This is a genomic window from Martelella sp. AMO21009, assembly GCF_053484295.1.
This window is the reverse complement of the sequence record NZ_JBAKFR010000037.1, coordinates 1-43,959: the sequence shown is the minus strand read 5'-3', so window position 1 is coordinate 43,959 and position 43,959 is coordinate 1. Positions and strand designations below refer to the sequence as shown.

Genomic DNA, 43,959 nt, shown 5'->3' with positions numbered 1-43,959 from the left:
GCGACCATTACAACAATCCCTCCTTCGGCTATGGCGGCTACTGCCTTCCGAAGGATACAAGGCAGCTTCTGGCCAATTATTCGGAGGTGCCGCAGAACCTTATTCGCGCCATCGTTGACGCCAATACCACCCGCAAGGATTTCATCGCCGAGCGCATCATCGCGCTGAAACCGAAGTCGGTCGGCATCTACCGGCTGGTGATGAAGGCCGGTTCGGACAATTTTCGCCAGTCCTCCGTGCAGGGCATCATGAAGCGGATCAAGGCCAAGGGCATACCGGTCACTGTCTACGAACCGGCGCTGAATGAAGAAGCCTTCTTCAATTCGCCGGTGGTTCGGGAGCTTGCGGCGTTCAAGCGGGACGCCGACCTGATCGTCGCCAACCGAATGACCGATGAGATTCGCGATGTCGCGGAGAAGGTCTTTACCCGTGACCTGTTCGGCGCCGATTGACCGCGACAAAACCATCAAAACCGAGGGCTTGCCACGCGCCGGAAACCTGCCGCCGGACGGCGCTGGCGTAACGTCACCGCCGGCGCTGTCGCGTCCGGTTTTGGCCTGAAAACCGGTCGCATATTCTCCGCTCGCGCACTTGCTTTTTTCTCAATATGGCGTGTTGACGGGTTTATTACTAACTGGTAGGTAATAAGCGAGTTCAGGGAGGAAATCTATGACTGATACCAATCGTATCGGGATCATCATGCACGGCGTCACCGGCCGTATGGGAATGAACCAGCATCTTATCCGCTCGGTGCTCGCGATCCGCGACCAAGGCGGCGTGCGTTTGAGTGACGGCTCGCTGGTGATGCCGGATCCGATCATCGTCGGCCGCAACGCCGCCAAGATCGAGGAACTGGCCAGGCGCCACGGCGTCGAACGCGTCACCACCGATCTCGATGCGGCCCTTGCCGATCCCTATAATGTGATCTTCTTTGATGCCGCCTCGACAAAGCTGCGCCCGACGCTGCTGAAGAAGGCGATCGATGCCGGCAAGCATGTCTATTCCGAAAAGCCGGTTTCCGAGGGCCTGGAAGAGGCCGTCGAGATCGCCCGCTATGCCAAGGCCAAGGGCGTCAAGAACGGCATCGTCCACGACAAGCTCGACCTGCCCGGCCTCGTCAAGTTGAAGCGGCTGCGCGACAACGGCTTCTTCGGCAAGATCCTTTCGGTGAAAGGCGAGTTCGGCTACTGGGTGTTCACCGGCGAGGATCAGCCGGCCCAGCGCCCGAGCTGGAACTATCGCGCCGAGGATGGCGGCGGCATGGTTTCCGACATGCTCTGCCACTGGCGCTATGTGCTGGACAATGTCATCGCCCCGGTCAAATCCGTCTCCTGCACCACCGCGACCCATATCCCGTCCCGCATTGATGAACAGGGCAGGGAATATCAGGCGACCGCCGATGATGCTGCCTATGCGACCTTCATGCTCGAAGGCGATATCGTCGCGCACATCAATTCGAGCTGGTGCACCCGCGTTCGCCGCGACGATCTCGTGACCTTCCAGATCGACGGCACCCATGGCTCGGCCGTTGCCGGCTTGCACAAATGCTACAGCCAGCACCGCGCAAATACGCCGAAGCCGGTCTGGAACCCGGACGAGCCGCAGAAGATGAACTTCTTCGACGACTGGCAGGAAGTGCCCGACAATACCGTGTTCGATAACGGCTTCAAGGTGCAGTGGGAGCAGTTCCTGCGCCACGTGCTGGAAGATGGCCCCTGGGCCTATACGCTGACCGAGGGCGCCAAGGGCGTGCAGCTCGCGGAAGCCGGATATAAAAGCGCCCGCGAACGCCGTTGGGTAGACCTCGAAGATCTGGGGATCTGATCATGACTTCAATCAAGCTTCCGACCGCTTCCGGCGGCATCGAGACCTTCTCCTTTTCCGGCGCCAGCGTGACGCCCGATCGGGGCGAATGGAACCGCAAGGTATTTGCCGCCGCCCATGTGGTGGTCGATCCGCTTGCCGACAACAATCCATGGTCGGACTGCAATGTCGACTGGGACAAGACGCTCGCCTTCCGTCATCATCTCTGGTTGCTCGGCTTCGGCGTGGCCGAGGCCATGGATACCGCCCAGCGCGGCATGGGCATGGACTGGCCGACCTCGCTGGAGCTGATCCAGCGCTCCGTCAAGGAAGCAAAGGCCGGCGGTCATTCGATCGCCTGCGGCGCGGGCACCGATCATCTCGACCCGGCGGATGCCAAGTCCATCGACGATGTGATCGCGGCCTATGAAATGCAATGCGAAGCCGTGGAAGCCACCGGCGGTCAGGTGATCCTGATGGCCTCGCGCGCGCTCTGCAAGGTCGCAAAAAGCGCCGATGACTACGCCCGCGTCTATGGCCGCATTCTTTCCGGCCTGAAGCAGCCGGCCGTGCTGCACTGGCTTGGCGAAATGTTCGATCCGGCGCTGGAAGGCTACTGGGCGAGCGCCGATCACATGGCGGCGATGGACACCTGCCTCAAGATCATCGAGGAGAATGCCGCGAAGGTCGACGGCATCAAGATCTCGCTGCTTTCGGCGGAAAAGGAAATCGCCATGCGCCGCCGCCTGCCGGACGGCGTGAAGATGTATACCGGAGACGATTTCAACTATCCGGAGCTGATCGCGGGCGACGACCAGGGCTACAGCCACGCGCTGCTCGGCATCTTCGATCCGATCGCGCCGGTTGCCGCCACCGGGCTTGCGGCCCTTGCCAAGGGCGACATGCAGCGCTGGGGGGCTGTGATGGAGCCGACCGTGCCGCTGTCGCGTCATATCTTCAAGGCGCCGACGCGCTACTACAAGACCGGCGTCGTGTTCCTTGCCTATCTCATGGGCCACCAGGACCATTTCACCATGCTCGGCGGCCAGCAGAGCGCCCGGTCGGCCCAGCATCTCGCAGAGATCGTGCGGCTTGCCGATGCGGCGGGGCTGATTGCCGACACCGAGATGGCCGCAGCCCGCACCGCGCGGGTGATGGCCACCCACGGCATCGGGGTCTGACGGCATGGCGGTAATCACACCCGAACGGCTTTCGCTGAACACAGCCACCACGCGGGCGCAATGGACGCTCGATCAGGCGATCGAAGGCTGCGCCCGACACGGCTTCGGCGGCCTGTCGCCCTGGCGCGACCAGCTTCAGGCGCTGGGCGCTGAAAAGGCCGCCCGCCAGATCCGCGATGCCGGACTTGGAGTCTCGGGCCTCTGCCGCGGCGGCTGGTACACGGCCGAAGGCGCGCTGACGGATGCGGTGCTGGCCGACAATCGCCTTGCCGTGGACGAGGCCGCCACCATCGGCGCCGAATGCCTCGTCATGGTGGTCGGAGGTCTGCCCAAGGGAAGCCGCGATATCGCCGGCGCCCGGGCTATGATCGAGGAAGGTCTTGCAAAGACGCTCGAATACGCCCGCACCGTGAACGTGAAGATCGCCATCGAGCCGCTGCATCCGATGTATGCGGCCGACCGCGCTGCGGTGAACACGATGGCCCAGGCGCTCGATATCTGCGACCGGCTCGGCGACGGCATCGGCGTTGCAGCCGATGTTTACCACATCTGGTGGGACCCGGCGGTGAAGGCTGAGATCACCCGCGCGGGGAAGGAGCGGCTGATGGCGTTTCACCTCTGCGACTGGCTGGTGCCGACCACCGACATGCTGAACGACCGCGGCATGATGGGCGATGGCGTCATCGATATCCCGGACTTGCGCGCCGCTGTCGAGGCGGAAGGCTTTTCGGGGCTGAACGAGGTCGAGATTTTCTCGGCGGAGAACTGGTGGAAGCGCGATCCGGACGAGGTGATGGAGATCATCATCGAGCGCGCGGCCAGCTGCTGCTGAGCTTGAATTACCTGTTTGCGCAGGCAGGCGGCCGGAAGGTCGGGGGAAGTGCAAGAGGAACGCTTCCCCGGCGGATCGGCCGGAAACTGCGGACACCGGTCACTTGACACGAGGTCGGGTGCCCGTAACCTACTATCCAGTAGTCAAGGGAGGAGACTATCATGTCCATGATGTCAAAACTGGCTGTTTCCGCAGCCGCAATCGCGATGTTTGCCGCCGGTGCGGCCTCTGCCCAAACCTGGCAGCCCGACCGGCCTATCAACATCATCGTGCCGTGGTCGGCGGGCGGTTCGACCGACCAGGTCACCCGCGTGGTCGCGCCGATCCTCTCCGAGGCTCTCGGAACGGAAGTCGTGGTGGTCAACCAGCCGGGCGCATCCGGCTCGATCGGCACCAAGGCGGCGATGGATGCCCCGCGTGACGGCTATACCTGGACGGCGAACGCGATCGCCAACAACGCCACCTACGCAGTTTCCGGTCTGCTCGAAGAATCCAACATCGACGATTATCGGATCTATCTGCACGTCGCCAACGCGCCGCTGATCTCGGTCAACGCCGATGCGCCCTACAAGGATTTCGGCGAACTGATGGAAGCGATGAAGACCGGCGATGTGACCGTCGGCACCGCCGGCGTCACTTCCTCGGGCGGCACCGCCTTTGCCACGCTGCAGGATGCGATGGGCGGCGAATTGTCGGCGCGCATGGTCGCCTATGACGGCGGCAACCCCGCCGTTATCGCAGCGGCCTCCGGCGAAGTCGACATGACCACCCAGCTTGCGGTCGAGCAGACCGAAATGATCAAGGCCGGGCGCCTGCGTCCGCTGGCTGTGCTTTCCGATACGCCACTCGAGATCGAAGGCATCGACCCGGTTCCCCCGGTAACCGAATGGCTCGATATCGATGTCGCTCCGGACTATTTCGGCGTCTTCATCCCGAAGGGCGCGCCGCAGGAGGTCTATGACACGGTCGATCAGGTCTGGGCCGACAAGGTGATGAACTCCGAGGCGCTGAAAAAATACGCCAACGAGCGCGGCGCGAGCTTTGCCCCGAGCTATGGCGATGAGGCCCGCGCCCGCGCCATTCCGGTGGCGACCAACGAGGCCTGCGCCATGAAGGCCCGTGGCGAGGCGGTCAAGGATCCGTCCGAAGTCGGTCTGACCTGCCCGGAATAAGGCTGGCCACGCATCTAGGCGTTTGCGACCTAAAATCTCCCCCCTTGAGGGGGAGATGCCCCGACAGGGGCAGAGAGGGTTGAACCTTCTCGACAGGTTCGGAGCTTGCGGTTTTTAGGGCTTGCGCCCTTTACCCCTCTCTGTCGCTTTCGCGACATCTCCCCCTCAAGGGGGGAGATTGTAGGCGGAGAGGCTCGCTGAGAACGCCAAGACTTGGTCCGCTGAAAGGCCGCGCGAGCAGTCATTCGGACGTTGCGACCACAAACAACAAACCGGGGCGGCGGTGCCGCCGCCTCATCCCGTTTCCCCGGAGGTTTCATGCTGAAAATCCGCTCCGTCGACATTGCCGTCTCGACCATCCTGCTCGCCGTCGGGATCGCCCAGCTTATTGGCGGCTACACCATGGACAGGCTGGAAGTGCGGCACATTCCGCCGGCAAGCTTTCCGGGCCTGCTGCCGATCGTGCTCGGCATCGCCATGACGATCGTCGCCAGCCTTCAGCTCATCGGCCTGTTGCGCAGCCGGGACGGAGACGACGAGCGCCGGGCGAGCGGGCTGGTGACCCGCGAGGAACTGGTGCGGCTTTCAGGGCTCATTGCCCTTTGCGCAATCTACGCGATCGTGCTCGTCGGGCGCGTGCATTTCTGGGTGGCAAGCAGCCTGTTCGTCGCCACCTTCATATTGGCCTTCGAGTTTTCGCCCGGCATGCCGCGGCGCGCCATGATCATCACCATCGTTCGCGCGCTGGTGATTGCGATCCTCTTCGGCGGCGCGGTGTCATACCTCTTTGAAGATCTGTTTCTGGTGCGCCTGCCATGACCCCTGTGATCGACGCGCTCGCCAGCGCCTTTTCCGAACTCACCACGCCGATGATGCTGTTCAACGTCGTCTGGGCGACGCTGCTCGGCATTTTCGTCGGCGCGCTGCCCGGCCTGACGGCGACCATGGGCGTGGCACTCTTGACGACGCTCACCTATTCGCTTGACCGCAACACCGCGATCATGGTGCTGATCTGCATGTATGTCGGGGCGATCTATGGCGGCTCGCGCAGCGCCATCCTGCTCAATATTCCCGGAACCCCGGCGAGTGCCGCCACCGCGCTCGACGGCTTTCCGCTGGTCCGCAAGGGCAAGGGCAGCCTCGCCATGGCGATCGCGACGCTCGGCTCGATGCTCGGCACGCTGGTCGGCATCGCCATGCTGGTGATGATCGCGCCGCCGCTGGCGGAAGCCGCCTTCGGCTTCGGCTCCTACGAATTCTTCTGGCTGGCGCTGTTCGGCATCATCATTTCCGGCCAACTCACCCATTCCGGCGAACCGCTGAAGGGCTATATGGCCGGACTGATCGGCCTGTCGGTCGCGATGATCGGGTCGGAAGGAATTCATTCCTATGTCCGATTTAATTTCGGCATCCAGCAGATGAATGGCGGGATCGAGCTGATCCCGGCCATGGTGGGCGCATTCGGTTTCGCCGAAGTGCTGTTCGCGATGACGCTGCCGGCGGCCGAGCTTGCCCGCAGCAAATCCGTGCCCGCGCCGCTGAAGGAGCTTTTCGGGAGCGTCTGGCGCTACAAGCGCACAGTGCTCGAATCCGGCGTCATCGGCACGCTGGTCGGCATCATTCCGGGCGTGGGTGAGGATATCGGGGCCTGGGGCTCCTATGCCGCCGCCAAGCGCCACTCGAAGGAACGCGACGAGTTCGGCAAGGGCAGCCAGGAAGGGCTGATCGCGGCCGAGACCGGCAATTCGGCCGTCGTTCCCGGCTCGCTGATCCCGACGCTGACGCTCGGCGTGCCGGGCTCGGCATCGGCCGCCGTGCTGATCGCGGCGCTGTTCCTGCATGGCGTCCGGCCCGGCCCGATGATCATGTTCGACCAGCCCGATATGATCTACACCATCGCCGTGATGCTGATCTTCGCCACCATCGCCATGGGCGTGTTCGGCATGGCGCTGACCCCGCTGTTCGTCAGGGTGCTTCAGATTCCGCGCACGATCCTGATGCCGATGGTATTCACGCTCTGCGTCATCGGCCCCTATGCGCTGTCCCAGCGCATCTTCGATATCTGGGTAATGTTCGCCTTCGGCGTCGGCGGCTATATTCTCCGCCGTCTCAATTACCCGATGGCGCCGCTTGTGCTCGGCATCATTCTCGGGGCGCTGCTCGACAAGAGCCTGCGGCGCGGGCTGATCCTGTCGAATGGCGACATCACCGCCTTCTTCACAAGGCCCGTTTCGGCCGGCTTCGCGGTGCTGATCGCGCTCACCATCCTGTTCTCGATACCCGCCTTCCGCCGGTTTGCAAGCTTCAAACGCTGGCGCGGCGATGCTAACGGGGAAGACGCGAAGACGAAGTAAGGAGAAACGGGCGTGGCAAGGCGGACAGCGGCAAAGACGAAACGGGCAACGCGCGATGCGGAGGCCTCGCGCGCGGCCATCCTGCAGGCGGCGCTCGATGAGTTCTCGTCGGTCGGCTATGACGGCGCCCGCGTCGACCGCATCGCCGCCGAGGCCGGCCTCTCCAAGCCGCTGCTCTACGACTATTTCGGAGACAAGGACGAACTCTACAAGGCGGCACTGCGCGAGGCCTATGTCCAGATCCGCGCCGGCGAGGAGAAGCTGGCGCTCGAGGCGCTGTCGCCGGAGGAGGCCGTCGGGGCGCTGGTGATGTTCACCATGACCCACTTCCGCACGCGGCCCTGGTTCATCACCATGCTGAACACCGAGAACCTGCGGCAGGGCTCCTCGGTCGGCAAGATCGGCGACCGGCGCGAGATCCAGTCGAAGCTTCTGATAAAGCTTGAGGAAGTGCTTAAAAGAGGCTGGAAAGACGGCATTTTTCTGCGGAAGGCGGAGCCGGTGGAAGTCTATCTGATGATCGCCTCGCTCTGCTATTTCCCGGTCTCCAACCGCTTCACGCTGGCCGAGGTCTTCGGCTTCGACGCGAGCGAGGAGGGGCTCAACGCCCATGCCCGCCGCGCAACCGAAGCGGTCGTCGGCTGGCTCAAGCAGAAAGACGCAAGCTGATGTCCCGCCTTGTCTGCTGCAACGAGTTGCTGAGCCGGCAGGGGCTCGATTTCCGGGCGCAGTGCCGGTTCGCCAAGGCCGTCGGCTATGATGCGCTGGAGCTTGCGGTAGAGAGCTTTCCCGCTGATCCGCGCGCGCTTACGGACGGGCAGGTGAGGGCGATGCGGCAGACGGCGGCCGATGAGGTCATGGAGATTGCCGGCCTGCACTGGCTGCTGTCCTCCGCCCCGGCGCTTTCGATCACCGATCCCGCGGCGGCCGGGGAGACAACGGACTACCTGCTGAAACTGGTCGAAATCTGCGAAGGGCTTGGCGGGCATGTGCTCATCCACGGCTCGCCCCAGCAGCGCCGGCCCATTCCCGGCTCGCCGGATGCGGCGACCTATGACCATGCGGCGGAGCTGTTTACGCCCGTCGCCCGCGCCTGTCATGATGCCGGTCTTACCTATTGCATCGAGCCACTTTCGCGCGACCAGACGCCGTTCATCAACACGCTGGAGGATGCCCGCCGGCTTGTCGAAATGGTGGGCTCGCCGGCGTTCAGAACCATGCTCGACTGTTCCTCGGCGGCCCTTGCCGAAGAGGAAAGCGTGCCCACGCTGATCGAAAAATGGATGCCGACAGGGCTGATTGCCCATGTTCATCTCAATGACAGCAATCGCGGCGCGCCGGGCACCGGAGCCGACGATTTTTCGGCGATCATCGCCGCGATTATTGCCAGCGGATACAGCGGCGATCTCTCGGTCGAGCCGTTCACCACCTGTTTCAGCGCGGAGGTGACGCTTGCCATTGCCTCGGCCACCACGCAGGCCCATCTGCAAACGCACGGGAGGACAACGCCATGAGCGCCGCAAGGATTTCGCTGAAGGCGATCGCGTTTCGTACCCGGCCGGTCAGCTTCCGCCTGCCGTTTCATTTCGGCAATACCGTGGTCACGGAAACCGATCAGGGCTTCGTTTCGGTGACTGTAGAAGTCGATGGTCGGATAGCGGAGGGCCATGCGGCCCAGCTCATGGTGCCGCGCTGGTTCGACAAGCGCGCCAGCCGGACGAACGACGATACCGTCGCCGATCTGAAGCGCGCGCTGGAGCTTGCCTGTCGGTCGGCCGAGGATATCGCCTCCGAGACCATCGCCGCCGCAACGACCCGCATGCGCAGCGACGTCGAGGCGGCCATGCCGGAGGGCACGCCAAGGCTCGCCGCCCATTTCGGCCCGGCGCTCGTCGAAATGGCGTTGATCGACGCGGTCTGTCGCGCGTATGGCTTCAACTTTCCACAGGCCACAAAGGCCGACCTGTTCGGCGTCAGCACGCTTGCCGCTCCTGATATTTCGCCTGCCGCGATCACCGGCGCGCTTGCTGGCATCACGCCGCTGCCGGCGATCGCGCCGCGCCAGACCGTCGGCTTCGACGCGCCGGTTTTCGAGAGCGAAGCGGACCCGGGGAGGGTCGATGACGGGCTGCCGGTAAGCCTCGAAGCCATCATCCGCGCCACCGGCATCCGCGCTTTCAAGATCAAGCTCAAGGGCGACCCCACGGCCGATATCGACCGGCTGGCGCATATTGCCACGCTTGTGGACCAGATGGGTACCTACCGCGTCACGCTCGATGCCAACGAGCAATATCTGCCCGACCGTTTCGCAATCTTTCTCGAGAGCCTGCAGGGCGACCCAAGGCTGTCGCGTCTGCGCGCCGCAATCGCATTCATCGAACAGCCCTTCGCCCGCGAAACAGCGCTGACGCTGGAGATCACGCCGGCGCTTTCCGCTTTCCCGCTGATCATCGACGAGAGCGACGACCATGACGATGCCTTCGCAACCGCGATTGCCCATGGGTGGTCGGGAACCTCGATCAAGAGCTGCAAGGGCGTGCTGCGCGCGCTTTTGAACTATGCCCGCATGGTCGATGGCCGCGCCCGCGGCAAACGCCTGTTCATCTCGGCGGAAGACCTGACCTGCCAGCCCGGCCTCTGCTGGCAGCAGGATACGCTGGTGGCGGCAACGCTCGGCTGCCGCGATGTCGAGCGCAACGGCCACCATTTCGGAGGCGGGTTGCAGGGCTATGACGATCTCGAAAAGGCCCGCCTCCTCGCCGCCCATCCCGACCTCTACCGTCGGTATGACGATCGCATCGACCTGCTGATCGAAGACGGCGCGGTCGCGATCGGCTCGCTGTTCGGGCCGGGCTTCGGACGATAGTCGCAGCGTCTCCCGCTTTTCCGGTTAACGGCGCTGCGTTTGCCTCTGTGTTGGCGCCAGAGAGGTCTTGAAGACCGGGATGACGGAGGTTCTTGGGTCGGGATGCGCCCCACGATATGCCGCGCTTGTGGTCGAGCATGATCGCCAGGTAGCCGTCGAGCGGCAAATGCAACGCATTAGACCAATCGGCCTGGCAACGGAATGCCGCTGGGGCGGACGTCCGGCCATGCCGCTATTCTCTCCTGCAAAAAGCGCCATGGAGCGCGTTGATCACGGTCAACACCTCTGGCCGGGTGATGGCGTAGTATACTGTCGTGCCTTCCCGGCGGGATTCGACAAGGCCGTCGGCCCTGAGCCGCATGAGTTGCTGCGACATCGGAACCTGCTCTATGCCGAGTTCCCGGCGCAATTCGGCGACCGATTTCTCGCCATCCACAAGGGCGCAAAGCACCAGCAGCCTTTGCGGATGGGAAAGGCTGCTCATCAGTTCGGCGGCCGCTTCGGCGGCGGGGATCATCTCGGAGACATTCATGTTCTTGAATTTAATATTTTTGAATGTTATATGCAAGCCATACGATTACGTTGTCGTGCGAACGGCGTTGAACCGGGAAATCCCAACCGCGCCGACCATTGCGCAACGTATTGATCCAACAGAAGGAATGCTCAAATGACGCTCGATCGTGCCGTGATGATGTTCGCGGGTTTCATGGTTCTTGTCTCCCTGGCGCTCGGCTTCTACGTCTCGCCTTGGTGGTTTCTGCTCAATGCCTTTGTCGGTCTCAACCTGATCCAGGCATCGGTGACTGGTTTTTGTCCCGCGGCAATTGTGTTCCGGAAACTCGGAGTCAAGTCGGGTTCGGCGTTCGAATAATCGCGCCAGCCTCGTTATCACACATTTATCCCGGGCGCAGAGGTTAAACTCTGCCGCCGGGAGGAGCTTTGGTCCCATGCTACAAGCCGTTTTCCGATTGACCGCCGCCCTTGCCGTGACGACGCCGCTTGTCGTATCGGCCGCGACTGCCGCCGAGTTTACCGTCGAACCCGTGACGGTGACCGAGATGAAGGCCGTTTTCGGCCGGGTGGAAAGCCGGATCGTCGTGCCGGCGCGCGCCAGGATCGGCGGCGTCGTTGAGGACGTGCGCGTCGGCGAGGGCGATACGGTCACCAAGGGCGACACCATCGCGGTGATCGTCGACGACAAGATCGCGCTGGAACTCAAGGCCGCCGATGCAAGGCTCGAAGCCCTGAACTCGCAGCTTGAGAACGCACGCACCGAACTCGATCGCGCCCAGCAGTTGCGCACCTCGGGCTCCGGCACCCAGGCGCGTCTCGATCAGGCCACGATGCAGTTCAACGTCGCCACCAATCAGGTTGCCGCCGCCATTGCCGAAAAGGCAGTCGTCGAGCAGCGCGCGAAGGAGGGCGAGGTTCTCGCGCCGGCAACGGGCCGGGTGCTGACCGTGCCGGTCACCCTCGGCTCGGTCGTGATGGCCGGCGAGAATGTCGCCCGGGTGGCGCCGGGGCCGTATTACCTGCGCCTGTCGCTGCCGGAGCGGCATGCCGCCGAGATCGTCGAAGGCGCCGAGGTGCAGGTCGGCGAGCGCGGGCTTGTGCCCGGGCAGGAAGAGCTTCCGGCCGTCAGCACCGGTCGCATCAGCAAGGTCTATCCGGAAATCGCCGACGGGCGCGTGATCGCCGATGTCGAGATCGAAAGCGTCGGCGACTACTTCGTCAACGAGCGCACGCTGGTGTCGATCCCGGTCGGCAAGCGCGCGGCGCTGGTCGTGCCCCCCGAGGCCGTCAAAACCGTGCACGGCGTCGACTATGTGCGGCTCGCGACGGCTGACGGCGGTATGGACGTCGCGGTCGTTCTCGGTGAGATCGTGCGCGACGATGACGAGGAACGGATCGAGGTCCTGTCCGGCCTGCGCGCCGGTGATCGGGTTATACTGCCATGAAGCTCGGAATTGCAGGCGGGCTCACCCGCACCTTCATCACGTCGCCGCTCACGCCGCTCTTGCTCCTGGCCGCGATTGCGCTTGGCCTGATCGCGCTCGTCTCGCTCCCGCGCGAGGAGGAACCGCAAATTTCCGTGCCGATGGTCGACATCCATGTCAACGCCAACGGGCTGAAGGCCGAGGACGCCGTCAAGCTCGTCACCGAGCCGCTGGAAACCATCGTCAAGAGCATAGACGGCGTCGAGCACGTCTATTCTCAGACGGATGATGACGGCGCGCTCGTTACCGCCCGGTTCGAGGTCGGCACCGACGCCGATACCGCGATATTGCGGGTGCACGAGAAGATCCGCGCCAATATGGACCGCATCCCGGTCGGCGTGCCGGAGCCGCTGATCGTCGGTCGCGGCATCGATGATGTGGCTGCCGTTGTCGTCACCCTGAGACCGACCGCAGAGGCTGCGGGGCGCTGGACGGAAAACGACCTGACCCGGCTTGCCCGCGAGCTTCAGGTGGAAGTCTCCAAGCTGCCGGATATCGGGCTTACCTATATTGTCGGCGAACAGCCCGAACAGTTCCGCGTGGAGCCCGATCCCGAGCGCCTGTCGCTGTTCGGCATCACGCTGCAGCAGCTCGCCGCCAAGGTCCAGGGCGCCAATCGCTCGTTCCGGGTCGGCACGATCCGCGATGATGGCGGGCAGCTTCCCGTTATCGCCGGGCAGACGCTGCAGTCCTTGCCAGAGATCGGCAATCTGCTGCTGACCGCCCGCGACGGACGCCCGGTCTATGTCCGCGACGTTGCCGACGTGGTGCTGGCGACATCGCCGGCCGAACACCGCGTCAGCGATATCCGCCGGACCGATGACGGGCTGGATCGCGCCGCTGCCGTATCATTGGCGATCGCCAAGCGTCCCGGCACCAATGCGGTCGTGATTGCCGAGGAAATCGTGCACAGGCTGGAGCAGGTGCGCGGCCAGATTTTCCCCGCCGATGTGGAAATGACGGTTACCCGCAACTACGGAGAAACCGCAAACGAAAAAGCCAACGAGCTGTTGTTCCATCTCGCGCTCGCCACCGTCTCGATCGTCGTTCTGGTGAGCATTGCCATTGGATGGCGCGAGGCGCTGGTGGTTGCCGTCGTCATTCCGACGACCATCCTGCTGACCTTCTTCGCCTCATGGATCATGGGCTACACGATCAACCGCGTCTCGCTGTTCGCGTTGATCTTCTCGATCGGCATATTGGTCGACGACGCCATCGTCGTGATCGAGAACATCGCCCGCCACTGGGCGATGCAGGATGACCGCTCGCGCGTTCAGTCGGCGATCGACGCCGTCGCCGAGGTCGGCAATCCCACCATCGTCGCCACGCTGACGGTGATCGCGGCACTGCTGCCGATGATGTTCGTCTCGGGCATGATGGGCCCCTATATGAGCCCGATCCCGGCCAACGCCTCGGCCGCCATGCTGTTCTCGTTCTTCGTCGCCGTCATCCTGACGCCGTGGCTGATGATCAAGCTTGGCGGCAAGGGAGCCGGCCACGGACATGGCGACGCCGCGGCCGCTCATGGCGCTGCCGGCGGCGGCCGTCTCGGGCGGTTCTACGTCGCGGTCGCGCGGCCCGTTCTGAAAAGCCGGGCGCGGGCCTGGACTTTCATCGCTCTGGTGGCGGTCGCGACCTTCGCATCTCTTGCGCTGTTCTACACCAAGGATGTCACCGTCAAGCTGCTGCCGTTCGACAACAAGTCCGATCTTCAGGTCGTGGTCGACCTGCCGAAAGGGGCATCCGTCGAGGATACCGACCGGGCGCTGCAATCGGTTGTCGACAGGCTTGCGGAGATGCCGGAGATCGTGTCGTTCCAGACCTATGCCGGCACCGCCGCGCCCTTCGATTTCAACGGGCTGGTGCGCCACTATTATCTGAGGGCCAATCCCGAGCAGGGGCAGGTTGCCGTCAACCTTCTGCCGAAGGGGGAGCGCGACCGGGCGAGCCACGCCATCGCGCTCGACATGCGCGAACGGCTGGACGGCCTCGATCTGCCGCAGGGCACGGTTGTGAAGGTCGTGGAACCGCCGCCCGGCCCGCCGGTGATGGGCACGCTCTTGGCCGAAATCTACGGCCCGGATCCCGCGACCCGGCGCGCCGTTGCGGACAAGGTGCGCGAGGCTTTCGCGAGCGTGCCGTTCATCGTCGATCTTGATGACAGCTATCACAACCGTCCGGAACGTGTGCGGATCGCCATCGACCAGGACAATCTCGAATATTACCGGGTCGAGCAATCCGATGTCTACGACACGCTCAGCTATCTCTATGGCGGGGCAACGGTCGGCTATTCCCATCGCGGTGACGGACGTCAGCCGATCCCGATCCGGCTTGCGCTGCCGAAGGAGCACGACACGCTGGACGAACGCGCGCTGTCCACCCCGGTTCCGGCCAATGCGCTGCCGGGCGGGCGTGGCGTGGTCGAACTCGGCGATGTCGTCAGCGTAACGCAGGAGCCGGCGTCCTATCCCGTGTTCCGCCACAATGGTCGCGCCGCCGAAATGGTGATGGCCGAGCTTGCCGGCGCATATGAGGCGCCGATCTACGGCATGCTGGCGGTGCAGGATGCGATCGATGCCATGGACTGGGGCGACCTCCCCAAGCCGGACATCGTGCTCCACGGCCAGCCCGACGACGAGACCCATCCGACGCTTCTGTGGGATGGCGAGTGGGAGGTGACCTGGGTGACCTTCCGCGACATGGGCGCCGCCTTCATGGTCGCGATCATCGGGATCTATATCCTGGTCGTTGCCCAGTTCGGCTCGTTCAAGCTGCCGCTGGTGATCCTGACGCCGATTCCGCTGACCTTCATCGGCATTCTCGGCGGTCACTGGCTGTTCGGCGCGCCGTTCACCGCGACCTCGATGATCGGCTTCATAGCGCTTGCCGGCATCATCGTGCGCAACTCGATCCTGCTGGTCGATTTCATCCGCCATGCGCGCGCGCCTGGCCGGCCGCTGATCGACGTGCTTCTGGAGGCCGGCGCGATCCGCTTCAAGCCGATCCTGCTCACCGCGCTTGCAGCGATGATTGGCGCGGCCGTGATCCTGACCGACCCGATCTTCCAGGGGCTGGCGATTTCGCTGCTGTTCGGCCTTGCCTCGTCCACGGCGCTGACCGTGCTCGTCATTCCTGCGATCTACGTCGTGCTCAGGGGAGACGGGCGGGAAAGCGCCGCTGCGAACCCTGAAGGCTCAGCATCGGCATAGGCGTTGATCCGGGCCGGCCGGCGTTACATCGCCGGCCCGGAGCTGTCGCCAAAGATGTCGATGAGCCGCCCCCGCATCATGTCCATCCCCGTTTCCGGCGCGTCCGGGGCGGGGATCATGCCGGGGGTGAAGCCGTCCGCCTCGAAGCGTTCGATCAACGCCTGATCCTTGCTGATGACATGCACCGGAACCGCCCGCGAGGCATCGGGCCCGGTGACGACCGGCGCCGGCTGATGGTCGCCGAGAACGATGAAGACGGCGTCGTCGCCGAAGCGGGCGATGTAGTCGCCGACCGTCTGCAGCGAATAGTCGATGGTGCGGATATAATGATCGCGGATATCGTCGCGGTTGGACCACACCTGTTGCGGCGTTTCACCGCTTTCCGCCTGGCCGTCGAACACCGTGCCGTCGCCGACATCGTTCCAGTCAATCAGCTTCGGCACCGGCGTCCATGGGGCGTGGCTTGAGATCAGCGCGATTTCCGCCATCAGCGGCGTGCCCGCGGCATGTGCCGGCTGGCGCACCAAGCGATCAAACGCCGATAGCGTGTATTGATCCGGCATGGTGATCCAGTTGAAGGGCTTGCCGCGATAGCCGAGATCGCCCGAAGCGAAAACCTCATCATAGCCGTAGTAGGAGGCCTCGGGCCAATCCATGGTGATTGCCGGCATGACCGCCGCCGTGCGCCATCCGGCCTCGCGGAACAGGCGGTTCAGGCTCTGCCGGTCGCTGATCATCAGCCGGTCGTAGCGGGCCTGGCTGTCGGTCCAGAGACCGGAAAGAAATGTGCCATGGGCAAGCCAGCTCAGCCCGCCCATGGTCGGCGAGACCAGCCAGTCGGACGCCGAGGAGAAGCCGGCTTCGGTGAGCTCGCTTTCGACATTCCCAAGCCTCGGAACCATCACCGGACTGTAGAGCGGGTCCTCGACGGCGCTGCGCCCGTAGGATTCGATGAAAATGAGGATGACGTCGCGGCCCCTGATCGCGCCAAACAGATCGTTTCCCGAGCCGACCTCATCCGCGGCCGCCAGATCGCGCTCGAATTGCTGCATATCCGCGACCGATTTCTGCACCAGCGCCAGCCTGTTGCCGAGATAGGCAACGGCCTTCATCTCCGCCCGCACCGGGGTCTCGACAAACTGAAGCGCGGCGCCGATCGCAAGCAGAACGAGCGCCGTGATTACCGGTCCGCGCTTTTGCGGTCTGCTTAGCCCTATCAGCCGTCGCTCCGCGCCGAAATAAAGCACCAGAAGGCCGGCGAAGGCGGCAAGAATCGCTCCGAGCACAAGGCCCGCCTTCCATGCGCCCAGCGTCCCGGAGAACACATTCCAGCCATCGGCCAGCATCTTCATGTCGAGATAGGGGTTGAACCGCCGCTGGAACGCGGATTGCACGCCGATATCGGCGATCTTCAGGAACAGCAGCGTGAATATGGCCGCCGCAAGCAGGACGGCCAGCACGGTCGCGATCCGTCGCGGCAGCACCAGCAGCGCGAGCGCCATGATCGGCACTTCCAGTTGAAACCGCAGGAAAGCCGCGCCGTAAAACGCGCCCGGATGATCCGGCAGGATCAGCGCGGCGAAACTCAGGACGACGAAAAATACGAACGCCAGCCAACCAGCGCGGGATGAGACGGTTCGCCCCTTGTCAGGCCTGTCGCTTCTTGTCATCAAACTATCACCGCGCGCCATACGTTTCACCAACAGGCGGCGCGTGCGATCTCGGGCCGCATGTTGCGAAGGACCAGAGCTTGAACAAACTTGCCGTCGTTTCGGTTATCGCCTGTCTGATCCTGCTTGCCGGGCTCATTGCCCTGACCGGTCCGGAACGTCTGGTCGCCGCCTTCAGCGATGTTCCGCCAGCCCTCGTTATTCTGGCGCTCGCGCTGGTGCAGGTGCAGATCATCGCGTCGGCCTGCCGCTGGCGTTTCACGGCCAAAAGGCTCGGGCAGGAGATCGGGCTCGGTCTCGCGACTCGCGAATATTACATCAGCAGCGCGCTCAATTTGGTCCTGCCGGGCGGCATGGCGGGGGATGCCGTGCGCGCCTATCGCAGTCGGTTGGAAGGGGCCGGCGGCTGGAAGCGACCGGCAGCGGCTGTGTTTCTGGAAAGACTGTCCGGCCAGGTCGCCTTTTTCGCGCTGAGCTTTCTTGGTCTTCTCGCCTGGCCGGTGTTCCTGAGCGAACGCCTGCCGGATCAGGCGGATGCGCTGATGTGGGGCGTCAGCGCGGTGTTCATCGTTGGCGTTCTGATCGCCGCCGTATTCTGGGCGGAGTGGTTGCCGCAGCGCTTCCGCGCGCTGGGAGCCGATATCGCCGCCGTGTTCTGGAAGGACCGCGCGTTTCTGGTGCAGGCAGGGCTCAGCCTGCTGATCGTGGGCGGCTACATCGCGGTGTTCCTGATTGCGTCGCGCGCGGTCGGCGCGCCCTTGCCGGCGATCGCGGCCGTCACCGCCATTCCGCTCTGTCTGATGACCATGCTTATCCCCGCCGGCATCGGCGGCTGGGGCACGCGCGAGGCGGCCGCCGCCGCGCTCTGGCCGCTCTTCGGCTTCACCAGTGCCGAGGGTGTGGCTGCAAGCCTGCTTTACGGTCTGATATCGCTGGCGGGCGCTGCCGTGCCCGGCGGCATTTCGGTTGCCGTTTCGCTCTTTAGGGGCAGGATCGCCAGATCCTGAGACGGGCGACCTCATGAGCGGCTCTTGCGCAGCAGGTAGAGGGTGTCGGCCGCGAATGAATAGGCCAGCAGCCCCAGCGCAACCAGCGCGGCGACCGTCGAAACAGGCGGCACGACCGTCGGCACGAGGATGACGCACAGCGCTGCCACCTGCACCACGCAGATCAGTTTCCTGCGAAATGACGGGGGCAGGGGCTCACCCAGCGCCGGCACGAAATATTGCGCGACGACGAAGAGATAGCGCATCAGCCCGATCAGCAGGACCCACCAGCCGGCCTTGCCCAGCATCAGGGCCGCCTCCGACAGCACCAGTATGAGTAGCGCATCGACCTCCATGTCGAAACGTGCGCCGAGCGCGGATTCCTGGCCGAACCGCCGGGCGAGATAGCCATCGAAGCCATCGAGCACGAAAGCCGTCACCACGAGCGCGATCAGGATCCAGACCGCCGATTGACCCCCCATGTCAGCGGCGAAAAACACGAAAGCCGTCACCAGACTGACGATCGCCGTTCGGATTGCGGTGATCGCGTTGGCCGCGCCGAAAGAACTGTGCGGATGATAGGGCAGGGCGCTGAGGACGACCGTGAAGATTGCAAACAGCAGCAACGCCGCGAACATCACTGCCCATCGTCCGAGAGTCAGATGCGGGCCCAGCACCTGATAGAAAACCAGCGCGGCGGCGAATACCACGCCCAGAACAAGAAGCGCGCTGGCTTTGAGCTGCGGTTGCGGTGCGGGGCTCGGATTGTCGGACATGCGGCTCCCAGTTTTATTTCGTTGTCGCGAGCATTTCGGGGTCGAATATGTGATCGGCCTTCGACGCCTTGGTGCGCAGGTAATTCAGGTTCTCCGCCGTTATCTTGCCATGAGTCGGCATCCGCCCCACCACATCTATGCCTGCGGCATTGATCGCCGCGATCTTGGTGGGGTTGTTGGTGTGCAGAACGACGCTCGATATGCCGAGCAGCCGCAGGATCGCGATTGCCGCCTCATAGCGGCGGTGGTCCGGCTCAAGCCCGAGCTCGGCGTCGGCGTCGATCGTGTCGAGACCCTGATGCTGATAGCCATAGGCCCGCATCTTGGAGCCGATGCCGGTGCCGCGGCCTTCCTGATCGAGATAGATCAGCACGCCGCCGCCCGCCGCCCTCAGATTGGCGAGGCCGTTGCGCAACTGGTCGCCGCAATCGCATTTCAGCGAACCGCAAAGATCGCCCGTGAGGCAGGAGGAGTGAATGCGCACGGAGACCGGACGGCTGAAATCCGGATCGCCGACGATGATCGCGATCTGGTCCTTCTGCGCAAGTCCGCCGCGAAACACCGCAAACTGCGCATCGCCGAGATCCTTCAGCGGAACGCGGGTGCGCACGACCTCGGTGAAGTCCTGGCGGGCGTGTCGGGTATCGGAAAGGTGGGCGCAGTCGAGCCTGTGGCAAGCGTCGAAACGGTCCTCAATGCCATCGATTTCCGTGCAGACCATGGCCGGCAGCAGCAACGCCATCCGCGCCAGCTCCGCGGCGGCCGCCATCGCCGGATCGGCCTCGCGCCATTCACCCGGCGCCCTGGCATCAAGCGCGTAGGAAAGCCTTGCTGCGGCATCGAACGACATCCTTTCGGCGGGCACGGCAATGCCGAGGCTCGATGAAACGCCCAGGCAATGGGCCCGCTGCGCGGTCACGAACAGCGCATGCCTATCGTCACTTGTGGCCGCGAAGGCATCATAGGTCTCGGGCGCGGCGCAATCGAGCGCCAGCACGGCATGGCTTTTTTCACCCTGCTGCAGAATGACCGGGCGCCCGAAGCGCAGTTCGGCGACGGCCCGTTCGATCTCCATTGCCGGGGTGCAAACTCGAAAACTGAACCTATCCATCTGTTCCTGCGTTGATCTGCTATGTTGCACGCGTATGATTCCGCCACCCGGCAGCATCATCGTTTTGTCACAAAACCATCGACTCGTCCCGGTTCGCAGACGGGCAGCGCGTCGAAGTTATTGGAACCTAATACGTAATTAGAGCGTAAGTGGATTGGTTCCAGTCGCACACTGCGACTGGACTTTAACAAAAAAGTGTTCGCCGGAAGGAGCGTCGGGAATTGAAGGGAAGTTTTGGCGGTGATGCGGGGCAAACGGCGCGGGCGCTCTGGTTTCCGGCGGCGCGGACCTGCGCGTTGCAAGCGGAGGAACTCGGCGAGGTCGAAGACGGTTCGGTAATGCTCAGGACACTTTTCAGCGGCATCAGCCGGGGCACGGAATCACTGGTTTTCAACGGCCTGGTGCCGGAAGGCGAGCGCGAGCGCATGCGCGGACCGCATATGGCGGGCGATTTTCCGTTTCCGGTGAAATATGGGTATGCCCTGGTGGGTCGCGTGGAGACCGGCCCTGACCATCTGACCGGCCGCAACGTCTTTTGCCTGCACCCGCATCAAAGCGCGGCCGTCATAGCCGAAGGCATGGTCACGCCGCTGCCGGATGGGGTGCCGGCCGAACGCGCCATCCTCGCCGCCAACATGGAAACAGCGCTCAACATTGTCTGGGATGCCGGAATCATGCCCGGCGACCGGGTGGCGGTATTCGGCGCGGGCGTTGTCGGCGCGCTCACCGCCTTCATCGCCACCGCGATCATCGGCACGGAGGTGGTTCTGGTCGACCGCAATCCGGCGCGGCGGGGGCTTGCCGATAGGCTCGGCGTGTCCTTTGCCGAAAGCGGCGCGCTCGACGGTGAATTCGATGTGCTGATCAATGCCTCAGCCTCCGGCGAGGCGCTCGCGGAAGCGCTGGCTCACGCGGGTTTCGAGGCCCGCATCGTCGAGGCGAGCTGGTATGGCGACAAAAAACTGACGCTGCCGCTTGGCGGGGCGTTCCATTCCCAAAGGCTGTCGATTGTCGCCTCACAGGTCGGCGCTCTGCCGCCCGCGCGACGCGCCGGCTGGAGCTTTTCGCGCCGTCTGGCCAAGGCGATTGCGCTTCTTGAAGACGACCGCCTCGATGCGTTGATCTCCGGCGAGACCGCGTTCGAGGACATTGCCGCCGCCTATCCCGACATCATCGATGATCCGGAAACGCTCTGCCACCGTATCCGATACTAAAAAGAGAGAAGCCATGTTTGCAGTCGAAGTCCGCGATCACATCATGATCGCCCACAGCCTCCCCCGACCCGTATTCGGCCCTGCCCAGGGCATGCACGGCGCCACATTCGTCGTCGATGCCGCCTTCTTCACCGAGGATGTCGATGACGATGGCCTTGCCGTCGATATCGGGGCGGCGACTGAAACGCTTGCCGAGGTGCTGAAACCCCTCAACTATCAGAATCTGGACGAAGTCGAAGCGTTCAATGGCAAGGTATCGACCACCGAGGTGATCGCGAAACATATCTTCGACCAGCTCGCTGCCGCCGTCGGCGAGAAAAAGCTCGGCCCGGGCAGCCACCGGATCGCGAAAATCCGCGTGACCCTCCACGAATCCCACGCCGCGCGCGGCTGGTATGAGGGCGCGCTTTGACGGCCCAGCTTGTCTTTGCCTATCCCGGTGATCTTTCAATCCGAACCGGCGGCTATGGCTATGACCGGCGGATGATTGCCGGGCTGGAGGCGCTTGGCTGGGACCTGGAATTGCTGGCGCTCGGCGATGGCTTTCCCGCGCCGGAACCGGCGGTGAAGCAGAACGCCGAACGTCTGCTCTCGGCCTTGCCGGACGGTGCGCTGGTGATGATCGACGGGCTCGCCTTCGGCATTCTGGACGACTGGGCCGTCCGAGAGGCGACTCGCCTGCGGATCGTGGCCCTGGTGCACCATCCGCTGGCGCTGGAAACCGGGCTCGACGCCGATCGGCAGGCCATCTTGCACGACAGCGAACGCAGAGCGCTCGTTCATGTCCGCCATGTCGTCGTGACCTCGCAAGCGACAGCGCAAACGCTTGTCAGCGGGTTCGCGATACCGGCGGACGACATTACCGTGGCGCTTCCCGGCACGGACCCTGCGCCGGTATCCGCCTGCGATGGCGATCCGCCCCATATCGTTTCCATCGGCTCGCTGATCCCGCGCAAGGCGCATGATGTGTTGGTCGATGCCCTGAAGCGGATCGAAGGCCTTCCCTGGAGAGCGACCATTGCCGGCAGCCGGGATATGGACCCGCCGACCGCGCGGGCGCTCGAACGGCAGATCGCCGCGCTCGGCCTCGACGACAGAGTTCTGCTGGCCGGCGACTGTGACGACACCCGCGCGCTGCTTGCCTCGACCGATATCTTCGCGCTTGCCAGCCGCTACGAAGGATATGGCATGGTGTTCGCCGAGGCGCTGTCGCAGGGCGTTCCGGTGATTGCCTGCCGCGCCGGCGCGATCCCCGACGTGGTGCCGACAGATGCCGGCATTCTGGTGCCCGTCGATGACAGCGCGGGTTTCGCCGAGGCCCTCGAAAAGATGATCACCGACAAGGCTTTTCACGCCGACATGGCGGTTGCGGCCCGGCGCGCGGGCGAGAGACTTCCGGGATGGGATGATACGGCACGCACCATTTCCGAGGCTCTGGAGGCGATCGCATGAGCGGCTTTGAAACCAAATGGCTGGCGCTGCGCGAACCGGCGGACAAGCTCGCCCGCGCCCCGGCTCTGCTCGACATCCTGTCGCGCTATCTGCAGGCCATGTCTCAGCCTTTCATCCTCGATATCGGCTGCGGCACGGGGTCGACATGGCGCAGTCTCCAAAGTCATGTGCCGGAAGGCACAAGCTGGCTGCTGCTTGACCATGACCCGGCGCTTCTCGAAGAAGCGGAGCGCAGCATCGGAAACAATCAAGGCGTCGCCTTTCGACGCTTTGATCTCAACGATTTACCGAATCTGCCGCTGGAGCGCGTCTCAATGGTAACGGCCTCGGCGCTGTTCGATCTGGTTTCGGAAGACTTCTGCGTCGCTTTCCGTGATCGAATCGTCGATCAAGGCTGCGGCCTCTACGCGGCGCTGAACTATGACGGCATCATACGCTGGACCCACCGCCATCCGCTCGATGACGATATGGTCGAGGCCTTCAACCGTCACCAGCAGACGGATAAGGGTTTCGGCAGGGCGCTCGGCCCGGCGGCGGGCGCCTGTCTTGAGCGACTGCTCGAAGCGAGAGGGTATCGGGCCGAGGCGATGCCAAGCCCATGGCGGATGGACGCAACGGCGGAGGCCCTGCAGAAAGCCTTCCTGTCGGGGCTCCGTCAGCCTCTCAGGGAGATGTCGTGCCATTCAGACGCCGATATCGAGGACTGGCTAGCCTTCCGCATGGCCGCCATCTCCGCGCCGGAAAGTCTTTGCGAGGTCGGTCACACCGATCTCATTGCCCTTCCGGCCTGATAGGCGGCTTGAGCGGGCAATCGAACAGGATGTCGCTCCCCAGACTGTAAATCTGTGCCTCTGGCCGGAGCGCGCTTGAAAGGCGTTCGATCGGGGACAGGGCAATTCCGCTCGGGCCCGATCCGATGATCAGCGGCGAAACCGCGACATGCAGCCGGTCGACCAAACCGGCCTCGATGAAGCGGGCAATCGTGCGCGCGCCGCCCTCGACAAGCACGCGATGCAGGCCGAGCCCGGAAAGCGCCGCCAGCATCTCCTGCGGGGCGAGGCCGTTTCCCGTGGGGCGAAGACGGATGATCTCGGCATTCGGAAGATCGTTGCGGCCTGCCTCGGCGCTCTGGAAGACGATCACCCGCGCACCGCCGTCATTAAACAGGCCCTCCGACCCGGTAAGCCGCCCATGGCAGTCGATGACGACACGCACGGGATCGGGGCCGTCGACAAGGCGCACGGAAAGGCGCGGATCATCGCAACGGACAGTGTTCTCACCGACAATGACGGCATCGACCAGCGCGCGACACCGATGCAGATGCGCCAGACCCTCTGGGCCCGAAATATCGCGCGCGTCGCCCGAAGGCGTCGCCACCCGCCCGTCCAGCGACTGGCCGACCTGCGCCAGAACGAACTGCCCCGACGCGGCAGCGATGGGCCCGTAGAGCGCGCCTTCGGGCCCTGGCGGCGGCAAGCTGCCTTCGCGCAAGGCAAGGAGCTGCCGCCAGGTTTCGTCGCTCATATTGATCGGGTTTACTATCACGGCATCCTGTGTACTTGTCAGCTCGCAAACAACGCCTTGATGCCGCGCATCGGCTGCACGCCCTCGCGCATGGCGAACTGGCGCAACGGCGGCACGGCGGAGAGCACGTAGAGGCCGGCCGAACGCGCGAGCTGCGCCGGCAGGAAATCTGCAAGCAGCGAGCGGTTCAAAAGGTCCACGCTCGCCGTCCGGCTCCACACATCGGATTTGCGCAGGAAGTCGTAACGCTCGCCGGTGCGCGACGAGATGGTCGAGCCATCAATGCCGTCCAGCATGCGCGAAAGCCGCATGATATCGCGCAGGCTGAGGTTCAGCCCCTGCGCGCCGATCGGCGGAAAGGCATGGGCGGCCTCGCCGACAAGCGCCATCCGGCCCTTGCCGAAACGGTTGGCGACCAGCGAGGAGAGTGGCCACTTCTGCACCGGGCCGTCGATCTTCACCGCGCCCAGCAGGAACTGCATGCGCTCCTCGATCGCCGCGGCAATCTCCTCCGGCGGGCGGTCAACCATGGCCTCCGCATCGGCCGTTGCCATGACCCAGACGAGACTGGAGCGTTTGGCTTCCGGCAGCGGAACCTGGGTGAAGGGACCATTGCGGGTGTGGAATTCGGTCGAGATATCGCCGTGCGGCAGGCCGTGTTCGAAATTCAGAACGACGGCGGACTGTTTATAGCTCCATTGCCGGGTGCCGATATCGGCGCTCTCGCGCACCTTGGACCTGCGGCCATCGGCGCCGACGACCAGCGCTGCATTGAGGCTTTCGCCGGAGGCGAGCGTTATCGCGACCGCGTCCTTGCCGATGTCGATATCGCTTGCGGCCTCGCGGAACTGGGTGATGTTGGCCTCGTTCTCGACGGCTTGCGAAAGCTTTTCGACCAGCACCGTGTTCGGAATATTGTAGCCGAAGGCCTCAAGGTCGATTTCCGCAGAGCGGAAGCTGACGGTGGGCGCGCGCAGCAGGCGGCCGGTGCCATCGATGATCCGCATAGTCTTGAGCGGGGCGGCGGCGGGTTTGATGTCTTTCCACAGGCCCAGCCGGTTGATGAAGGCGATGGAGTGGTCCATGAGCGCGGTGGTGCGGTGGTCGCCGCTGCTTTGGGCGGGCGCCACCAGGGCGACGTCGCGTCCCCCACGCGCCAGCGACAGCGCCGTAATCATACCGGCGGGTCCGCCGCCGATCACTGCAATTTCATGCTCCGCCATAATCGAGCCTCGTCATTTGTTGTGATACCGATATAATGCCGCAAGGCTGTTTCTGCTGCGAAAAATTCTGGAAAGCCAAGATTTTTTTCGCGCATCGCATCCATCTGGTGCATTCTGGACCGAAATTCGGTAGGCATGCCGGATCGTCCGGCGGAAAAGGTCGGCAACGCACGACGCAGCAAACGGATATCGAATGGGATTGTTCACTCAGCGAAAAGTGCCATATGCGGAAATCAGGGCTTTTTCCGTCCATATCCTGACGGCCTCGGGCTCGTTCCTGGCCTTTCTCGGGGTCGTGGCCGCCGCCGAGGGGCGATTCGTGTCGATGTTCTGGTGGCTCGGGCTGGCGTTGCTCGTCGACGGCATTGACGGGCCGATCGCCCGGCGGCTGAGGGTCAGCGAAGTGCTGCCGAGCTGGTCCGGCGTCATGCTCGACAACATCATCGACTATGTCACCTATGTCCTGCTTCCAGCCTTCGCGCTCTATCAGTCGCATATGATCGGCGAGCCGCTTTCCTTCGTCGCCGCCGCGCTGATCGTTGTTTCCAGCGCGATCTATTACGCCGACAGCGGGATGAAGACCGGCGAGAATTTCTTCTCGGGCTTTCCCGTGGTCTGGAACATGGTGGTGTTCTCGTTTTTTGTCATTCAGCCCTCCTCGCTGGTCGCGATGGCGATCGTGCTTCTGTCGGTGGCGCTCACCTTCGCGCCCGTGCAGTTCCTGCATCCCGTACGCGTCAAACGGCTGAGGCCGCTCAATCTGGCCGTCTTCGGCATCTGGTGCGCGACCGGGTTCTATGCGCTGATTGCCTCCTTCGACGCGCCGAAACTGATCGAGGCGCTGTTCGTCGCAAGCGGCATCTATCTCTACGTTATCGGCGCGGTGCTGCAGTTCCTGCCCAAGCTCGGCGCGCGGGCTGCGGAAACGCGCGCCGAATTTTGAGCGAAGAATCTGTTTGCGGAGCGGCCAAAACCGTTGCGCATCCACCGGGGTTTGTGCTTCATTTATACGCAGGGCAGGGGAAGTCCTAATTTTTAGTCAATCCATGGCGGGCAGGGCGCATGCGCCCGGGTGCAGTGCCGGCGGCCGGAGGGCGGTTTGGACGAAGTAAAGAAACCGGCGGGTCAACCGCTGCTGGCGGTTTCCGGTCTCACGAAGTATTTCGGCACATTCGCCGCTTGCGACGGGATCGACCTCGAAATCGCCAGGGGTGAAATCCATGCCCTGCTTGGGGAAAACGGCGCGGGCAAATCCACTCTGGTGAAAATGCTGTTCGGCGTGCTGGAACCGTCGGCGGGCCAGATCGTCTGGCAGGGCGAACCGGTGCGCATCGAAGCGCCGGCCCATGCGCGCAAGCTCGGCATCGGCATGGTGTTTCAGCATTTCTCGCTGTTCGAGGCGCTGACGGTGGCGGAAAACATCGCGCTGTCGCTCGATCCCGGCATTTCGCTGGCCGAGATTTCCGACGAATCGCGCCGGCTTTCGGTGGAATACGGCCTGCCGCTCGACCCGCGCGCCCATGTGGCCGATCTGTCGGTCGGCGAGCGCCAGCGCATCGAGATCGTGCGGGCGCTTTTGCAGAACCCCAGCCTCATCATCCTGGACGAACCGACCTCGGTGCTGACGCCGCAGGAGGCCGACCGGCTGTTCGAGACGCTGAACAAGCTGAGGGCCGAGGGCCGCTCCGTCCTCTACATCTCCCACCGGCTGGAGGAGGTGCAGCGGATCTGCGACAAGGCCACAGTGCTGCGCCACGGCAAGGTGACCGGGGCCTGCACGCCGCGCGAGGAAACGGCGGCATCGCTGGCGCGCATGATGGTGGGCGGCGAGGTCTCCGAGATCAAGCGGCCCGAGGCCATGACCACGGGCAGGGTGCTGCTTGAGGCCAAGGGGCTGAACGCGCCATCGCGCACGCCGTTCGCAACCGCGCTGAAGGATATCTATCTCGAGGTCAAGGCCGGCGAGGTGCTGGCGATCGCGGGCGTGGCCGGCAACGGCCAGTCGGAACTGTTCGATGCGCTTTCGGGCGAATATCCCGTGACGGACGGGCAGAGCGTTCTGATCGACGGCAAGCCGGTCGGCGCGAAAGGCATCAATTTCCGCCGTGCGCTGGGTGCCGCCTTCGTGCCGGAGGAGCGCCACGGCCACGCCGCCGTCACCAGCATGCCGCTTTCCGAGAACCTGGTGCTAGCCCGCAACGAGGCGGAGGCCGGCACGTTTCTGGCCGGCGGGCCGCTGAAGATGATCCGCCGTGCGGTGGCGCGAGCGCGCACCGGCGATATCTCCAAGGTCATGGATGTTCGCAAGAGCGGCGAGGATCCGGCCGCCGGCTCGCTCTCCGGCGGCAATCTGCAGAAATTTATCGTCGGCCGCGAGCTGGACCGCAAGCCCAAGGTCATCATCGTCAACCAGCCGACCTGGGGCGTTGATGCGGGCGCCGCCGCCCATATCCGCCAGTCGCTGGTCGATCTCGCCCGCGCGGGGTCGGCGGTGCTGGTGATCTCGCAGGATCTCGACGAGATTTTCGAGATCGCCACCCGCATCGCCGTCATCTCCGAGGGCCGGCTGTCCGACAGTTATCCTGCTGAGACGATGACGCTGGAGAAGATCGGCCTGCTGATGGGCGGCGTTCATGGCGAGGAGGCGGCCGATGCGCATTGAACTCGAAAAACGCCCGGGCGCCTCGCGGCTGTTTTCGCTGCTCTCGCCGGTCATCGCCTTTGGGCTGACGGTGGTGTTCGGGGCGATCATGTTTCTGGCGCTCGGCAAGGATCCGCTGGAGGCGCTCTATCAGTTCTTCATCTGGCCGTTGTTCGATGTCTGGTCGCTGCATGAGCTGATGATCAAGGCAGCGCCGCTGATCATGATCGCGGTCGGCCTGTCGGTCTGCTACCGCTCCAATATCTGGAATATCGGCGCCGAGGGTCAGTTCACGGTCGGGGCGATCGTCGGTTCGATCGTGCCGGTCTATTTCTACCAATGGTCGTCGCCGCTGCTTTTGCCAATCATGCTGCTGATGGGCATCGCCGGCGGCGCGCTCTATGCCGGCATTCCCGCGCTGCTGAAAAACTACTTCAACACCAATGAAATCCTGACCTCGCTGATGCTGGTCTATGTCGCCCAGCTTTTTCTGGACTGGCTGGTGCGCGGCGCGTGGCGCAATCCCGAAGGCTTCAACTTCCCGCAGACCCGCGATTTTGTCGACGCGGCGATGCTGCCGGAAATGATGGCCTCCGGCCGCGCCCACTACGGCTTTGCCTTGGCCATCCTGGCAGCGCTTGCAGTGTGGTTCATGATGCGCTTCACGCTGAAGGGTTTCGAGGTCAATGTGATCGGCCAATCGCAGCGCGCGGGGCGGTTCGCGGGCTTTTCCTCGCGGCGCATGGTGTGGTTCTGCTTCCTGCTGTCCGGCGGTCTTGCGGGCCTTGCCGGCGTCAGCGAGATTTCCGGCGCGCTCGGCTATCTGCAGCCGCAGATTTCGCCGGGCTACGGCTTCACAGCGATCATCGTCGCCTTTCTCGGCCGTCTCAATCCGCTGGGCGCGATCGTTGCGGGCCTCGTTCTGGCGCTGACCTATATCGGCGGCGAAGGGGTGCAGTTCACCATGGGCGTCTCCGACAAGGTCACGCGCGTGTTCCAGGGCATGCTGCTGTTCTTCGTGCTCTCCTGCGACACGCTGATATTGTACAAGGTGCGGGTGATTTTCGGCGGCAGATCGTCCGAGGCGGCGCCCGGCCAGCCCGTTGAGGAGAAAGCGTCATGATTGTCGAAGCCATTCTGCTCACGATCATCACGGCCTCGACACCGCTGGTTCTGGCGGCAATCGGCGAACTGGTCTGCGAGCGCGCCGGCGTGCTCAATCTCGGGGTCGAGGGCATGATGGTGATGGGCGCGGTCGGCGCGTTCACCGCGGCGCATGCCACCGGCTCGCCATGGATCGGCATGCTGGCCGGTCTGATCACGGGCGCGGTGTTCTCGCTGCTGTTCGGCTTCCTGACGCTGACTCTCGTTGCCAATCAGGTGGCGACGGGTCTCGCGCTGACGATCCTGGGGCAGGGGCTTTCAGCGATGATCGGCGAAGGCCTGGTCGGCAGACCGGGCGTGAAGATGCCCTCGCTCGATATACCGGTCCTGTCCGACATCCCCGTCATCGGACCGCTGCTCTTCGATCAGGATATCTTCTTCTACCTCTCGATCGCGATCGTGGCCGGCGTTTCCTGGTTCCTGTTCAGGACCCGACGCGGACTGGTGCTGCGCTCGGTCGGCGACAATCACGGCTCTGCCCATGCGCTCGGCATCAATGTCATCGGCATCCGCTATCTCGCGGTGATGTTCGGCGGGGCCTGCGCCGGGCTTGCGGGCGCTCAGCTTTCGCTGGTCTATACCCCGCAATGGTCGGAGAATATGGCGGCCGGACGCGGCTGGATCGCGCTGGCGCTGGTCGTGTTCGCCTCCTGGCGGCCCTGGGGCGTGCTGGTCGGCGGTTATCTCTTCGGCGCGGTGACGATCGGCCAGCTTCACGCCCAGGCCTTCGGCATCGCCATCCCGTCGCAATTCCTTTCGGCGCTGCCCTATGTGGTCACCGTCCTGGTGCTCGTCATCATCTCGCAGAACCGCAGGATGACGCTCATCAATACGCCCGCTTCACTCGGGAAATCCTTTGTCCCGGATCGCTAGGCGGACTAGACTGAACCCTTCAAACCAAATGAGGTGAACGATGAAAACGCTGAACTTCGCACTGGCCGCCTCGGCGGCGATCATCGCCGGGCTTTACGCAACCGGCGCCAGCGCCCAGGAAGACGTCAAGGCCTGCTTCGTCTATGTCGGCTCGGCAACCGATGGCGGCTGGACCCAGGCCCACGACATCGCGCGGCAGGAGCTCGAGGATACGCTCGACATCGAAACCGCCTATATCGAAAACGTGCCGGAAGGCCCGGATGCCGAGCGCGCGATCGAGCGCATGGCGCGGTCCGGCTGCACCATCGTCTTCACCACCTCCTTCGGCTTCATGGAGCCGACGCTGAAGGTCGCCGCCAAATATCCGGATGTGAAGTTCGAGCATGCCACCGGCTACAAGACCGCCGACAATGTCGCGACCTACAATTCGCGCTTCTATGAAGGCCGCTACATTTCCGGCGTGATCGCCGGTTCGATCTCCGAATCGGGCATTGGCGGCTATATCGGCTCGTTCCCGATCCCGGAAGTCGTCATGGGCATCGATGCCTTCCAACTCGGCGCGCAGTCGGTCAATCCGGATTTCAAGACCAAGGTCGTCTGGGCCAATACCTGGTTTGACCCGGGCCGTGAAGCCGACGCCGCCAAGGCGCTGATCGACCAGGGCGTCGACGTTCTCGCCCAGCACACTGACACCACCGCGCCGATGCAGATCGCCGCCGAACGCGGCATCAAGGCCTTCGGTCAGGCCTCCGACATGATCGAGGCCGGACCGGAAACCCAGCTCACCGCCATCATCGACACCTGGGCGCCTTACTACATCAAGCGCGTCGAGGCCGTGCAGAACGGCACCTGGGAATCGGTGCAGAGCTGGGATGGTCTGAAGGACGGCATCCTCACCATGGCGCCCTACACCAACATGCCGGATGACGTGAAGAAACTCGCCGAAGAGACTGAAGCAAAGATCATTTCCGGCGAACTGAAGCCCTTCACCGGCCCCGTCACCCTGCAGGATGGCACGCCGTTCCTCGCCGAAGGCGAAGTAGCCGACGACGGCACGCTGCTCGGCCTCAATGTTCTGGTCGAAGGCGTCGAAGGTTCGCTGCCGAAGTCTGAATAAGGGCTCGGTCTCGGGACTGGCTTAGCAAGGGTCCGGCGTTTTCGACGCCGGGCCTTTTCTCTTTTCGAGCTGCGGCGGTGGTCAGCCGCGTGCCGCATCTTTGATCCAAAATCGCGCCACGCGTGCTTCCAAATCGCGTCGATGCGCCTTAGCCTGCGCACGTGAACGAATTTGATTGTGCACGGTTCGTACGCCCGCATACTGATCCGGAACCCGAATGCAGACTTTCAACTCCCTGATCCCCGACAACTGGCCGGCCGAGGGCTGCGCCTTTCCGGTGTCAACGATCGATATCCAGGTGGAGGCGGGCGACCGGGCCGGCATTTCCCGTTTCAACAGGCAGGTGCAGGAAAACTGGGAACGCGAGGTTTCGGCCAATCCGCATCTGTTCAATGGCCGGCTGATTACCTTGAACGCGGTGCGCCTTGAAGACGGCGCGGTGACCGCCGCCGGCCAGAACGTTCCCTACGCCTATCATCTCTGGTGGCGGCGGCAGGAGCCGCGCCCCCCGACCTTCCATTCCTTCGCCATGCCGGTGATCATCTCGGCCGATGGCGCGATCATCGCGATCCGCATGAGCCCCACCACCGCCAATGCCGGCAAGGTCTATTGCGCGTCCGGTTCGCTCGAACCCGCCGATATCGTTGACGGCCGCGTCGATATTGATGCCAATATGGCGCGCGAGGCGGCGGAGGAAACAGGGCTGCGGCTTGATGAACTTGAAACCCGGCCGGGCTATTACTGCGCGCATTTCCGCCAGGCTGTCATGTTCTACCGGTTTTTCCACGCCGCGCTTGACGCCGATGCTCTTATGGCCAATGTGCGAGAGCATATGCGCCACGACGACGAGCAGGAGATTGACGCGGTTCTGGCGATCACGCGTGAAAACCGCGACGCGTTCGACTACGCCTATTCGATGTTGCCCGTGCTCGAACTGTTTTTCGACGGCGGACTGAGGAGATGACGACACCATGCTGGATTATGTGATCTATGACGTGTTCACGGCGGAGCGCTACAAGGGCAATCCGCTTGCCGTGGTCTTCGGCGCCGACGCGCTGAGCGACGACGAAATGCAGACGATCGCCATCGAGTTCAACCTGTCGGAGACGATCTTCCTCAGCGCGCCCGAGCATGTTTCGCACTCGGCCGCGGCCCGCATTTTCACGCCCGGCGGGGAGCTGCCCTTTGCCGGCCACCCGACTGTGGGCGCGTCGATCGCGCTTGCCGAGTGTCAGCATGGCGAGGATGCGGACATCGATATGGTCACGGTGCTGGCGGAAAAGATCGGCCCCGTTCGCTGTGCCGTGAAGCTCAAGCCGGGGGCCGCGAGCTTCGCTGAATTCGACCTGCCGAAACTCTCGCGCCGGTCTGACGAGGTCATCGCGCGCGAGAAGCTTGCCGATGCGCTCGGCATTTCGCCGGCCGAAATCGGCTTCGAGAATCACGTGCCGACGATCTGGTCGGCCGGCGTTCCCTTCGCCATGATCCCGCTGCGCAATCTTTCGGTGGTGGAGAAGGTCGAATTCGATCAGCGCCAGTGGCTGTCCTTCGCGCCGCTTGTCGATGGCCTGCCTGTATGGGCCTATCCCTACACAAGAGGCGGGGTGCGCCATGACGCGCATTTCCACGTCCGCATGTTCGCCGCCGAAACGATCGAGGAGGATCCGGCGACCGGCTCGGCCGCCGCGGCCTTTTCGGGTGCGATCCAGCATTTCGACGCGCCGGGCGAGGGGTCTCACACCTTCGTCATCGAGCAGGGCGTGGAAATGGGCCGTCCGTCCTATATCCGGCTCAACCTGGAGACCGGAGCGGCCGGTGAAATAACCGCCGCGCGTATCGGCGGGCAGGCGGTCCGGGTAGCGCGCGGCACGCTGCTGTAGGGCGCCCCGACAGCCTCAAGCGACCGTTTCCCACCGATAAGTCCTTGGCCGCTCACGAAAAGCCGAAAATTTCACTTGCAGTGCTGGACAAGCCCCCGAATCCCCGTTATATGCGCCTCCAACGACGCAAACGCGCCGTTCTCGTGGGTGATTAGCTCAGTTGGTAGAGCAGCTGACTCTTAATCAGCGGGTCGTAGGTTCGAGACCTACATCACCCACCATTTTCCTCAAATAAATCATTGTGCTGCAGGACGTTATGGCTTTTCCTGCGCCCGTTTTTGTGACTTTATTTTCGCAAGATGTCACGCGGCTGCCAAACGCCTTCGCAATCCCGGCGGGCCGGGATCTACGGGAATTTTCGGCAAGCAGACCGCGAGGCACCCGCTGACTCGGCCCTTGGCGCGCGTGACGTGGTTTTCCCGTTTCCAGCTTGTCGGAAGCCGGGACGCGGTAAAATGAATATCAGCATTTGCTCCCACGCCGGACAGCAGAACGGAGAATCATGATCGAGTTCATCGGCGTTTCCCCATCCATCGTGGCACTGGTGCTCCTTGGGCTTCTGTTCGTCGCTTTCACCATCGAAAAATATCCGCCGGATATCACGGCGGTCATCGGCGCGGCGGTGTTCATTGTCCTGGGCCTTGTGCCCACCAATGATGTGATGGCCGTCTTCTCCAGTTCCGCCCCGATCACCATTGGCGCGATGTTCGTGGTTTCCGGCGCTCTGCTCAGGACGGGGGTGCTGGATGCTCTTGCCGGCTTCATCGTGGAGCGCGCCAAATCCCATCCGGTGCTTGCGATTGCGATCTTCATCGTCGTGGCGGCATCGGCATCCGCCTTCATGAACAGTACGCCGGTTGTTCTCGTGCTTATTCCGGTCGTGGTGCGCCTCGCGGCAAGCCTCGGCATGGCGCCCACCCGATTGCTGATACCGCTTTCCTATACGGCCATTCTCGGCGGCACCTGTACCTTGATTGGCACCTCGACCAACCTTCTGGTGGCCGGCGTTGCGCAGCAGAACGGCCTCGAGCCGTTTTCCATTTTCGAGATCGCGCCGGTCGGCATTATTTCGGCTCTCGTCGGCGGCGTTTCGGTTTTCGTGCTCGGGAAGTTCCTGCTTCCGCACCGCGATTCCGATCAGAACGTCGAAAACGAGGAGACGCCCTTTCTGTCCGAAGTCACCATTCTGTCCGACTATGACGGAATCGGCAAAGCACTCTCGGACGTCAGCGATTTTCAGCGCACCGGCGTCCGCGTCACCGGCATCCGGCGCGGAACAAGCATCGAGAGAAGCGGTCTGCCCGAACATGTCATCCAGCAGGGGGATGCGGTGATACTGATTGCCCCGACTTCCGAACTCCTGACCTTCGAGGAACAGGCGGGACTGCAGGTCGGCCTGCGGCGATCTGTCGGCGTGGAGCCCGATGCCGAGTTGCGCGTCGCCGAAGTGATCGTATCGCCGTCGCGCAGAAGCTCCGGCGCCAGGATTGCGGATCTGGCGCTCGGCAGGCGCGTGGGCATGCGCGTCCTCGGGGCCTACCGCGCCAGTCACGTTGCAGGGCCGGACTTGCCGAGTGTTCAGTTGCGTCCGGCCGACAAGCTGCTTCTCGAGGGTACTTCCGAGGGTTTCAGCGATCTGTCGAGGGTCGGTGACGTCGTTTCCGTGACGGAACCTGGCGGCCGCGCTTTTCGGCGGCGTCAGGCGCCGATCGCCGTTTTGACCCTGGTGGGCATCGTCGCGCTTGCCGCTTTCAACGTGATGCCCATCGGTATTTTGGCGCTGCTGGGCGTCGCCGTCATTCTCGCGCTGCGCTGCATCGACAGCGACGAGGCATGGCAGACCATTGACGGATCTATTCTGGTCCTGATCTTCGCGATGCTGATTGTCGGTTCGGGGCTGGAGAACAGCGGGGCCGTCGAACTGGTCGTGAGCATGCTGAGGCCGTGGCTGGAAAACCTTTCGCCCGTGCTCATGCTGCTCGCCGTCTATTTCGTCGGATCCATTCTGACGGAGACGGTCACCAACAACGCTGTCGCGGTTGTCTACACGCCGGTCGTCATAGCGCTCGCGAACCAGCTCGGCCTCGATCCGCGTCCCTTCGTCGTCGCCGTGATGTTTTCCGCCAGCGCGAGTTTCGCGACCCCGATCGGCTACCAGACCAACACGCTGGTCTATGGGGCCGGCAACTACCGGTTCAGCGATTTCCTCAAGATGGGCATTCCGATGAACATCATCGTCGGCCTCACGTCCGTTTTCGCGATAGGTCTCTTCTTCCCGATGTGATTGCCGCCCCCCTCCGAGAGTCACTCTTCCCAGCGTTTCTTTCTCCGCGGCGCGAGCGGTTTCAGCGGGTGGAGCGCATAGGAGGTCGGCTTTCCCAGCGCGGTGGCGACTACGCGATAGGCGCGGCGGTAGTTGAACAGACCGCCGATGAAGAACAGGACGCTGCCGACCAGATATTGCCACGCCAGGAAACCATCGAGCAGGGTTTCGTCGCGCTCGCTGGCAAGCGTCCAGAGATAGGGGATCGAAGCGACGGCAAAGAGCGCCGAGCCGACCACGAAGGTCAGCGCGGTCAGGTTCATCATCTGCAGGGTGACGAGATCGTCGGCCTGGACGATCTGGATGACGTTGATCACCGCGCCGACCACGAACAAGACGCTGCCGATGATGAAGCACCAAGCGCCGGCCTTGGGCAGATCGACGGAAGACAGGAAGAAAACGCTGCCAACCACGAACAGCACGGTTCCGAAGACATAGGTCCACGCCGCCCAGGCCTCCAGCCTGTCCCACACCGTTTCCGGGGCGTTGCGCTGCCTAGCGTAAACGAAAACCTCGATCAGATCATGGCCGGTCACGAGCAGATAGATCAGCGAGCCGAAGAAGAATATCCAGGCGCCAAGATCGGCATAGGCCGAAAGCGCGGGAAAGAAGCAGATGCTGCCGAAAATGAAGATCAGCCCACCGGCCTGATAGGCCATCGCGTTGATCGTCTCCCACCGGAAATTCTTTCGCTCCGCCGGCGTATCGGCAATCACGTCATGAAGACGCGGTCGATTGACGAACATATGCGGCATGCGGTCCCCCGAGATTGATACGCTTGGCGCTCGGCCGTGTTTTAGCGAAGCGGGGAAGGAAAATCAAAACCGGTTGAAAAACGAATGTGGTGAGAGCGCAGGGGTTCGAACCCTGGACCTACTGATTAAAAGTCAGTTGCTCTACCGGCTGAGCTACGCTCTCCCGAGCCGGATGCCCGGCTGAAAGTGGGCGGAACATAGAAAGGGTCTTTATGAAGGTCAACCCGAAATCGCGCCGCGAAAGCGATAATAGGGCGGTTTTCGGCGCGCGGAAAGGTGATTGGATTTGACCGGCCATCTGGTTTAAGACCCGCGGACGTGTTGCGCGGGCATTTACGCTGTCGCGAGCATGGGTTTCGGGCATTGCCCGCGCCCGCAATTGCAAGGTGTTGGAGCAGGTTTCTTGTCGATCGGCGATATTTCCCTTTTGAGCGCGCTTCTGGCCGGCGCGCTGTCCTTTCTCTCGCCCTGCGTGCTGCCGCTGGTGCCCCCCTATCTCTGCTACATGGCGGGGATTTCGGTCGACCAGTTGAAGGGTGGCGGCGAAGCCAAGCCGGCAAACCAGTGGGCGGTGCTGCTGCCGGCCTTCTTCTTCACGCTCGGCTTCGCGACGATCTTCGTGGCGCTCGGCGCGGGCGCGTCCAGCATCGGGCAGCTGCTGCGCCAGTATATGGATATCCTCAGCAAGGTCGGCGGCGTGATCATCATCCTGATGGGGCTGCATTTCCTGGACGTGCTTCGGATTCCGATTCTCTCACGCGAGGCGCGGTTTCACGGCGGCGGCAAGCCGGCAAGCGTGACGGGCGCCTATATCATGGGGCTTGCCTTCGCCTTTGGCTGGACGCCATGCATCGGGCCGGTTCTGGGCGCGATCCTCGCCGTGGCCGCCACCAAGGCGACGGTTTCGAACGGCGCTGTGCTGCTGGCCGTCTATTCGCTCGGTCTCGCCGTGCCGTTCTGGATCGCGGCCTATTTTTCCGGCGCCTTCATGCGGTTTCTGACGCGGTTTCGCAAACATCTGGGCGCTGTCGAGAAAATCATGGGCGTGTTGCTGATTCTCACCGGCGTCGCCTTTCTTTTCGGCTTCATTGCCGATATGGCGATCTGGTTTCAGCAGACCTTTCCGGTTCTCTCGCGTATCGGCTAACGTCGCGCTGCCCGCCACCAAGCGACCGGAGCCATGGCCGATATTCTAGCGCTGCTTTTCCCGTTTTTCGGGCTGATCGTCATCGGGTTCGGCGCGGCGAAGATCTTTCGCCATCCCGAAGAAGGCACCGCCTGGCTCAATATCTTCATCATCTATGCCGCCCTTCCGGCGCTGTTCTTCAAGCTGGTCTCGCGCACGCCGTTCGAGCAACTGACGCGGCTCGATTTCGTGTCGATCGATCTTGCGGCGACCTATTCCGTTTTTCTGTTGCTGTTTGCCATCGGCTATCTGTGGAAGAAGAACGGGGTGCGGGAAACGACCATCCAGGCCTTTGCCGGCAGCTATGGCAATATCGGCTATATGGGGCCGGGGCTTGCGCTGCTGGCGCTGGGGGAGGAGGCTGCCGTTCCGGTGGCGCTGATCATCTGCTTCGAAAACGCGGTGCATTTTATCGTCGCGCCGACGGTGATGGCGACGGCCGGCGGCGGGGGAGGGCGTTCGCTGGTGCGCCATATCGTGCTGCGGGCCCTGCTTCATCCGTTTCTGGTGGCGACGGCGCTGGGCTTTGCTGTCTCTGCATCCGGGTTTGCCGTGCCGCAGGCCTTCAACCGGCTGGTGGATTATCTTGCCCAGGCGGCCGCGCCCTGCGCGCTGTTTGCCATGGGCGTGACGCTGGCGCTGAGGCCGGTCAGGCGGGTGCCTGCGGAAATCAACTATATCGTGCCGGCAAAGCTCATCCTCCACCCGCTGGTGGTCTATCTGTTCATGACGGCGCATGGCGGGTTCGATCCGCTCTGGGTCAAGGCGGCGGTGCTGATGGCGGCGCTTCCGACGGCGACCAACGTCTTCGTCATCGCCCGCCAGTACGGCATCTGGTATGAGCGCGCCTCGGCGACGATCCTGATCTCGACAGTCGCTTCGGTGGCGACGCTCGGCGCGTTGCTGGCGCTGATCAGCGCCGATGCGATTCCGTTTTAGCTCAAGTCGGCACGAGACGGATTGTCGAACAGCCTGCCGAAACAAAAAGAACAAAGGGATCGGCGGCTCTGGATCAGATTTCTGCCTTCGCTCAGGCCTTCGTGGCTCACGCGGCAGGGGGTATCAACGCCTGCGGTTGCGCCTGTCGAGCGAGGGGAGCGACGCGTAGTATTCCCGCTTTTCATGATACATTTCCAGGTCGGCGCGCCGTACGGCGGATTCGACGCTTTCGCCGTTCTCGCAGATCGCCACGCCGACCGATACGCTGATGGGAGCATCGGCGTAGAACTGATTGTTGATACTCAGAAGCTTGTCGATCTGTTCCACCATGACCTTGACGTCGTCCTCGCCAGCACCCGGCATGAGGACGGCAAATTCGTCGCCGCCGATGCGCGCGGCGCAATGGGGAGCGCTGACGGCTTCATTCAAAACCTCGCCAAGCCGGCGCAAAAGACCGTCGCCGGCATCATGGCCAAGCGAATCGTTTGCTTCCTTCAGGCCGTTGAGATCAATGATCAGCACGCCGAGCGGCCGGAAGTTTTTGCGCTCGAGCCGGTTGATCTCCTCGGTATAGTAGGAGCGGTTGTAGAGCTTGGTCAGCACGTCGTGACGGCCGAGATATTCAAGATAGGCCTCCGCCTTCTTGCGCGCCGTGATGTCGGTCAGCGAGACCAGCACCAGCGACCAGTCGTGCTCGTGACCCGGCAGGACGGAGAAATGCAGCAGCACGTAGCGCTCGGAGCCGTCGAGGGCGTAGTTCATCACCTCATGGCTGTGGAACAGCCGCCCCTCCCACAGGTCGATGAGTTGTTCGCGGAAATGCTCCTCGACATCGTCGCGGAAGATTGCATGCTGGTTCTGCAACAGGGCCTGCCGGTCGGCGGCGCGGAACATGTCGAGCGTGGCCTGGTTGACGTCGATCACCTTGATCTCGTTCAGGCATTGACGCACGAAATCGGGGTGCACGTCCATGAACACCCTGAGATCGACGATGTGGCGCGAACGCAGGTCCTCCAAGAGGTTGCGGATACGCGAGAAGTCCTCGACCCACAGCGAGACCGGAGAATGCTCGAACAGGCCCTGGGCATAGAGCGCCTGCGCGCGTTCGCGCCGGTGGGCCGCCTCGCGCAGGGAGACGTCCTCGGTGGTGAGCAGGATCCGGTCCAGCGTTTCCTCATGGCCGGGCAGAACCTGCCCGCGAAGCTGGATATCGAGCCGCTTGCCGGAGAGCGTGTAGTTGACGGTGTTGCTGGAAAAGGAATGCGCGCCCTCGAACAGCTGGACCAACTCATTGATATGGCTTTCCAGCATGTCGTCGCGAAACACCAGATCAATGCTGGAGACCAGCTGCTCCATGTCGCTGGCTTCAAACAGGTCAAGCGTCTTGCGGTTGACCTGCAGCACCCGGATCGCCCGCGAACAGGCGGCAACGCGCGAACGGTCGGCCCTGAGAAACGCCTCGATATCCGTCACGCCGGCGGAGCGCCAACGGTCGAAAAGGCATTTGACGCCGCTGAAATCCTCGACCCACATGGCGATGGGCGCGAGTTCAAACATCTGTTCAAAAGAGCTGTCTTCCAACTTAATGCTCATCATTCGTGCGTCCCGTCAGCGAAAAATCAGGCGACCGATGCGGAACCGGAGGTGCAGTATCATGTAAGCGCAACCATCGGTTCACTCTTTTGTCCGCATCGCTGATCGCGACTCAGTATTCTCTTTTGCCGACATGGGACTATAAGGCTATCCGCCGAAATTTGCCGCCCGCAATTTTTGGGTCCCGCGTCGTTGCCGGCGCAATCGGGCCGGTTCCGTACGCAGCTTGCCTCCCCGACACGCAGGGCGGGCGACAAATGCTATTCTCACCCCAGATGTATTTGACTTGCAGAGAAACCACAACCCTCCGCACCCTTTTGCCTGCTGGCGTTTCGGCGGTCTGGTCTGCGAGGCGGCGTCATTTCAGGCATTTGTGGACATATTCGCATGCTGTCGCCGGTTTTTCGGCTTGATTTTTATTGCTCATGGGCAAAAATTGCGTAACAAGGGCACGGGCTGGTGCAACGCCGCCGGCCGGACAATCAAAGCGGAGCAAAAGCGATGTCGGCGAAGATTTACCGCCCCGCCAGATCGGCGATGCAGCAGGGCAATGCCAAGACCCATGAATGGGTGCTTGAGTTCGACCAGCAGGCGCCGCGCACGATCGATCCCTTGTTCGGTTATACCTCGTCGTCAGACACGCTGCAGCAGGTCAAGCTGCGCTTCGAGACCCAGCAGGACGCCGAGGACTATGCCCGCCGCAAGGGCATAGCCTACCGGGTCATCCCCCCGAAGGAAAAGACGGTGAAGGTGGTCTCCTATTCGGAGAACTTCAGCCCCAACCGCACCCAGCCCTGGACCCACTGATTACGGTCCGCCGCCGTCAGCGCGGCGCAAGGACTGCTTCAGGCTTGCCCTTTATGTCCTCATCAGGCATTGATACGGCCCATACCCGGCCCCTTAGCTCAGCTGGATAGAGCACCGGCCTTCTAAGCCGACGGTCGCAGGTTCGAATCCTGCAGGGGTCGCCAAGGATTTCATGTCCGGACCGAAGACATAGGTAACAGTTTGTACCTAAGACATAGGTGACAATCTCGTGCCGAACGGGTTGTCGATGGTCTAGAATGTTCCATCGCTCCAACCTAGCGAATTCTGCGCATCGTTCTTTTCGGAAGTCGATTCCGATTTTCGAGTCGATGCGCTAGGCGGCACGAAGATCGCGTAAGGATAGCGATGAACCGGTTGGTTATCGGGCTCTAATCCGAAAACTGCTCCGCCAGGATCCGTTCCGACCATGAGCGGTTGGGGTCGGAGAGCACCTTGGCACGGGCGTCGGGGTCCTGTTCGATGCGGACATGGAGCACGTGCTTGACCTCGGTATGGTCGGCGAAGGCGTTGACAAGGCGCTTTTCGGGCTCCAGCGCCACGATATCGACGACGGCGGTGTTCGGCAGCAATGCGCCGCGCCATCGCCGCGGGCGGAAGGCGCTGACCGGGGTGATGGCCAGAAGTGGCGCTTCCAGCGGAATGATCGGGCCGTGGACGGAGAGATTGTAGGCGGTCGAGCCGGCCGGCGTTGCCACCAGTATGCCGTCGCAGGCGAGCTCCGGCAGGCGCACCCTGCCATCAACGCTGACCTGCAGCTTGGCCGCCTGGTGCGATTGGCGCAGCATCGAGACCTCGTTGATCGCCAGCGCGATCGACGAGGTTCCGTCGGCATTGCGCGTGGTCATCCGCAGCGGCCGCAGCTCGTTGATGTCGGCAATCGCCAGACGGCCCAGCAGATCGACGGTCGAGTATTCATTCATCAGGAAGCCGACGGAGCCGCGGTTCATGCCGTAGACCGGGGTATCGGAGTTCATGTATTCATGCAGCGTCTGCAGCATGAAGCCATCGCCGCCGAGCGCCACGATGTAATCCGCTTCTTCCGGCGCAACATTGCCATAAAGCTGTGTCAGTTCGGCTAAGGCCACCTCGGCATCTTCGGTTCCGGAAGACAGAAAGCACAGGGCGGGTGTGGTCTTTGGCATATCGCTTTTCCGTTCGGGTTTGGCGCGGGGGCCAGATCACCCGAGCGGGCCGCGATTTGCAAGCCCCTCGCGCCGCCGATCTTCCCGGCTGCGCCAAAATAGCGGCGAAATAGATGATTTTTTCGTTTTACAGCAGGACCAAATCTGATAGTTGGCATGCCCAATGCCCTTGTAGCTCAGTTGGTAGAGCATCTGATTTGTAATCAGAGGGTCGCGGGTTCGAATCCTGCCGGGGGCACCAAGCCGCTTTCAGGGTGACCGCCAGGGCGTCGAAATCGACACGTCCGGCAGGGAGACGCCCTGGCGCCATTTTGCCCAAGCCCGGAAAAGCTTGTCAAAATGCCGAGGATATTGCAAGAAGTCGCGCCCGGCCATGACGCCGCGTTTGCGCATGTAACCCAACGGCTTTCAAGCCGATATGAAATGAAGGTATGGATATGCAGGTAACCGAAACGCTCGCCGAAGGGCTGAAGCGCGAAATCAAGATCACAGTTCCTGCGGATGATCTGAAGGCGCGCATGAACGAACGCCTGGCGGACGCCAAGGACAAGGTCCGCATCAACGGCTTCCGTCCGGGCAAGGTGCCGATGTCGCACCTCAAGAAGCTCTACGGCAAGTCGGTCATGGCGGAAATCGTCAACGAGACGCTGCAGGAAAAGCCGCAGGCCGTGATCGCCGAGCGCGGCGAGCGCGCCGCCGGCCAGCCGAAGATCGACATGACCGAGGACGAGGGCGAGGCCAACAAGGTCCTGAACGGCGAAATCGATTTCGAATTCACCGTATCCTACGAAATTCTGCCGAAGTTCGAACTGCAGCCGACCGACGGCCTGAAGGTCGAGCGCCCGGTCGTCGACATCTCCGATGAGGAAGTCGAGGAGCAGGTCAAGGCGGTTGCTGAAAACGCCCGCGAATACGAGACCAAGAAGGGCAAGGCCGCCAATGGCGACCGCGTCACCATCGATTATGTCGGCAAGATCAACGGCGAAGCCTTCGAAGGCGGCGCCGACACCGATTCGCAGCTTGTGCTCGGTTCCAACCGCTTCATCCCCGGCTTCGAAGAGCAGCTCGTCGGCGTCAAGGCCGAGGATGAAAAGCAGGTCAAGGTCACTTTCCCGGAAGACTATCCGGCCGAACATCTCGCCGGCAAGGAAGCCGTGTTCGATGTGACGGTCAAGGAAGTCGCTTCCGCCGGCGAACTCGAGATCAACGACGCGCTGGCCGAAAAGCTGGGTCTGGAATCGGCCGATCGTCTGCGTGAACTCGTGCGTGAGCAGATCGTCGGCCAGTACAACCAGTTCACCCGCCAGAAGGTCAAGCGTCAGATCCTTGATCAGCTCGACGAACAGTATTCCTTCGAGGCCCCGCAGTCGCTGGTCGATGCCGAGTTCGAAAACATCTGGCGTCAGGTCCAGGCCGATCTGGAACGTTCGGGCAAGACCTTCGAGGATGAGGACACCACGGAAGAGGAAGCCCGCGGCGAATACCGCAAGCTCGCCGAGCGCCGCGTCCGTCTCGGCCTCGTGCTTTCCGAAATCGGCGAGAAGGCCGGCGTTCAGGTTTCCGATGAGGAAATGCAGCGCGCGCTTTACGACCAGATGCGTCAGTATCCCGGTCAGGAGCAGGAAATCCTGAAGTTCTTCCGCGAAACCCCCGGCGCCCAGGCATCGCTGCGCGCGCCGATCTTCGAGGAAAAGGTGGTCGACCACCTGCTCGAAGGCATCGACGTCAAGGATGTCACGGTCTCCAAGGAAGAGCTGCTGGCGGACGACGACGACGAGGTAGCAGCGGCGACCAAGAAGGCTGAAAAGAAGCCCGCCGCCAAGAAGAAGGCTGCGCCGAAGAAGGCCGCCGCCAAGGCCGAGGATGACGCAGCTTCGGAAGAGGCTGAAAAGCCTGCCGCCAAGAAGGCGCCTGCCAAGAAGGCCGCTCCGAAGAAGGCTGCTGCTGCCAAGTCTGATGCCGACGGCGACGAGAAGCCCGCGCCGAAGAAAAAGGCTCCGGCCAAGAAGGCTGCACCGAAGAAGGCCGACGACAGCGCCGAATAAGCCTGCGGCTTTGTGGATTTCAAGCCCGCCCGGTTCGCCCGGGCGGGCTTTTTATATCCAAAATAAACCTCCACCTACGGTGGAGGACTGGACGCGTTCTACA

General features: G+C 63.0%; 39 protein-coding genes and 4 tRNA genes. 33 read left to right on the top strand and 10 right to left on the bottom strand.

Annotated features, from left to right (window positions below; translation table 11 throughout):
• The 10 genes from V6766_RS22835 to V6766_RS22790 all read left to right on the top strand — a co-directional run.
• Positions 1-452: UDP binding domain-containing protein (locus V6766_RS22835; protein ID WP_448470515.1), on the top strand; the 452-nt coding region annotated here is incomplete at its 5' end.
• Positions 453-669: 217 nt separating this feature from the next.
• Complete coding sequence (locus V6766_RS22830) at positions 670-1,824, top strand: Gfo/Idh/MocA family protein (RefSeq protein ID WP_448470513.1); 1,155 nt, start codon at positions 670-672, stop codon at positions 1,822-1,824.
• A gap of 2 nt (positions 1,825-1,826) precedes the next feature.
• The gene (locus V6766_RS22825) at positions 1,827-2,984 is read left to right on the top strand and encodes a dihydrodipicolinate synthase family protein (RefSeq protein ID WP_448470511.1); all 1,158 of its coding nucleotides are present in this window, start codon (positions 1,827-1,829) and stop codon (positions 2,982-2,984) included.
• Positions 2,985-2,988: 4 nt separating this feature from the next.
• A complete protein-coding gene (locus V6766_RS22820) occupies positions 2,989-3,816 on the top strand; it encodes a sugar phosphate isomerase/epimerase family protein (RefSeq protein WP_448470509.1) in 828 nt (275 codons plus the stop codon).
• A gap of 161 nt (positions 3,817-3,977) precedes the next feature.
• Positions 3,978-4,988, top strand: a complete 1,011-nt coding sequence (locus V6766_RS22815) for a tripartite tricarboxylate transporter substrate binding protein (protein WP_448470507.1) — start codon at positions 3,978-3,980, stop codon at positions 4,986-4,988.
• A gap of 318 nt (positions 4,989-5,306) precedes the next feature.
• Entirely contained in the window at positions 5,307-5,807 is a 501-nt protein-coding gene (locus tag V6766_RS22810) for a tripartite tricarboxylate transporter TctB family protein (RefSeq protein WP_448470505.1), read from the top strand.
• Entirely contained in the window at positions 5,804-7,342 is a 1,539-nt protein-coding gene (locus V6766_RS22805) for a tripartite tricarboxylate transporter permease (protein ID WP_448428516.1), read from the top strand. Before V6766_RS22810 ends, V6766_RS22805 begins: the two co-directional genes overlap by 4 nt.
• Positions 7,343-7,354: 12 nt before the next feature.
• A complete protein-coding gene (locus V6766_RS22800; protein WP_448470503.1) occupies positions 7,355-8,011 on the top strand; it encodes a TetR/AcrR family transcriptional regulator in 657 nt (218 codons plus the stop codon).
• The gene (locus V6766_RS22795) at positions 8,011-8,856 is read left to right on the top strand and encodes a sugar phosphate isomerase/epimerase family protein (protein ID WP_448470501.1); all 846 of its coding nucleotides are present in this window, start codon (positions 8,011-8,013) and stop codon (positions 8,854-8,856) included. The genes V6766_RS22800 and V6766_RS22795 overlap by 1 nt, the downstream gene beginning before the upstream one ends.
• Positions 8,853-10,208, top strand: coding sequence for an enolase C-terminal domain-like protein (locus tag V6766_RS22790; RefSeq protein ID WP_448470499.1), 1,356 nt, complete (start codon positions 8,853-8,855; stop codon positions 10,206-10,208). Before V6766_RS22795 ends, V6766_RS22790 begins: the two co-directional genes overlap by 4 nt.
• 232 nt (positions 10,209-10,440) lie before the next feature.
• On the opposite strand, the gene V6766_RS22785 is transcribed toward V6766_RS22790, so the two are convergent.
• Positions 10,441-10,740: an ArsR/SmtB family transcription factor gene (locus V6766_RS22785; RefSeq protein ID WP_448470497.1), complete on the bottom strand. Its 300-nt coding sequence runs from the start codon at positions 10,738-10,740 to the stop codon at positions 10,441-10,443.
• A gap of 135 nt (positions 10,741-10,875) precedes the next feature.
• Here V6766_RS22785 and V6766_RS22780 point away from each other — a divergent pair, with 135 nt between their 5' ends.
• The 3 genes from V6766_RS22780 to V6766_RS22770 all read left to right on the top strand — a co-directional run bounded on the left by V6766_RS22780 (position 10,876) and on the right by V6766_RS22770 (position 15,414).
• Positions 10,876-11,079 (top strand): YgaP family membrane protein, encoded by a 204-nt coding sequence (locus tag V6766_RS22780; protein ID WP_448470495.1) that lies wholly within the window; start codon positions 10,876-10,878, stop codon positions 11,077-11,079.
• Positions 11,080-11,155: 76 nt separating this feature from the next.
• Entirely contained in the window at positions 11,156-12,166 is a 1,011-nt protein-coding gene (locus V6766_RS22775; protein WP_448470493.1) for an efflux RND transporter periplasmic adaptor subunit, read from the top strand.
• On the top strand, positions 12,163-15,414 hold the full coding sequence (locus V6766_RS22770; RefSeq protein ID WP_448470491.1) for an efflux RND transporter permease subunit: 3,252 nt from the start codon (positions 12,163-12,165) through the stop codon (positions 15,412-15,414). Before V6766_RS22775 ends, V6766_RS22770 begins: the two co-directional genes overlap by 4 nt.
• 23 nt (positions 15,415-15,437) lie before the next feature.
• On the opposite strand, the gene V6766_RS22765 is transcribed toward V6766_RS22770, so the two are convergent.
• Positions 15,438-17,084, bottom strand: coding sequence for a sulfatase (locus V6766_RS22765; protein ID WP_448470489.1), 1,647 nt, complete (start codon positions 17,082-17,084; stop codon positions 15,438-15,440).
• Between the two features lie 80 nt (positions 17,085-17,164).
• Here V6766_RS22765 and V6766_RS22760 point away from each other — a divergent pair, with 80 nt between their 5' ends.
• Positions 17,165-18,091, top strand: a complete 927-nt coding sequence (locus tag V6766_RS22760; protein WP_448470487.1) for a lysylphosphatidylglycerol synthase transmembrane domain-containing protein — start codon at positions 17,165-17,167, stop codon at positions 18,089-18,091.
• A gap of 11 nt (positions 18,092-18,102) precedes the next feature.
• Here the strand turns inward: V6766_RS22760 and V6766_RS22755 are convergent, their stop codons facing one another.
• Both V6766_RS22755 and ribA read right to left on the bottom strand, forming a co-directional pair.
• Positions 18,103-18,846 carry a CDP-alcohol phosphatidyltransferase family protein gene (locus V6766_RS22755; RefSeq protein WP_448470485.1) on the bottom strand — a complete coding sequence of 248 codons (744 nt, stop codon included), beginning with the start codon at positions 18,844-18,846 and terminating at the stop codon, positions 18,103-18,105.
• A 13-nt stretch (positions 18,847-18,859) separates the two neighbouring features.
• Positions 18,860-19,921, bottom strand: a complete 1,062-nt coding sequence (gene ribA, locus V6766_RS22750) for a GTP cyclohydrolase II RibA (protein WP_448470483.1) — start codon at positions 19,919-19,921, stop codon at positions 18,860-18,862.
• A 257-nt stretch (positions 19,922-20,178) separates the two neighbouring features.
• On the opposite strand from ribA, the gene V6766_RS22745 reads away from it, so the two are divergent.
• Genes V6766_RS22745 through V6766_RS22730 form a run of 4 tightly spaced genes read left to right on the top strand, consistent with a single transcriptional unit; the run spans position 20,179 to position 23,414 of the window.
• Positions 20,179-21,171, top strand: coding sequence for a zinc-dependent alcohol dehydrogenase (locus tag V6766_RS22745; protein WP_448470481.1), 993 nt, complete (start codon positions 20,179-20,181; stop codon positions 21,169-21,171).
• 13 nt (positions 21,172-21,184) lie between these two features.
• Complete coding sequence (locus tag V6766_RS22740) at positions 21,185-21,583, top strand: 6-pyruvoyl trahydropterin synthase family protein (RefSeq protein ID WP_448470480.1); 399 nt, start codon at positions 21,185-21,187, stop codon at positions 21,581-21,583.
• Entirely contained in the window at positions 21,580-22,623 is a 1,044-nt protein-coding gene (locus tag V6766_RS22735; protein ID WP_448470478.1) for a glycosyltransferase family 4 protein, read from the top strand. The genes V6766_RS22740 and V6766_RS22735 overlap by 4 nt, the downstream gene beginning before the upstream one ends.
• Positions 22,620-23,414, top strand: a complete 795-nt coding sequence (locus tag V6766_RS22730; protein WP_448470475.1) for a class I SAM-dependent methyltransferase — start codon at positions 22,620-22,622, stop codon at positions 23,412-23,414. The genes V6766_RS22735 and V6766_RS22730 overlap by 4 nt, the downstream gene beginning before the upstream one ends.
• On the opposite strand, the gene V6766_RS22725 is transcribed toward V6766_RS22730, so the two are convergent.
• Together V6766_RS22725 and V6766_RS22720 are read right to left on the bottom strand one after the other, a co-directional pair.
• Entirely contained in the window at positions 23,395-24,147 is a 753-nt protein-coding gene (locus tag V6766_RS22725) for a RibD family protein (RefSeq protein WP_448470473.1), read from the bottom strand. The genes V6766_RS22730 and V6766_RS22725 overlap by 20 nt on opposite strands.
• Before the next feature lie 38 nt (positions 24,148-24,185).
• A complete protein-coding gene (locus V6766_RS22720) occupies positions 24,186-25,370 on the bottom strand; it encodes a UbiH/UbiF family hydroxylase (protein WP_448470471.1) in 1,185 nt (394 codons plus the stop codon).
• A 193-nt stretch (positions 25,371-25,563) separates the two neighbouring features.
• Between V6766_RS22720 and pcsA the strand changes: the two genes are divergently transcribed.
• From pcsA to V6766_RS22675, 9 genes are all read left to right on the top strand, one after another.
• Positions 25,564-26,313 carry a phosphatidylcholine synthase gene (gene pcsA / locus V6766_RS22715; RefSeq protein ID WP_448470469.1) on the top strand — a complete coding sequence of 250 codons (750 nt, stop codon included), beginning with the start codon at positions 25,564-25,566 and terminating at the stop codon, positions 26,311-26,313.
• A gap of 156 nt (positions 26,314-26,469) precedes the next feature.
• The gene (locus tag V6766_RS22710; protein WP_448470467.1) at positions 26,470-28,032 is read left to right on the top strand and encodes an ABC transporter ATP-binding protein; all 1,563 of its coding nucleotides are present in this window, start codon (positions 26,470-26,472) and stop codon (positions 28,030-28,032) included.
• Positions 28,022-29,134, top strand: coding sequence for an ABC transporter permease (locus tag V6766_RS22705; RefSeq protein WP_448470465.1), 1,113 nt, complete (start codon positions 28,022-28,024; stop codon positions 29,132-29,134). The genes V6766_RS22710 and V6766_RS22705 overlap by 11 nt, the downstream gene beginning before the upstream one ends.
• Positions 29,131-30,048, top strand: a complete 918-nt coding sequence (locus V6766_RS22700; RefSeq protein WP_448470463.1) for an ABC transporter permease — start codon at positions 29,131-29,133, stop codon at positions 30,046-30,048. Before V6766_RS22705 ends, V6766_RS22700 begins: the two co-directional genes overlap by 4 nt.
• A 40-nt stretch (positions 30,049-30,088) precedes the next feature.
• Positions 30,089-31,165: a BMP family ABC transporter substrate-binding protein gene (locus V6766_RS22695; RefSeq protein WP_448470461.1), complete on the top strand. Its 1,077-nt coding sequence runs from the start codon at positions 30,089-30,091 to the stop codon at positions 31,163-31,165.
• Positions 31,166-31,382: 217 nt separating this feature from the next.
• Complete coding sequence (locus V6766_RS22690; protein WP_448470459.1) at positions 31,383-32,129, top strand: NUDIX hydrolase; 747 nt, start codon at positions 31,383-31,385, stop codon at positions 32,127-32,129.
• 7 nt (positions 32,130-32,136) lie between these two features.
• The gene (locus tag V6766_RS22685) at positions 32,137-33,045 is read left to right on the top strand and encodes a PhzF family phenazine biosynthesis protein (RefSeq protein WP_448470457.1); all 909 of its coding nucleotides are present in this window, start codon (positions 32,137-32,139) and stop codon (positions 33,043-33,045) included.
• A gap of 145 nt (positions 33,046-33,190) precedes the next feature.
• Positions 33,191-33,266: transfer RNA gene (locus tag V6766_RS22680), tRNA-Lys, on the top strand.
• A 281-nt stretch (positions 33,267-33,547) separates the two neighbouring features.
• Positions 33,548-35,329, top strand: a complete 1,782-nt coding sequence (locus V6766_RS22675; protein ID WP_448470455.1) for an SLC13 family permease — start codon at positions 33,548-33,550, stop codon at positions 35,327-35,329.
• Between the two features lie 20 nt (positions 35,330-35,349).
• On the opposite strand, the gene V6766_RS22670 is transcribed toward V6766_RS22675, so the two are convergent.
• Together V6766_RS22670 and V6766_RS22665 are read right to left on the bottom strand one after the other, a co-directional pair.
• On the bottom strand, positions 35,350-36,123 hold the full coding sequence (locus V6766_RS22670; RefSeq protein WP_448470453.1) for a YrhK family protein: 774 nt from the start codon (positions 36,121-36,123) through the stop codon (positions 35,350-35,352).
• A gap of 87 nt (positions 36,124-36,210) precedes the next feature.
• Positions 36,211-36,286, bottom strand: a tRNA-Lys gene (locus V6766_RS22665).
• Between the two features lie 240 nt (positions 36,287-36,526).
• Here V6766_RS22665 and V6766_RS22660 point away from each other — a divergent pair.
• Both V6766_RS22660 and V6766_RS22655 read left to right on the top strand, forming a co-directional pair.
• A complete protein-coding gene (locus V6766_RS22660) occupies positions 36,527-37,270 on the top strand; it encodes a cytochrome c biogenesis CcdA family protein (RefSeq protein ID WP_448470451.1) in 744 nt (247 codons plus the stop codon).
• Between the two features lie 33 nt (positions 37,271-37,303).
• Positions 37,304-38,248 (top strand): AEC family transporter, encoded by a 945-nt coding sequence (locus tag V6766_RS22655; RefSeq protein WP_448470449.1) that lies wholly within the window; start codon positions 37,304-37,306, stop codon positions 38,246-38,248.
• Between the two features lie 123 nt (positions 38,249-38,371).
• Here V6766_RS22655 and V6766_RS22650 read toward each other — a convergent pair whose 3' ends face one another.
• Positions 38,372-39,844 (bottom strand): diguanylate cyclase domain-containing protein, encoded by a 1,473-nt coding sequence (locus V6766_RS22650; protein ID WP_448470447.1) that lies wholly within the window; start codon positions 39,842-39,844, stop codon positions 38,372-38,374.
• A gap of 498 nt (positions 39,845-40,342) precedes the next feature.
• Here V6766_RS22650 and V6766_RS22645 point away from each other — a divergent pair, with 498 nt between their 5' ends.
• A complete protein-coding gene (locus V6766_RS22645; protein ID WP_018067707.1) occupies positions 40,343-40,648 on the top strand; it encodes an ETC complex I subunit in 306 nt (101 codons plus the stop codon).
• A gap of 87 nt (positions 40,649-40,735) precedes the next feature.
• Positions 40,736-40,812, top strand: a tRNA-Arg gene (locus V6766_RS22640).
• Between the two features lie 225 nt (positions 40,813-41,037).
• Here V6766_RS22640 and V6766_RS22635 read toward each other — a convergent pair.
• Positions 41,038-41,811, bottom strand: a complete 774-nt coding sequence (locus V6766_RS22635; RefSeq protein WP_448470445.1) for an NAD kinase — start codon at positions 41,809-41,811, stop codon at positions 41,038-41,040.
• 165 nt (positions 41,812-41,976) lie between these two features.
• Between V6766_RS22635 and V6766_RS22630 the strand changes: the two genes are divergently transcribed.
• Positions 41,977-42,052, top strand: a tRNA-Thr gene (locus V6766_RS22630).
• A 196-nt stretch (positions 42,053-42,248) separates the two neighbouring features.
• Positions 42,249-43,856, top strand: coding sequence for a trigger factor (gene tig / locus V6766_RS22625; protein ID WP_448470517.1), 1,608 nt, complete (start codon positions 42,249-42,251; stop codon positions 43,854-43,856).
• Positions 43,857-43,959: the final 103 nt, after the last annotated feature.

Bases quoted from the DNA above. Each gene is read 5' to 3' on its own strand.
- V6766_RS22670 (WP_448470453.1), bottom strand. From the start codon at position 36,123: ATGCCGCATATGTTCGTCAATCGACCGCGTCTTCATGACGTGATTGCC.
- V6766_RS22755 (WP_448470485.1), bottom strand. From the start codon at position 18,846: ATGTCCGACAATCCGAGCCCCGCACCGCAACCGCAGCTCAAAGCCAGC.
- V6766_RS22795 (WP_448470501.1), top strand. From the start codon at position 8,011: ATGTCCCGCCTTGTCTGCTGCAACGAGTTGCTGAGCCGGCAGGGGCTC.
- V6766_RS22705 (WP_448470465.1), top strand. From the start codon at position 28,022: ATGCGCATTGAACTCGAAAAACGCCCGGGCGCCTCGCGGCTGTTTTCG.
- V6766_RS22825 (WP_448470511.1), top strand. From the start codon at position 1,827: ATGACTTCAATCAAGCTTCCGACCGCTTCCGGCGGCATCGAGACCTTC.
- V6766_RS22650 (WP_448470447.1), bottom strand. From the start codon at position 39,844: ATGATGAGCATTAAGTTGGAAGACAGCTCTTTTGAACAGATGTTTGAA.
- V6766_RS22675 (WP_448470455.1), top strand. From the start codon at position 33,548: ATGATCGAGTTCATCGGCGTTTCCCCATCCATCGTGGCACTGGTGCTC.
- V6766_RS22720 (WP_448470471.1), bottom strand. From the start codon at position 25,370: ATGGCGGAGCATGAAATTGCAGTGATCGGCGGCGGACCCGCCGGTATG.
- ribA (WP_448470483.1), bottom strand. From the start codon at position 19,921: ATGGAGATCGAACGGGCCGTCGCCGAACTGCGCTTCGGGCGCCCGGTC.
- V6766_RS22645 (WP_018067707.1), top strand. From the start codon at position 40,343: ATGTCGGCGAAGATTTACCGCCCCGCCAGATCGGCGATGCAGCAGGGC.
- V6766_RS22740 (WP_448470480.1), top strand. From the start codon at position 21,185: ATGTTTGCAGTCGAAGTCCGCGATCACATCATGATCGCCCACAGCCTC.
- pcsA (WP_448470469.1), top strand. From the start codon at position 25,564: ATGGGATTGTTCACTCAGCGAAAAGTGCCATATGCGGAAATCAGGGCT.
- V6766_RS22780 (WP_448470495.1), top strand. From the start codon at position 10,876: ATGACGCTCGATCGTGCCGTGATGATGTTCGCGGGTTTCATGGTTCTT.
- V6766_RS22635 (WP_448470445.1), bottom strand. From the start codon at position 41,811: ATGCCAAAGACCACACCCGCCCTGTGCTTTCTGTCTTCCGGAACCGAA.
- V6766_RS22815 (WP_448470507.1), top strand. From the start codon at position 3,978: ATGTCCATGATGTCAAAACTGGCTGTTTCCGCAGCCGCAATCGCGATG.
- V6766_RS22730 (WP_448470475.1), top strand. From the start codon at position 22,620: ATGAGCGGCTTTGAAACCAAATGGCTGGCGCTGCGCGAACCGGCGGAC.
- V6766_RS22655 (WP_448470449.1), top strand. From the start codon at position 37,304: ATGGCCGATATTCTAGCGCTGCTTTTCCCGTTTTTCGGGCTGATCGTC.
- V6766_RS22785 (WP_448470497.1), bottom strand. From the start codon at position 10,740: ATGAATGTCTCCGAGATGATCCCCGCCGCCGAAGCGGCCGCCGAACTG.
- V6766_RS22820 (WP_448470509.1), top strand. From the start codon at position 2,989: ATGGCGGTAATCACACCCGAACGGCTTTCGCTGAACACAGCCACCACG.
- V6766_RS22725 (WP_448470473.1), bottom strand. From the start codon at position 24,147: ATGAGCGACGAAACCTGGCGGCAGCTCCTTGCCTTGCGCGAAGGCAGC.
- V6766_RS22700 (WP_448470463.1), top strand. From the start codon at position 29,131: ATGATTGTCGAAGCCATTCTGCTCACGATCATCACGGCCTCGACACCG.
- V6766_RS22685 (WP_448470457.1), top strand. From the start codon at position 32,137: ATGCTGGATTATGTGATCTATGACGTGTTCACGGCGGAGCGCTACAAG.
- V6766_RS22770 (WP_448470491.1), top strand. From the start codon at position 12,163: ATGAAGCTCGGAATTGCAGGCGGGCTCACCCGCACCTTCATCACGTCG.
- V6766_RS22805 (WP_448428516.1), top strand. From the start codon at position 5,804: ATGACCCCTGTGATCGACGCGCTCGCCAGCGCCTTTTCCGAACTCACC.
- V6766_RS22775 (WP_448470493.1), top strand. From the start codon at position 11,156: ATGCTACAAGCCGTTTTCCGATTGACCGCCGCCCTTGCCGTGACGACG.
- V6766_RS22790 (WP_448470499.1), top strand. From the start codon at position 8,853: ATGAGCGCCGCAAGGATTTCGCTGAAGGCGATCGCGTTTCGTACCCGG.
- V6766_RS22690 (WP_448470459.1), top strand. From the start codon at position 31,383: ATGCAGACTTTCAACTCCCTGATCCCCGACAACTGGCCGGCCGAGGGC.
- V6766_RS22695 (WP_448470461.1), top strand. From the start codon at position 30,089: ATGAAAACGCTGAACTTCGCACTGGCCGCCTCGGCGGCGATCATCGCC.
- V6766_RS22765 (WP_448470489.1), bottom strand. From the start codon at position 17,084: ATGACAAGAAGCGACAGGCCTGACAAGGGGCGAACCGTCTCATCCCGC.
- V6766_RS22830 (WP_448470513.1), top strand. From the start codon at position 670: ATGACTGATACCAATCGTATCGGGATCATCATGCACGGCGTCACCGGC.
- V6766_RS22810 (WP_448470505.1), top strand. From the start codon at position 5,307: ATGCTGAAAATCCGCTCCGTCGACATTGCCGTCTCGACCATCCTGCTC.
- tig (WP_448470517.1), top strand. From the start codon at position 42,249: ATGCAGGTAACCGAAACGCTCGCCGAAGGGCTGAAGCGCGAAATCAAG.